51 protein-coding genes, 2 tRNA genes and 1 pseudogene (1 of these 54 running past the window's edge) are annotated in these 57,671 nt (G+C 44.4%); 30 read left to right on the forward strand and 24 right to left on the reverse strand.

The features are described from left to right. The 6 genes and pseudogenes from MMA19_RS17405 to gloA form a co-directional block, all read left to right on the forward strand. Positions 1–658: pseudogene (locus tag MMA19_RS17405) on the forward strand (electron transport complex subunit RsxC); the annotation flags it as partial. Next, positions 658–1,704, forward strand: coding sequence for an electron transport complex subunit RsxD (gene rsxD / locus MMA19_RS17410; protein ID WP_240206802.1), 1,047 nt, complete (start codon positions 658–660; stop codon positions 1,702–1,704). The pseudogene MMA19_RS17405 and the gene rsxD, both read left to right, overlap by 1 nt. Positions 1,705–1,709: 5 nt before the next feature. Beyond that, positions 1,710–2,342, forward strand: coding sequence for an electron transport complex subunit RsxG (gene rsxG / locus MMA19_RS17415; protein ID WP_240206803.1), 633 nt, complete (start codon positions 1,710–1,712; stop codon positions 2,340–2,342). Next, positions 2,339–3,028: an electron transport complex subunit E gene (locus MMA19_RS17420; RefSeq protein WP_006072938.1), complete on the forward strand. Its 690-nt coding sequence runs from the start codon at positions 2,339–2,341 to the stop codon at positions 3,026–3,028. The genes rsxG and MMA19_RS17420 overlap by 4 nt, the downstream gene beginning before the upstream one ends. Positions 3,029–3,120: 92 nt before the next feature. Continuing rightward, complete coding sequence (gene nth, locus MMA19_RS17425) at positions 3,121–3,762, forward strand: endonuclease III (protein WP_006072937.1); 642 nt, start codon at positions 3,121–3,123, stop codon at positions 3,760–3,762. An 18-nt stretch (positions 3,763–3,780) separates the two neighbouring features. Next, complete coding sequence (gene gloA / locus MMA19_RS17430) at positions 3,781–4,197, forward strand: lactoylglutathione lyase (protein ID WP_038229500.1); 417 nt, start codon at positions 3,781–3,783, stop codon at positions 4,195–4,197. Positions 4,198–4,267: 70 nt separating this feature from the next. Here the strand turns inward: gloA and MMA19_RS17435 are convergent, their stop codons facing one another. Beyond that, positions 4,268–5,152, reverse strand: coding sequence for an OmpA family protein (locus MMA19_RS17435; protein ID WP_038229497.1), 885 nt, complete (start codon positions 5,150–5,152; stop codon positions 4,268–4,270). Between the two features lie 300 nt (positions 5,153–5,452). On the opposite strand from MMA19_RS17435, the gene rnt reads away from it, so the two are divergent. After that, positions 5,453–6,106, forward strand: a complete 654-nt coding sequence (gene rnt / locus MMA19_RS17440; protein WP_240206991.1) for a ribonuclease T — start codon at positions 5,453–5,455, stop codon at positions 6,104–6,106. 25 nt (positions 6,107–6,131) lie between these two features. Continuing rightward, positions 6,132–7,457 (forward strand): Na+/H+ antiporter family protein, encoded by a 1,326-nt coding sequence (locus MMA19_RS17445; RefSeq protein WP_038229495.1) that lies wholly within the window; start codon positions 6,132–6,134, stop codon positions 7,455–7,457. A 91-nt stretch (positions 7,458–7,548) separates the two neighbouring features. Here MMA19_RS17445 and MMA19_RS17450 read toward each other — a convergent pair whose 3' ends face one another. After that, complete coding sequence (locus MMA19_RS17450) at positions 7,549–7,887, reverse strand: Grx4 family monothiol glutaredoxin (RefSeq protein WP_031493434.1); 339 nt, start codon at positions 7,885–7,887, stop codon at positions 7,549–7,551. Positions 7,888–8,187: 300 nt separating this feature from the next. Between MMA19_RS17450 and sodB the strand changes: the two genes are divergently transcribed. From sodB to MMA19_RS17465, 3 genes are all read left to right on the forward strand, one after another. After that, positions 8,188–8,772, forward strand: a complete 585-nt coding sequence (gene sodB, locus MMA19_RS17455; protein WP_031493433.1) for a superoxide dismutase [Fe] — start codon at positions 8,188–8,190, stop codon at positions 8,770–8,772. Between the two features lie 121 nt (positions 8,773–8,893). After that, the gene (locus MMA19_RS17460) at positions 8,894–9,400 is read left to right on the forward strand and encodes a VC2046/SO_2500 family protein (protein ID WP_240206804.1); all 507 of its coding nucleotides are present in this window, start codon (positions 8,894–8,896) and stop codon (positions 9,398–9,400) included. Between the two features lie 209 nt (positions 9,401–9,609). Continuing rightward, a complete protein-coding gene (locus MMA19_RS17465) occupies positions 9,610–10,284 on the forward strand; it encodes an SDR family oxidoreductase (protein WP_038229491.1) in 675 nt (224 codons plus the stop codon). 133 nt (positions 10,285–10,417) lie between these two features. Here the strand turns inward: MMA19_RS17465 and adhE are convergent, their stop codons facing one another. Next, positions 10,418–13,117: a bifunctional acetaldehyde-CoA/alcohol dehydrogenase gene (adhE, locus tag MMA19_RS17470; protein WP_006070067.1), complete on the reverse strand. Its 2,700-nt coding sequence runs from the start codon at positions 13,115–13,117 to the stop codon at positions 10,418–10,420. A 659-nt stretch (positions 13,118–13,776) separates the two neighbouring features. Between adhE and MMA19_RS17475 the strand changes: the two genes are divergently transcribed. Next, positions 13,777–14,415, forward strand: coding sequence for a YchE family NAAT transporter (locus tag MMA19_RS17475; protein WP_006070066.1), 639 nt, complete (start codon positions 13,777–13,779; stop codon positions 14,413–14,415). Between the two features lie 142 nt (positions 14,416–14,557). Continuing rightward, positions 14,558–15,403, forward strand: a complete 846-nt coding sequence (locus MMA19_RS17480) for an ion transporter (RefSeq protein WP_006070065.1) — start codon at positions 14,558–14,560, stop codon at positions 15,401–15,403. Between the two features lie 65 nt (positions 15,404–15,468). On the opposite strand, the gene asd is transcribed toward MMA19_RS17480, so the two are convergent. From asd to yejK, 4 genes are all read right to left on the reverse strand, one after another. After that, the gene (gene asd, locus MMA19_RS17485) at positions 15,469–16,587 is read right to left on the reverse strand and encodes an aspartate-semialdehyde dehydrogenase (protein WP_006070064.1); all 1,119 of its coding nucleotides are present in this window, start codon (positions 16,585–16,587) and stop codon (positions 15,469–15,471) included. A gap of 173 nt (positions 16,588–16,760) precedes the next feature. Beyond that, positions 16,761–17,963, reverse strand: a complete 1,203-nt coding sequence (locus MMA19_RS17490; protein ID WP_240206806.1) for a chemotaxis protein — start codon at positions 17,961–17,963, stop codon at positions 16,761–16,763. Positions 17,964–18,140: 177 nt separating this feature from the next. Then, positions 18,141–19,448, reverse strand: coding sequence for an Hpt domain-containing protein (locus tag MMA19_RS17495; RefSeq protein ID WP_240206808.1), 1,308 nt, complete (start codon positions 19,446–19,448; stop codon positions 18,141–18,143). A 66-nt stretch (positions 19,449–19,514) separates the two neighbouring features. Further along, entirely contained in the window at positions 19,515–20,513 is a 999-nt protein-coding gene (yejK, locus tag MMA19_RS17500; RefSeq protein WP_031494007.1) for a nucleoid-associated protein YejK, read from the reverse strand. Positions 20,514–20,597: 84 nt separating this feature from the next. Here yejK and MMA19_RS17505 point away from each other — a divergent pair, with 84 nt between their 5' ends. The 4 genes from MMA19_RS17505 to MMA19_RS17520 all read left to right on the forward strand — a co-directional run bounded on the left by MMA19_RS17505 (position 20,598) and on the right by MMA19_RS17520 (position 23,067). After that, on the forward strand, positions 20,598–20,825 hold the full coding sequence (locus MMA19_RS17505) for a YejL family protein (protein WP_006070060.1): 228 nt from the start codon (positions 20,598–20,600) through the stop codon (positions 20,823–20,825). A 26-nt stretch (positions 20,826–20,851) separates the two neighbouring features. Next, positions 20,852–22,675, forward strand: coding sequence for a DUF3413 domain-containing protein (locus MMA19_RS17510; RefSeq protein WP_240206810.1), 1,824 nt, complete (start codon positions 20,852–20,854; stop codon positions 22,673–22,675). 63 nt (positions 22,676–22,738) lie between these two features. After that, a tRNA-Pro gene (locus MMA19_RS17515) sits at positions 22,739–22,815 on the forward strand. A gap of 161 nt (positions 22,816–22,976) precedes the next feature. Then, positions 22,977–23,067 (forward strand) — tRNA-Ser (locus MMA19_RS17520). Positions 23,068–23,442: 375 nt separating this feature from the next. Here the strand turns inward: MMA19_RS17520 and MMA19_RS17525 are convergent. From MMA19_RS17525 to MMA19_RS17535, 3 genes are read right to left on the reverse strand one after another with little or no spacing between them, the layout of a single operon-like run. Further along, positions 23,443–23,631, reverse strand: a complete 189-nt coding sequence (locus MMA19_RS17525) for a DUF2986 domain-containing protein (protein ID WP_006070058.1) — start codon at positions 23,629–23,631, stop codon at positions 23,443–23,445. A gap of 54 nt (positions 23,632–23,685) precedes the next feature. Continuing rightward, a complete protein-coding gene (locus tag MMA19_RS17530) occupies positions 23,686–24,174 on the reverse strand; it encodes an NUDIX domain-containing protein (RefSeq protein ID WP_088875971.1) in 489 nt (162 codons plus the stop codon). Next, entirely contained in the window at positions 24,171–25,100 is a 930-nt protein-coding gene (locus MMA19_RS17535) for a histone deacetylase (RefSeq protein WP_038229477.1), read from the reverse strand. Before MMA19_RS17535 ends, MMA19_RS17530 begins: the two co-directional genes overlap by 4 nt. A gap of 54 nt (positions 25,101–25,154) precedes the next feature. Here MMA19_RS17535 and MMA19_RS17540 point away from each other — a divergent pair, with 54 nt between their 5' ends. Beyond that, complete coding sequence (locus tag MMA19_RS17540; RefSeq protein WP_240206811.1) at positions 25,155–25,841, forward strand: SDR family oxidoreductase; 687 nt, start codon at positions 25,155–25,157, stop codon at positions 25,839–25,841. 18 nt (positions 25,842–25,859) lie between these two features. On the opposite strand, the gene MMA19_RS17545 is transcribed toward MMA19_RS17540, so the two are convergent. From MMA19_RS17545 to MMA19_RS17555, 3 genes are all read right to left on the reverse strand, one after another. Further along, positions 25,860–27,812, reverse strand: coding sequence for a DNA topoisomerase III (locus tag MMA19_RS17545; RefSeq protein ID WP_240206812.1), 1,953 nt, complete (start codon positions 27,810–27,812; stop codon positions 25,860–25,862). Positions 27,813–27,911: 99 nt separating this feature from the next. Then, a complete protein-coding gene (locus MMA19_RS17550) occupies positions 27,912–28,460 on the reverse strand; it encodes an NAD(P)H nitroreductase (protein WP_240206813.1) in 549 nt (182 codons plus the stop codon). 91 nt (positions 28,461–28,551) lie between these two features. Beyond that, positions 28,552–30,555 (reverse strand): NADPH-dependent 2,4-dienoyl-CoA reductase, encoded by a 2,004-nt coding sequence (locus tag MMA19_RS17555; protein ID WP_240206815.1) that lies wholly within the window; start codon positions 30,553–30,555, stop codon positions 28,552–28,554. A 297-nt stretch (positions 30,556–30,852) separates the two neighbouring features. On the opposite strand from MMA19_RS17555, the gene sppA reads away from it, so the two are divergent. Together sppA and ansA are read left to right on the forward strand one after the other, a co-directional pair. Further along, entirely contained in the window at positions 30,853–32,706 is a 1,854-nt protein-coding gene (gene sppA / locus MMA19_RS17560) for a signal peptide peptidase SppA (protein ID WP_006070051.1), read from the forward strand. Positions 32,707–32,819: 113 nt separating this feature from the next. Beyond that, positions 32,820–33,833 (forward strand): asparaginase, encoded by a 1,014-nt coding sequence (gene ansA, locus MMA19_RS17565; RefSeq protein ID WP_240206817.1) that lies wholly within the window; start codon positions 32,820–32,822, stop codon positions 33,831–33,833. Between the two features lie 51 nt (positions 33,834–33,884). Here ansA and MMA19_RS17570 read toward each other — a convergent pair whose 3' ends face one another. Continuing rightward, complete coding sequence (locus tag MMA19_RS17570; RefSeq protein ID WP_240206818.1) at positions 33,885–34,334, reverse strand: low molecular weight protein-tyrosine-phosphatase; 450 nt, start codon at positions 34,332–34,334, stop codon at positions 33,885–33,887. Between the two features lie 96 nt (positions 34,335–34,430). Here MMA19_RS17570 and cobO point away from each other — a divergent pair, with 96 nt between their 5' ends. The 3 genes from cobO to MMA19_RS17585 all read left to right on the forward strand — a co-directional run bounded on the left by cobO (position 34,431) and on the right by MMA19_RS17585 (position 37,081). Beyond that, positions 34,431–35,039 carry a cob(I)yrinic acid a,c-diamide adenosyltransferase gene (gene cobO, locus MMA19_RS17575; RefSeq protein WP_038229460.1) on the forward strand — a complete coding sequence of 203 codons (609 nt, stop codon included), beginning with the start codon at positions 34,431–34,433 and terminating at the stop codon, positions 35,037–35,039. 322 nt (positions 35,040–35,361) lie between these two features. Continuing rightward, the gene (locus MMA19_RS17580; RefSeq protein WP_240206992.1) at positions 35,362–36,570 is read left to right on the forward strand and encodes a NupC/NupG family nucleoside CNT transporter; all 1,209 of its coding nucleotides are present in this window, start codon (positions 35,362–35,364) and stop codon (positions 36,568–36,570) included. 217 nt (positions 36,571–36,787) lie between these two features. Then, positions 36,788–37,081, forward strand: a complete 294-nt coding sequence (locus tag MMA19_RS17585; protein ID WP_006070046.1) for a hypothetical protein — start codon at positions 36,788–36,790, stop codon at positions 37,079–37,081. Positions 37,082–37,169: 88 nt separating this feature from the next. Here the strand turns inward: MMA19_RS17585 and MMA19_RS17590 are convergent, their stop codons facing one another. From MMA19_RS17590 to apbC, 3 genes are all read right to left on the reverse strand, one after another. Continuing rightward, complete coding sequence (locus MMA19_RS17590) at positions 37,170–39,278, reverse strand: AsmA family protein (RefSeq protein ID WP_240206819.1); 2,109 nt, start codon at positions 39,276–39,278, stop codon at positions 37,170–37,172. 157 nt (positions 39,279–39,435) lie between these two features. Next, on the reverse strand, positions 39,436–40,077 hold the full coding sequence (udk, locus tag MMA19_RS17595; protein ID WP_006070044.1) for a uridine kinase: 642 nt from the start codon (positions 40,075–40,077) through the stop codon (positions 39,436–39,438). 203 nt (positions 40,078–40,280) lie between these two features. Next, positions 40,281–41,357 carry an iron-sulfur cluster carrier protein ApbC gene (gene apbC, locus MMA19_RS17600; RefSeq protein WP_240206820.1) on the reverse strand — a complete coding sequence of 359 codons (1,077 nt, stop codon included), beginning with the start codon at positions 41,355–41,357 and terminating at the stop codon, positions 40,281–40,283. Positions 41,358–41,524: 167 nt separating this feature from the next. On the opposite strand from apbC, the gene metG reads away from it, so the two are divergent. Together metG and MMA19_RS17610 are read left to right on the forward strand one after the other, a co-directional pair. Beyond that, the gene (gene metG / locus MMA19_RS17605; protein ID WP_240206821.1) at positions 41,525–43,591 is read left to right on the forward strand and encodes a methionine--tRNA ligase; all 2,067 of its coding nucleotides are present in this window, start codon (positions 41,525–41,527) and stop codon (positions 43,589–43,591) included. Positions 43,592–43,791: 200 nt separating this feature from the next. Then, complete coding sequence (locus tag MMA19_RS17610; protein WP_240206823.1) at positions 43,792–44,598, forward strand: hypothetical protein; 807 nt, start codon at positions 43,792–43,794, stop codon at positions 44,596–44,598. A gap of 49 nt (positions 44,599–44,647) precedes the next feature. Here MMA19_RS17610 and fadR read toward each other — a convergent pair whose 3' ends face one another. After that, on the reverse strand, positions 44,648–45,487 hold the full coding sequence (gene fadR / locus MMA19_RS17615; protein ID WP_006070040.1) for a fatty acid metabolism transcriptional regulator FadR: 840 nt from the start codon (positions 45,485–45,487) through the stop codon (positions 44,648–44,650). 672 nt (positions 45,488–46,159) lie between these two features. On the opposite strand from fadR, the gene nhaB reads away from it, so the two are divergent. Next, positions 46,160–47,752, forward strand: coding sequence for a Na(+)/H(+) antiporter NhaB (nhaB, locus tag MMA19_RS17620; protein ID WP_038229448.1), 1,593 nt, complete (start codon positions 46,160–46,162; stop codon positions 47,750–47,752). Positions 47,753–47,832: 80 nt separating this feature from the next. Continuing rightward, positions 47,833–48,375 (forward strand): disulfide bond formation protein DsbB, encoded by a 543-nt coding sequence (dsbB, locus tag MMA19_RS17625; protein ID WP_006070038.1) that lies wholly within the window; start codon positions 47,833–47,835, stop codon positions 48,373–48,375. A 71-nt stretch (positions 48,376–48,446) separates the two neighbouring features. Here the strand turns inward: dsbB and MMA19_RS17630 are convergent, their stop codons facing one another. After that, complete coding sequence (locus MMA19_RS17630; RefSeq protein WP_240206825.1) at positions 48,447–49,049, reverse strand: YecA family protein; 603 nt, start codon at positions 49,047–49,049, stop codon at positions 48,447–48,449. Between the two features lie 123 nt (positions 49,050–49,172). Here MMA19_RS17630 and dusC point away from each other — a divergent pair, with 123 nt between their 5' ends. Beyond that, on the forward strand, positions 49,173–50,135 hold the full coding sequence (gene dusC / locus MMA19_RS17635) for a tRNA dihydrouridine(16) synthase DusC (protein WP_240206826.1): 963 nt from the start codon (positions 49,173–49,175) through the stop codon (positions 50,133–50,135). Positions 50,136–50,145: 10 nt separating this feature from the next. Here dusC and malZ read toward each other — a convergent pair whose 3' ends face one another. From malZ to MMA19_RS17655, 4 genes are all read right to left on the reverse strand, one after another. Beyond that, positions 50,146–51,978 (reverse strand): maltodextrin glucosidase, encoded by a 1,833-nt coding sequence (malZ, locus tag MMA19_RS17640; RefSeq protein WP_236111339.1) that lies wholly within the window; start codon positions 51,976–51,978, stop codon positions 50,146–50,148. Between the two features lie 156 nt (positions 51,979–52,134). Continuing rightward, on the reverse strand, positions 52,135–52,929 hold the full coding sequence (locus MMA19_RS17645) for an ABC transporter ATP-binding protein (RefSeq protein ID WP_006070034.1): 795 nt from the start codon (positions 52,927–52,929) through the stop codon (positions 52,135–52,137). Further along, the gene (locus MMA19_RS17650) at positions 52,926–53,867 is read right to left on the reverse strand and encodes an ABC transporter permease (protein WP_006070033.1); all 942 of its coding nucleotides are present in this window, start codon (positions 53,865–53,867) and stop codon (positions 52,926–52,928) included. Before MMA19_RS17650 ends, MMA19_RS17645 begins: the two co-directional genes overlap by 4 nt. Positions 53,868–53,938: 71 nt before the next feature. After that, positions 53,939–54,904, reverse strand: coding sequence for an ABC transporter substrate-binding protein (locus MMA19_RS17655; protein WP_006070032.1), 966 nt, complete (start codon positions 54,902–54,904; stop codon positions 53,939–53,941). Between the two features lie 392 nt (positions 54,905–55,296). Between MMA19_RS17655 and MMA19_RS17660 the strand changes: the two genes are divergently transcribed. Next, on the forward strand, positions 55,297–56,403 hold the full coding sequence (locus MMA19_RS17660) for a PQQ-dependent sugar dehydrogenase (protein WP_006070031.1): 1,107 nt from the start codon (positions 55,297–55,299) through the stop codon (positions 56,401–56,403). Positions 56,404–56,475: 72 nt separating this feature from the next. On the opposite strand, the gene yfbV is transcribed toward MMA19_RS17660, so the two are convergent. Then, positions 56,476–56,928: a terminus macrodomain insulation protein YfbV gene (yfbV, locus tag MMA19_RS17665; protein ID WP_006070030.1), complete on the reverse strand. Its 453-nt coding sequence runs from the start codon at positions 56,926–56,928 to the stop codon at positions 56,476–56,478. A gap of 338 nt (positions 56,929–57,266) precedes the next feature. Between yfbV and MMA19_RS17670 the strand changes: the two genes are divergently transcribed. Continuing rightward, on the forward strand, positions 57,267–57,671 hold the 5' portion of the coding sequence (locus MMA19_RS17670) for an acetate kinase (RefSeq protein ID WP_240206828.1). Its footprint extends 792 nt past the window's final position; 405 of the gene's 1,197 nt are visible here — the first part of the coding sequence; it begins with the start codon at positions 57,267–57,269; its stop codon lies beyond the right edge, outside the window.

Genomic DNA, 57,671 nt, shown 5'->3' on the forward strand with positions numbered 1-57,671 from the left:
GCCTGCTGAAGACGATCCGAAAAAAGCTGCCGTTGCTGCCGCTATTGCTCGTGCTAAAGCGCGTAAGCAAGCCGCTGTCGAAACCGAGCCAGAAACTCAAAACACCGATGCGCCTGCTGAAGACGATCCGAAAAAAGCTGCCGTTGCTGCCGCTATTGCTCGTGCTAAAGCGCGTAAGCAAGCCGCTGTCGAAACCGAGCCAGAAACTCAAAACACCGATGCGCCTGCTGAAGACGATCCGAAAAAAGCTGCCGTTGCTGCCGCTATTGCTCGTGCTAAAGCGCGTAAGCAAGCCGCTGCCGGAACAGAACTTGAAACTCAAGACGCCGACGCACCTACTGAAGACGATCCGAAAAAAGCTGCCGTTGCTGCCGCTATTGCTCGTGCTAAAGCGCGTAAGCAAGCCGCTGTCGAAACCGAGCTAGAGGCTCAAGACGCCGACGCACCTACTGAAGACGATCCGAAAAAAGCTGCCGTTGCTGCCGCTATCGCTCGTGCTAAAGCGCGTAAGCAAGCCGCTACCGGAACAGAGCCTGAGGTTCTAAGTGAGGACGAGCCTGCTGTGGATGACCCCAAAAAAGCGGCAGTTGCAGCCGCAATTGCACGCGCAAAAGCGAGAAAAATTGAAAAAGAACAAAATAACAAGGAGAACAACTAGTGTCTTTCTTTATTGCTAGCTCTCCACATGCGCACAGTCGTAAACGCACTCCAGATCTAATGAAAGGTGTGGCGCTTTGTGCGTTGCCAGGTCTGATAGCGCAAACATACTTTTTTGGTTGGGGCACCGGTATTCAACTGTGTTTAGCTATCATAGTCGGCTTGATGCTCGAAGCGATCGTAATGCTGTTTCGTAAGCGCTCTCCAATCTCCGCTCTTCGTGACTATAGCGCGCTTGTCACGGCTTGGTTATTGGCAATTGCGATACCGCCACTTTCTCCTTGGTGGGTATTAGTAATCGGCTTAGTATTTGCCATCATCATTGCTAAGCATTTATATGGCGGCCTAGGACAAAACCCATTCAACCCAGCGATGGTAGCCTATGTTGTTCTGCTGATTTCCTTCCCAGTTGAAATGACCAGCTGGATTACGCCTCATTCACTATCCAGTGAACCCGTTACTTTCACCGATGCATTCTCGCTCATTTTCTCGGGTTTTGATGCTGACGGGTATTCATTACAGCAAATTCGTACTGGTATTGATGGTATTACCATGGCGACACCACTTGATGCTTTCAAAACGGGTATTAAAAATGGCAACACTATTGCGGAAGTCGTTCAACAGCCTATATTTGGCGGTCTAGCGGGTATTGGTTGGGAGTGGGTGAACCTTGCTTATTTAGCTGGTGGTCTTATCTTACTTAAGCTACGAATCATTCAGTGGCACATTCCTGTTGCGATTCTTGCCTCGTTAACCGTGATTAGTGGTCTATTCATGCTGTTTACACCAGGCGCGACGGCGTCACCAATATTACACCTGTTATCTGGTGCAACCATGCTTGGGGCGTTCTTTATTGCTACTGACCCAGTATCAGCCTCGACAACAGTAAAAGGTCGATTGATATTTGGTGCATTTATCGGCGTGATGATCTTCGTAATCCGTACTTGGGGTGGCTTCCCTGACGGTGTCGCCTTCGCTGTTCTGTTAGCGAATATGTGCGTTCCGCTCATAGACTATTACACTAAACCAAGAACTTATGGACATTAATCACCATGTTGAATGCAATTAGAAAAAATGGCTTAACCTTGGCTATCTTTGCCTGTGCATCAACAGGGGTAGTCGCTGTTACGCAGTATCTAACCAAAGATCAGATCGTTCGCCAGGAGCGAGCACAACTTCAAGCGACACTTAATGAAGTTATTCCGCATGAACTGCATGATAATGAACTTTACGCATCTTGTACTTTGGTGAGTGATCCGGCTCTTGGAACAACACAACCACAGCCGGTCTATATCGCGACCATTAATAATGAACCCAAAGCCATGGCAATCGAGTCAGTAGCACCTGATGGCTACAATGGCGCAATTAAGATCATTGTTGGTATGGATATCGAAGGCACGATCTTAGGTACTCGGGTTCTGGCCCACCAAGAAACACCTGGACTAGGCGATAAAATCGACCTAAGAATTACTGACTGGGTGCTTGGCTTTACAGGCAAGCAAGTCACAGAAGATAATCAGTCACAGTGGGCCGTGCGAAAAGACGGTGGTCAATTTGATTCTTTCACTGGCGCCACAATTACACCACGTGCCGTCGTTAAGGCCGTGAAGAATACAGTAAACTACGTGAACACCCATCGCGATAAGATATTAAACCAACCACTAAATTGTGGAGGTGAAGAGTGAGTACTTCTAAAGAGTTGTTAAAAAATGGCCTATGGAATAATAACCCCGCGCTAGTTCAGCTTCTTGGCCTATGCCCTCTCCTTGCAGTGTCATCCACGGTGACGAATGCGTTGGGTCTTGGCCTTGCGACCTTAGCGGTGTTAGTCGGTTCCAACGTGACCGTTTCTCTTATCAGAGACTACGTCCCCAAAGAAGTTCGAATCCCTGTCTTTGTAATGATCATTGCTGCGCTAGTTACCTGCGTTCAGTTATTAATGAATGCGTACGCTTATGGACTGTATTTATCCCTCGGTATTTTCATCCCTCTTATTGTGACCAACTGCATTATTATTGGGCGAGCAGAAGCGTTTGCCTCCAAAAATGCGGTGCTACCAGCGGCACTTGACGGTTTGTGGATGGGGCTAGGCATGACTTCAGTACTGGTCGTTCTTGGTGCCATGCGCGAACTTATCGGCAACGGTACTCTATTTGATGGTGCTGATTTGTTATTGGGGCCGTGGGCGGCGGCACTTCGTATCGAAGTCTTCCAATTTGATAGCCAGTTCTTACTCGCCTTGTTACCACCAGGCGCATTTATCGGGGTTGGCTTTCTAATAGCTCTGAAAAATGTTATTGATAAGCAAATAGAGCTTCGTCAACCGAAACAAGAAAAACAGCAGATAGAACGCGCTCGTGTAACGAACTAATCACCATCTATAACAAGCCCAAGACTTTGCTAATCTTGGGCTTTTAATCACCGGAAGAACCCACTACTTTTTGGGAAGAGCTAAGTCAGCCAATGAACAATATAAAAAGAAGAGAAATCCTCGAACGACTTCGAGAAAACAACCCAAAGCCAGAGACTGAGCTCAACTGGAACTCCCCATTTGAGCTACTTATCGCCGTTTTACTTTCTGCTCAAGCAACCGATGTTAGCGTCAATAAAGCGACCGATAAGCTCTATCCCGTCGCTAATACACCTGAAGCAATGCTCGAACTGGGTGTGGATGGCGTAAAGGAATACATTAAAACTATCGGCTTGTTTAACTCTAAAGCAGAGAATGTCATCAAGACTTGCCAAATCCTAGTTGACCAACACAATAGCGAAGTCCCAGAAAACCGCGAAGCGCTAGAAGCTCTGCCAGGTGTTGGGCGTAAGACCGCTAATGTGGTACTAAACACTGCGTTTGGCTGGCCTACCATTGCTGTAGACACCCACATTTATCGTGTCTCAAATCGAACCAAATTTGCGATGGGCAAAACGGTGGATGATGTAGAACACAAGTTACTAAAAGTTGTACCAAAAGAGTTTAAACTAGACGTTCACCACTGGCTGATCCTTCACGGACGTTACACATGTGTCGCTCGAAAACCGAGATGTGGTAGCTGCATTATTGAAGATCTTTGTGAGTTTAAAGAAAAAGTCTATCCAGAGAATTAAAAACAAAGGAGCAATGTTATGTCTAACGGTCGTATCCTTCACACCATGCTACGCGTGGGTGATTTAGACAAGTCAATTTCTTTCTATACCGACGTTATTGGAATGAAGTTGCTACGTAAAAACGAAAATACTGAATACAAATACACGTTAGCGTTTTTAGGGTTTGGTGACGAGTCAGAAGGCGCAGTAATTGAGTTAACCTACAACTGGGGCGTGACTGAATACGATCTAGGCAGCGCTTACGGTCATATCGCTATTGGTGTCGATGATATCTACAGTACTTGTGATGCGATTAAAGCAGCAGGCGGCAACGTCACTCGTGAGCCAGGCCCTGTGAAAGGTGGTACCACTCAAATTGCATTTGTAAAAGACCCTGATGGCTACATGATTGAGCTTATTCAGAACAAACAAGCAAGTGCAGGTTTAGAGGGATAACCTCTACTCTTTCACCATGACTCTAGTAAAACGCCAGCTTAGTTCGCTGGCGTTTTTTTTCCTATCAAAACTAAACTTCGGTACGCCCGAAAGAAATCACCACGCGCTGATTCTTCGCTTTACCTATTGGAGAAGAATTGTCGGCAACAGGACGACGTTTCCCATAGCCTTGAACTTGAATACGGTCTTTAGGTAGTCCCAGTGACTGGAAATAGTCTTGCAGAATCGATGCGCGTTTATCGGAAAGTTGTTGGCTCTCACCTTTGGAATCCGAAGAATCCGTATAGGTCGAGACAAGAACCAAATCGATATCTTGATTGTATCGAACGTACTCGGCGATTTGCTCAAGCCTATGTTGGGAAGTCTTATTCAGCTGTTCACTATTACGGTCATAATGTAAAATCGTGAATGAAATGTCTTCGAAGCTGTAAGGTAATAGATTGGCGATACAGTCACTAAAGACATTGTATTTGGCTTGGAATAAAACCGAAGACAACGAGACCTCGATTCGCTCATCTCTACTTTGCCAATCTTGATAACTGAAAGTTGGATAGCGTCCTTTTTCTAGCTCACTCAATATACTCCAAGCAGCCTGTCCACCGACATACCCATCAAACTGCTTAAAGAACTGTAGGTTAGTAATTCTGTCGGCACTGTCACCCGGTCTCCATGGAGGCGGCAAAGACACCAAACTCACATTTCGAGTTTCGCCCATAGAGCGGCGCATTTTTAATTCAAAATCCAGATTCATCTTCTTGCTTGCACGTGCGATGAACTCCGCGTCACCGAAATTAGGAATCGGATGAACAAGTCGGCATTCTAGCGGAGAATTACTGACCATTTCCCATTGTGACTGTGTTGGTGTTGCCACATAACGTTTCTCAATTGCCGCATTGGCCGCAGTAGCAGTCATAATAGGCAACAGTGATAGTGTTAGTAAGGCTTTTAATTTCATACAGTTAAGTAACTCTTTTGCAATATACGCGACGGCACAGTTTTGCCGCTCTACGTGCTAGATGGATCTCCACATCAGTTACTGCAAAAACCTCGCCATGTTATCAGCTCAATTCACCAACGTACGTTTCCTTTGCGTCTTTGTTCAACTTGTTCCCTTTCATGGTTTGATAAGTAGTCATGAATCATAGCCAAGCATGATTTTTCAAACTTTGTCTGCGAAAATTAAATGACTCGTCTGGTTTTTTATAGTTGGATAATCTGCAATAATGCTGCCTTCGTCACACTAGAAAACTCTGAAATGACCGTAGAAAACGAAGCACTCACCCTAAAAAAGCGATTCCGTGGCTATTTTCCCGTCGTCGTTGACGTTGAGACCGCAGGTTTCAATGCTAAGACCGATGCGTTATTGGAGATTTGCGCAATCACTTTAACCATGGACGACCAAGGAAATTTGCAGCCAGCTTCCGTCTTGCACTTTCACATAGAGCCATTTGAAGGCGCTAACCTAGAGAAGGAAGCACTGGAATTTACAGGAATTCGCGACCCATTTAGTCCGCTTCGAGGTGCTGTGCCTGAACAGGAAGCACTTAAAGACATCTACAAAGTCATTCGCAAAGAGCAAAAGCAACATGATTGCAGCCGAGCTATCATGGTGGCTCACAATGCTAATTTTGATCATAGTTTTGTTAGTGCAGCGAATGAGCGCGCTAAACTTAAGCGCGTTCCCTTCCACCCGTTTGCCACTTTCGATACAGCCACTTTAAGTGGTTTAGCTTATGGTCAAACGGTATTGGCAAAAGCTTGTAAAGCCGCAGGTATGGAGTTTGACAATAGAGAGGCTCACTCCGCCCTTTATGACACTCAAAAGACGGCTGAGCTATTTTGTCGAATCGTCAACAAATGGAAAGCGCTTGGTGGCTGGCCTATTGTTGATGAACAAGCCCAAAAATAAATAAACACAACTTTTAGAGATTAATATGAATCCTGTCGTTATTTCCGTTTGCATCATGCTGGTTTTGGCCTTAATGCGAGTTAACGTTGTCGTTGCGTTAACATTCAGTGCCATTGTTGGTGGTGTCGTGTCTGGTATGTCATTAACTGAAGCTGTGAGCGCCTTTGAGGGTGGCTTGGGTGGTGGTGCAACCATCGCGCTAAGCTACGCGATGCTTGGTACCTTTGCCGTGGCTATTTCAAAGTCTGGTATTACTGACCTGTTAGCTCAAAGTGTTATTAAGCGTATTCACGGCAAAGAAAGCTCTGCTTCAACTACTGGCCTAAAATATGCGGTACTTGCAGCACTCATTCTCGTTACCATGTCTTCGCAGAACATTATTCCTGTTCACATCGCCTTTATCCCAATTTTAATTCCACCTCTATTGGGCGTTTTTGCCAAGTTAAAGCTCGACCGCCGACTGGTAGCATGTGTGTTAACTTTTGGTTTGGTGACGCCTTATATGGTGTTACCTGTTGGTTTCGGTGGCATTTTCCTAAACAACATTTTGCTAAAGAACCTTCATGACAACGGTTTGGAATCAGTGACAGCGGCACAAGTGCCAATGGCAATGCTTCTTCCTGCTGCCGGTATGATCACTGGCCTTCTATTTGCTATTTTCTTTAGTTATAGAAAACCTCGTGAGTATGCTGAAACAGAGATGACTCAAATCGATGAAGAGCCAACACATATTAATAAGAAAAACATAGCTGTAGCTATTGCTGGTATCGTCGCAGCGCTTGCAGTGCAGTTAACATCGGGTTCTATGATCATTGGTGCACTTGCAGGTTTCATGGTTTTCACGTTTGGCGGTGTTATCGCTTGGAAAGAAACCCAAGATGTGTTCACCAAGGGTGTTCACATGATGGCAATGATTGGCTTCATCATGATTTCTGCTGCTGGATTTGCCGCAGTAATGAAACAAACGGGCGGCGTAGAATCTTTAGTGGCAGCGCTATCAACAAGTATTGGCGACAACAAGCCACTAGCTGCTTTGCTTATGCTTATCGTCGGTTTGCTAGTTACTATGGGTATCGGTTCTTCATTCTCAACCATCCCAATTATCGCTACTATCTATGTGCCTCTGGCACTGGCATTTGGCTTCTCACCAATGGCAACAATTGCTCTAGTTGGTACCGCCGCGGCCCTTGGTGATGCAGGCTCTCCAGCTTCTGACTCAACCCTAGGTCCAACCTCGGGATTGAATGCCGACGGCCAACACGAACACATTTGGGAAACTGTTGTTCCAACCTTTATTCACTACAACATCCCACTGATTATTTTCGGTTGGATAGCAGCCATGGTTCTGTAACAACATCAGATACGAAAAAGGCTTGGTCATTGACCAAGCCTTTTTTATTTCTGTCATCACTCAATAAAGAGAAATGATTGAAGATACCGCGTTACGCTTCTTCTTCACCAGCATTACGTGCAGCCGCTTCTTTGATTAGTGGTTGTAGTTCACCCTTTTGGAACATTTCCATAATGATGTCACAGCCACCAATTAGTTCACCTTCAACCCATAGTTGTGGGAACGTTGGCCATTGTGCGTACTTAGGCAGTTCAGCGCGAATGTCTGGGTTTTGTAGAATGTCTACGTAGGCAAATTTTTCACCACAACCCATTAGTGCTTGAGCAGCTTGAGAAGAAAAGCCACAGCTAGGCAATTTAGGTGAACCCTTCATGTAAAGAAGAATTGCGTTTTCTTCAATTTGCTGTTTGATTTTATCGATAGTTTCCATTGCTTCCTCGAAATGCTTTTACTGCGGATATGGTCACATTCTAGCGAATCGCCACAGAATAAAAAGCACAATAATTATGTGGTTATACTATTGTAGCTAAGATGTGATGCAACCGACTCTAATCTTAGCTACCTGAGTTTGGTTTTTAATAAGTCATAACAATAAATTTTCTTGAGAACTCTTTTAATAAAGTAAAAACTTGCTAAAATAGCAAGCAGTCAGTCAACACCCGACTCAATAATAAATATCTTGGAAGCAATCAGGGTAAAAACCCGCTAATAATCAATGGAGAAGCGAGCAATGGCATTCGAACTACCAGCACTTCCTTACGCAAAAGATGCTCTAGAACCACATATCTCAGCAGAAACACTGGACTACCATCACGGTAAACACCACAACACTTACGTTGTTAAACTAAACGGCCTAATTCCAGGTACTGAGTTTGAAGGTAAAACACTAGAAGAGATCGTTAAGACTTCAACTGGCGGTGTTTTCAACAACGCAGCTCAGATTTGGAACCACACGTTCTACTGGCACTGCCTAGCGCCAAACGCTGGCGGCGAACCAACAGGTGCGGTTGCTGATGCAATCAACGCTGCATTCGGCTCGTTCGAAGAGTTCAAAGCTAAGTTCACTGATTCAGCAATCAACAACTTCGGTTCTTCATGGACTTGGTTAGTTAAGAAAGCTGACGGTTCTCTAGATATCGTGAACACTTCAAACGCAGCGACTCCACTAACAGAAGAAGGTGTGACTCCACTTCTAACTGTAGACTTGTGGGAACATGCTTACTACATCGATTACCGTAACCTTCGTCCAGACTACATGAACGGTTTTTGGGCGCTAGTTAACTGGGCATTCGTAGAAGAAAACCTAGCTAAATAATCGGATCGATAACTGATTACCTTAAAGGCCTGCTTTCGCAGGTCTTTTTTATGATAACCGTCAATTATCGCTAAAGCCCCCTGTTCTCATGCCGATAAAGAAAGAGTCATGAGGGGTATATATGCAAATTCATAGCTTAGACAAAGCTAATTTAATCAACGAACTACAATGTGGTACGTCGCTTTGCCATGCCGTTGAACAAGGTAGACGCGCTGATTTCGCATTAATGCTATCTATGTTTAGTCATGACTGCCGTGAAACTAGCGTCATTGAGGATATCGATACTGCTATAGCGGACGAAACAGTATTGCGCCAACGCTTCAATGTCCCTACTGCTCAGAAACTTCAGGGGGAGTTGGATGATTATCAAACCTCAGCGGCAATTGCTAATCAATTCCACCAAGGTGGCCTGGCAAGCGCAAAACTTCAGCATTACAGCACACCTGAACCTCTAAACTACCAGCCAACAGATACCATAGGTCTCAGTGAAGAAGTCTATCAAAATCTGTCAGGACATACGCGCCGACAGTTGGCTCAAGGGTCTGTTAATACCCCAAATAATATAGATTACTTATATAACCACCTTTCCACCGCCTACCGTAAAGATACGTTAGCTAACCAAGCTTAACCACACTTTATAAGTGGTTACTAATGTAATCTTGTCCACTTTTTCCGTACACAATGTGATATGTGGCAGAAATAACCCTTTCGTTTAGCACTTTTCTAGAAAAGTTTGAAGTTATTCACATTTGATTCACAGTTTTTCTACCAAGTTATTAATTCAGGGGAATGCCTTTTTGGCTAAATCTATCCGAAACCGACACTTTCGGGGTAACTATGATCATTAAAAATTCAGTTGTACTTATCACTTCCGCAGGGACTAGCTTGGGTGCAATGATTGCGTTGCACTTTGCTAAACTTGGTGCCCGTATTGTTCTGTGCGATGTGAATCCATCTTCATTACTGGCTACTTACCGGCGTTGCCTCGAACTTACCGAGCTTGTCGACATGGTTGAGATTGAGGATATATCGTTAGATTCGGTAGAATCTCTGTTCAATGTGATTGAGTCAAAAACTGGTCGATCTCCTGATGTTCTGGTTAATCATTGGACTTCACTCCCACAACAATCCTTAACAGGAAGTTCATCAAACTCGAGCTTTATTCAAAAATTCTCTATGCTCGCCTCCAGTCTATTTATGTTTGGACAAGTGGCAGCGGAGCGCATGGCTATTCACCAATCTGGTGTGATAGTCAATGTGGTCGCGCAAGAGCCAGATCAGCATCATAGTGATTTGGATAACACGACGTCGATGGTGACCGGGTTTACCAAAAGTTGGGCGAAAGAACTAAAAGCACACAATGTACGTGTTGGAGGTGTCATTCCGGTCACAACGCATAACTATCACATTGCCACAAATTGGTCAGAAGTGCAGGACGAGCTAACGAGAACAACGGAATACATAGTGAGTAATGATTATTTCAGTGGTCGAGTTGTAAGCACTGAAGCATAGCCGTGCACAGGTTCGAGTAACGCCATAAGTAGGGACTCTTTGAAAACCGGATAAAAAAAGCCCCTTCATTTCTGAAGGGGCTTTATCATTTTTCCCGATTTAGATTTCGTGCTAGCGAAAATCTACAACTGAATTAAGCTTCAGCTTTCTCTTTTTTAGCTTTAGCTACTGGCTTAGCTTCTTGGTCTGCTTTCTTCTTGATAACAGTCGTACCTTCGAAAGTTTCACCTTCAACGAATGCTTTACCGTAGTAAGCCGCTTTCAGAACTTCTTTAAGCTCAGAGATTAGAGGGTAGCGTGGGTTCGCACCAGTACATTGGTCATCGAACGCTTCAACCGCTAGCTCGTCAAGCTTCGCTAGGAAGTCAGACTCAGCTACACCTGCAGCTTGGATAGAAGCTGGGATGTCTAGGTCTTGCTTAAGCTCTTCCATCCATGCTAGCAGACGTTCAATCTTCTGAGCAGTACGGTCACCAGCTTGGCTTAGGCCTAGGTGGTCAGCTACTTCAGCGTAACGACGACGTGCTTGTGGACGGTCGTACTGAGAGAACGCAGTTTGCTTAGTTGGGTTGTCGTTCGCGTTGTAACGAACAACGTTAGAGATTAGTAGTGCGTTCGCCAGACCGTGTGGTAAGTGGAACTCAGCACCAATCTTGTGAGCCATTGAGTGACAAACACCTAGGAAAGCGTTCGCAAATGCTACACCAGCGATAGTTGCCGCGTTGTGTACTTTTTCACGAGCGATTGGGTCATTTGCACCGTTCGCATAGCTTGAAGGTAGGTACTCTTTAAGCATCTTAAGTGCTTGTAGAGCCTGACCGTCAGAGTATTCGTTCGCTAGAACTGATACGTAAGCTTCTAGAGCGTGAGTTACTGCGTCGTAACCACCGAATGCTGTTAGAGACTTAGGCATGTTCATAACAAGGTTCGCGTCAACGATAGCCATGTTAGGAGTTAGTTCGTAGTCAGCTAGTGGGTACTTAGCACCAGTCTCGTCGTCAGTAACAACTGCGAATGGAGTAACTTCAGAACCAGTACCAGATGTTGTAGTGATACATACAAGCTCAGCTTTTTGACCCATTTTAGGGAACTTGTAGATACGTTTACGGATGTCCATAAAGCGCATTGCAAGCTCTTCGAAGTGAGTTTCTGGGTGCTCGTACATTACCCACATGATCTTAGCAGCATCCATCGGAGAACCACCACCTAGAGCGATGATTACGTCTGGTTGGAAGCTTTGCATTGCTTCTGCACCTTTCTTAACAACAGATAGCGTTGGATCCGCTTCTACGTCGAAGAAAGTTTGAACTTCCATGCCTTGAGCTTTAAGAAGCTTCACTACTTCATCACTGTAACCGTTGTTGAATAGGAAACGGTCAGTTACTAGGAATACGCGCTTCTTACCTTCTAGGTCGCTAAGAGCGATTGGAAGGCTACCACGACGGAAGTAGATAGACTTAGGTAGTTTGTGCCACAACATGTTTTCAGCTCGCTTCGCTACAGTTTTCTTGTTGATTAGGTGTTTAGGACCTACGTTCTCAGAGATAGAGTTACCACCCCAAGAACCACAACCTAGAGTTAGAGAAGGTGCAACGTTGAAGTTGTAAAGGTCACCGATACCACCGTGAGTAGTTGGGATGTTTACAAGGATACGTGCAGTCTTCATCTTGTCACCGAAGTAACGGATGCGGTCAGCGTTAACGTCTTGGTTTGTGTACAGACCAGATGTGTGACCGATACCACCGATTTCAACCATAGTTACTGCTTGAGCAACTGCGTCTTCGAAATCGTCAGCGCGGAATAGACCCAGAGTTGGAGATAGTTTCTCGTGAGCAAATGCGTCGTCGTAAGAAACTTTACCTAGACCTTCACCAACTAGAACTTTAGTGTCAGCTGGAACTTTAACGCCTGCCATTTCAGCGATAGCTGGAGCTGGTTGACCTACGATCTTAGCATTAAGGTTGCCGTCGATTAGAAGTACTTTACGTACTTTCTCAGCTTCAGCTTTGCTTAGAACGTATGCTTTGTGAGAAGCGAAACGCTCTTTAACTTCGTCGTATACAGAGTCAACAACGATTGCAGCCTGCTCAGAAGCACAAACTACGCCGTTATCGAACGTTTTAGACATAAGGATAGAGGCAACTGCACGTTTAACGTCAGCAGTTTCGTCGATGACTACAGGAACGTTACCTGCACCTACACCGATTGCTGGCTTACCAGAAGAGTAAGCTGCTTTAACCATGCCTGGACCACCAGTTGCAAGGATAAGAGCGATGTCGTCGTGCTTCATAAGAGCGTTAGAAAGCTCTACAGATGGTTGGTCGATCCAACCGATGATGTCTTTTGGAGCACCTGCTGCTACTGCTGCATCTAGAACTAGTTTAGCTGCATCGTTAGTAGAGTTCTTCGCACGTGGGTGTGGCGAGAAGATGATACCGTTACGAGTCTTCAAAGAGATTAGAGATTTGAAGATTGCAGTAGAAGTTGGGTTAGTTGTTGGTACGATACCGCAGATGATGCCTACAGGCTCAGCGATAGTCATAGTGCCTAGGTTGTCGTCTTCTTCAAGAATGCCACAAGTTTTCTCGTCTTTGTATTTGTTGTAGATGAACTCAGACGCAAAGTGGTTCTTGATAACTTTATCTTCAACGATACCCATACCAGACTCTTCTACCGCTTGTTGTGCAAGAGGGATACGAGCTTGGTTAGCTGCTAAAGATGCTGCGCGAAAAATCTTGTCAACTTGCTCTTGAGAGTAAGTTGCAAATTCTGCTTGTGCCGCTTTAACGCGTGCAACCATTGCATCTAGTTCAGCCATATTTGTTACAGGCATAATGAATCTCCTAAAATAAAAAAACTAAAAACTTTTTAGTAAGTTAGCTGTTTGCCATCAATAGTTACTCTTAGGTAACCCAACTCTACTTAGTAAATTGCTTTCATGGCTGAGTATAATATTTCAGGACGTGAAAAAAATTGACTCAGATCAGTTCTGAAAAGTAATTTACCTACTTAGTAGTAACCATTAAGGGTAATGCAAGGTAAGCAATTGTTTTATAATAATTATATTGAGTAAAATACTTAGCTCAAAATTACAGCAATCGAATGATTTTTTTAAATAAACTACAAATTTCTGTAAAAAAGTTTCATTTTTGTACAGATAAATCAAGTAAACCACCCTGCACGTGCTACAGCAAGTATATCCGCAGCCACCTCTAAAACCACCGACATCACATTTTTTTATCAAAAACGTGCTCGCGATAACAAATACGAAACAAGCTTCAATTCAGTTTGCTACTGGTATTGAAATTTATTTTCACATTCTATTCATAAATGCGACCAGCATCATTTGCCATTATATTTTTTGTGGTTATTGAGTGACATATCGTTAGATTTTTTCATTCGCTTATCGACAAATGTTAGCGTACATTAGCGTCCTAAAATTGGGGACTCCAAGCCCATGTTATCCACCTCTTTCACATAGAGTATCGAGAAATGAGTAGTATCGAATTCGCTATTTATTTGCAGTTCTTCTTAGGTCTAGTTGCCGCAGTGAACCCTGTAGGAATCATGCCGGTTTTTGTGTCGCTAACTGGACATATGTCGCTCGAAGATAAAAACAAAACCGCAGCGACAGCCAATATTGCTGTCGCTATCATCTTGATCACCTCGTTGTTAGCAGGCCAAGTACTTCTTGATATGTTTAGTATCTCGCTAGACTCATTCCGCGTTGCCGGTGGTTTGCTGCTACTGAGCATCGCGTTTTCAATGATGTCGGGTAAGCTCGGTGAAGATAAGCAGAATAAACAAGAAAAATCGGAGTATGTCAGCAAAGAGCAAATCGGCGTCGTCCCACTGGCAATGCCATTAATGGCGGGTCCTGGTGCGATAAGCTCTACTATTGTCTATGGCGCTCGCTACCCAGGAATGCTGGAAACAACGGGTATCATCATTACCATTATCGCTTTTGCTTTGTGTTCGTGGCTACTTTATCGCTCAGCGCCTTTAATCGTGCGTTTCTTAGGGCAGACAGGAATTAACGTGATCACCCGTATCATGGGTTTGATTCTCGGTGCATTGGGTATTGAGTTTATGGCAAATGGCCTTAAAGCTTTGTTCCCTGGTTTGGCTTAAATAATCTTTCAAGCCCCACTTTAATAAAGGTGGGGCTACCTTGTCGTCTGCCCTTAATCTCCACTCTCAGAAACTAAGCCCCTGCCCCTACACCTCACTTAGGTATATACTAGTTTTTAGTCGTTAACGAAATGTACTTGCTATGGAAAACAATCGGTTAAAGCATCAGCTTTACGTCATCATATTTGGCCATAATACCCGAGCGGGACGAGCGTTTGATATTGCGCTCATTATTGCCATTCTTCTTTCGCTCACAGTGTTAATCCTTCACTCAATCGAAGGGCTTGCGACAGAATGGGATCAAGAATTTCAACTACTCGAGTACTTCTTTACTGCATTATTTACAGTTGAATATATACTCCGGCTGTATTGTTCTCCAAAACCCAAAGCGTACGCCACAAGTTTTTACGGTGTGGTTGACCTCCTTGCCATTTTACCGACCTACCTAGCCCTTCTTTTCCCATCGGCTTCGTTTATGGGAGTAATCAGGCTGCTTCGAGTCATGAGAATATTCCGAATCTTAAAGCTCGTGCGCTATCTTCAAGATTCAAATATTTTGTTGCGTTCTCTACTCATGTCGAGACGTAAAATCTTTGTATTCTTCAGCACAGTAGCAATTCTAGTCACCATATTTGGTGCTTTAATCTTCGTTATAGAAGGCCCCGAGAATGGTTTTACTAGCATCCCACAAAGTATTTACTGGGCGATCGTCACTATAACGACGGTTGGCTACGGCGATTTGGTGCCAAGTACACCCCTTGGCAAAGCGCTAGCATCATTAACCATGCTACTCGGTTACTCTATTCTTGCAGTGCCTACTGGTATTATTACGGCCGAGCTAAATCAAGAAATGAAGACACATAGGAACCTGGTAAAGTGTCCAAACTGCTCAAAGGCAGGACACGAAAGTGATGCTTTGCACTGTAAGCACTGTGGCAGTGAACTTGCTCCACCAGACGAGCGTGTGACAGCCAGTTCAGAAGAATAATTTCCGCCCCCCCAATACCAAAAAAGCCCTCATCTAGAGGGCTTTTTTATTGTTCAATGAATTGATTACGATGCTTTTTCTGCAAGAATAATACGCAGTGTACGGCGTAGCGGTTCCGCAGCCCCCCAAAGTAACTGGTCACCTACAGTGAACGCATTCAAGAAGTCATTACCCATCGCCATCTTTCTTAGACGACCAACAGGGATAGACATCGTGCCGGTAACTTTCGCCGGAGTCAGTTCTTGAGCGGTAATGTCACGCTCATTCGGGATAACTTTAACCCAGTCATTATGAGTGGCGATGATCTCTTCGATTTCATCCATTGGTACATCTTGCTTAAGCTTGATTGTGAGTGCTTGAGCATGACAACGCATCGCGCCGATACGAACACAAGTACCATCGATAGCAATTGGGTTGCCATCCGTACCAAGGATCTTGTTGGCTTCAACGCCAGCTTTCCACTCTTCTTTACTTTGACCGTTATCGCGTTTTACGTCGATCCATGGAATGAGAGAGCCAGCCAAAGGCACACCAAATTGATCTGTTGGGAAAGAAGACGAACGAATAGTCTCAGCCACTTTACGGTCGATATCTAGAATCGAACTAGCTGGGTTTGCAAGCTCTGAAGAGACAGCATCATTAACTACACCCATTTGTGAAATAAGCTCACGCATGTTTTTGGCACCGGCACCAGAAGCCGCTTGGTACGTCATGGCACTCATCCATTCGACCATGCCTTTTTCATACAGGCCACCTAAACCAAGCAACATCAAGCTCACGGTACAGTTACCGCCAACAAAAGTGTTTGTGCCTTTAATTAGACCATCTTGAATCTGACCTAAGTTCACTGGGTCTAAAGTAATGATAGAGTCTTTGTCCATACGGAGAGTAGAAGCTGCATCAATCCAATAGCCTTTCCAACCAGCTTGACGTAATGCAGGATAGACTTTTTCTGTGTAGCTACCACCTTGGCAGGTAATGACTGCATCAAGTTGTTTCAAGCTTTCGATATCAAAAGCATCTTGAAGCATACCGGCATCTTTGCCGAAGTTAGGGGCAGGGATACCTACTTGAGAGGTACTGTAGAATACTGGTTCGATAACGTCGAAGTCTTTTTCTTCGACCATACGCTGCATCAATACCGAACCAACCATGCCGCGCCAACCAACTAAACCTACTCTCATTGAATTACTCTCCGTGTGAATTTAAAAAAGGCTACTCCATCTATAAAATTTTCCGAGCCATAACACAAGAGCAAAGTAACAATAAGTGTGTCTTTTTTTAACTAACCCTACCAGTTTTGCTAATTTGAGAAGATTAAGTTGTAAAAAAGCCCCAATACGGAGCTTCTATAAATTTACGCGCTTGTTTTACTTTCTTTTCTTGCTTGAACCTTCTTACCAAGGATGTAACCAAGCCCGAGAGGCGCAAAAAAGATCACCAAAATAAACAAGATAAAGTAAACAATAGTGCTCTTAATCAGTTGGATAAGTTTTTCTACAGCTAACGTTACGACATCTTGAGAAATCTTGTCGAGGTCTTGAGCAAACAGTTCTCTCTCTTGATTAACGATAATCGCAATTTCCTTCCGTTCACGTTCAACCATTTTAATTAACTCTTCACGCTCTCTCGCCACCATATCATCAAGGGCTTGTCTTTCCGCGCTTAGCTGCGTCAACTTATCTTGAGTCTTGGCATCCAAATCATTGAGTAGTGGCTGCAATTCAATCGCCATCTTCTGCGCTAGATCTCTCATGTACTCGGGATTATTGTTAACGAAGTCCTGAAACGCGTCTGCACTTAATTGGAAGCTCTGGATAGCTCCTCGAATGTCATCACCATTTACGTTGCTATTTAATGCAATCAGCTGCGCTTTCCACGTCATTAGCTTCGGTGTTTGTTCCGACATAAGAGATAAACGATCCGAGACATCCGATAGTGCTTCTGGCATGGTTCCAAGCGTTGTTGTAACTTCACTTTCGTCAATCCCCTGCGCTTTTAACCACTCACGATAAGCCGGTGTTCTAGAAAAAGTTAGATTTTCAAAAGGGTGTAACGCGGCAAATTTCTCGACAAACTCTTTGCTAGTTGCGTAGCTATCACCTTTGAATAACGATTTTGCTAACTGATCAATTTCGCTGCTAAGTTGCTGAGACACTTGTTTAGCATCATCACTTGTAAACAGAGCTTGACCATTACCTTGGTTGAAAAAGTTATTCATCTGGATCGTAAACACCCACGAATCGATCAACCCTGCAGTCGGCGAAACTTGATAAGCAGCTTGTTGTAGGCCCTCTTCTGCATGGATTTTCCAAAGTAACACGTACGATTGGTTCATCACGTCATTTTCAGGATACTGAGCCGCAAGTGAGTCCGCTGTTGATTCAACTTGGCTAAAAAACTCACGACTGTATTCTCGCGTCATCAAGCGCATATTCAATTCTTGCTTCGTCAGCGGGGTCGTTTGGCTATCGAGTTGAACCTCGAGAAGTGAGCAGCCTGAGAGAGCTACCATGAGCAGTAATAAAAGAAAATTGCGAGTGGCGCGCAATGCGTTCATCAAAAAAGCCTCTGATCGTGAATAAATGTACAACACATTCATTATACTTCTAAAACACAAAGTTCTCGCTAAGTGTCAGTATTTTTGAGTGATTTTGACAAACTCTTTTCAAGGTGCATCTTCAACCTTTAACCTAAATGCGTGAAAGCCTTAGGCTGTTTTCGCTAATTCAAAGTACTAGGTCGTCGATTGCGCAATGTAGGCCTGCGCTGACACTATCGCTTGCTGTAAATTATTATCCAGCTCAGCGAGCACTGTTTCAGATAGTGTTTGACTCTCTTTCAAGCTTTTTTCCGCTACTGTCGCAACATTACGAAGTTCATCAGCAAAAATACTTCCAGAAACGCCTTTCAACGTATGAGCAATACGCGTGGCTTGTTCAATGTCGTCGGTTAAATGTTGTTGTAATCTTTCTGCATCTTGCGCGTGCTCTGAAACAAATACCCCCAATAGCAACAACATAGACTCTCGGTCACCGTCAAGAGTGTTCAGCATCTTTGAGAAATCTATCGCCTCAGAAAGCTCCTTCCTTTGAGCTGGAGCTTGCTGCTCAGTTTCTACCTCAGTCTCCACATTCAGCGCGGTTTTGGGTTGATTAGGCACGGCTTGTGATTCAATTTCCACAGCGAGTGCTAATTCAGGTTCTGAGATGTGCAGCTCCTGCTCAACCGAGCTTTCCGTCGCCAATGACTGTGTAGTAGGCTGCAATTGACTATCCTGAGCGACACGCATTGTCCGGATCGCAATTAGGATGATTAGAGCCATCGCGACAATACTCAGCATTACTATAATTAATATTTGATGATTAACGATAAGCTTAGATTGATCCGTTCTTTGAGAAAGCTCACGCATTACCGGGTGATTTACAACTCGTTCGATTAGGAACTCAGTATTCGCAGATTGTGAGAGTAGAACCGATGCTTGAGAGTTTAGAGCTAATAGCTCCAACCTATCCTCTTCTGGTAGTTGATACGCCGCGCGCTGAATTTCTTCTAGACGCAGATAGACTTGTCTTGGCTCGATAGATTCATTAAACAATGTGTCCAATACTACATAAGACAATTGATTACTTAGCGCTTTTGCACTTGCACTAAATGTTGGCGTTTGCTCGCTAACTCGCGCGATAAACTCATCAAGACGAGTTTCATCACTTGCAAGCAATTCTGCCTGCTCAACAAACCGTTCTAGCAAATATACAGTGTGTGATACGTCGGAAAGTAGATCCGAGCTGGTTAGAGATTTAAGTTGAATCGCTTGCGCATGTATTAACTGAATATCAAGCTCTATCTGTTCCGAAAACTTAGAGCGATAAGGTTGAGGGAGAAAGAGAGTCTGCTGCAGCTTATTGATACTAATGGATATCTCATCCATTAAATGGTTAATTTGATCTTCTTTAGAAGTCAGGTAAACGACAACCGAAATGGCCAGCGCCCACATCATGCCAATAATGGCAACGACAGTAAAAAGACGTTTATAAGAATTCAACAACCGTTCCCCTTTCTTGGTTCTTGCGATCTAAAAAGCGCTACACAAGGCAGCGCTTTCGTTATTTTATCGGTTCCGAGTCAACTGATCTCTGAGATTAGGAGGTGTCCCCTTGATCGTCAATGTATCAGTTTCTGGATCGTAAAATACGCGCTCACCCAGTAATAGACTATCAAAGCTTAAGTTCAGTCCACCACCTGCACCAACAAATTTTGTTAGCTTGCGAACTGTGGAGCGATCTGCTGGAAAACTGTCTTCAAGATCATAGCCTTGTTCTTGAGTGTAATCTAAAAAGCTCGCGCCTTCATTACTAGGTAACTCTCCGGACAGTTCTTTTATTTGAACTTCATCACCAGTCTTCAACTGATCACTGCAGTAATCAAAGACCTGCTTCTTGTAACTAACGGTTTCATCTTTATCAAGCTGAGCATCCGCACAATAATCCTCTACCGCTTGCATCAAAATGGTATTTTGCTGTTTAGTATCCAGCCCCACCTGTGCCTGCAAAAAGTCGAGGAAGAAGTCTGCTACTTTACGACCTACCCTACCTTTGATGTAGGTAAGATAACGGTTAGAGCTTTTATCTAGGTCATAACTGGTTAGGTCAATGCGTGCGGCAATGTCCATCTTGGCGATATCGAGATAATCAATTGAACCGATGTTCAACCCTTCGGTTATTTGCAAGCTGTTGTATGAAGGCAGCAAACCAATGAACAGATAGTCGGTTGCTAAAGACTGATACTGTGCCATTACCAAGGTACCCGCTTCTGCAAATGGGTATTTAGCTAACTCAGTTTTTAGTCGCTCGGCGCTGTCTTGCGAGAATGCGTAAAAGTCTTTATCACCTTTTAGCAACTCACCCAACCAAACTTGGAAGTCACTTTCTTGAGTGAAGGAACCAAATCCTTTTCCTGCTTTCGAATTAAATACGCGATGAAGCTCAGCAACAAGGCTTTCGGTTGAATTATCGTTTGGTAAAAGGGCCTCACGGTAATGAACAACCAGTTCTTCCTGCTCATTTATCGCCAACTGGTGTAAAATAACGTTAGATAGGTTCAAACTCATAGTGAAATTATTATCGTTGCTGTTTCGTTTGTGATGCAGAGTAGGGTATCATAAGCCGCTTTCATTATCATTAGCAGAGTCTTTATGCCAATTACATCTAAATATACCGATCAACAAGTTGAAGATATCCTTTCTGAAGTTGCAGCAGTGCTTGATAAGCATGGCGCAAGTGCAGAACTTTCACTTATGATTGCAGGCAATATCGCAACCAATGTCTTAAATCAGAACGTTGCTCCTTCACAACGCCAAGCAATTGCGGAAAAATTCTCTAAGGCTCTGATTTCTTCTCTAGAAACTAAAGACCAACACTAATCAACTACGGACAGAAAAAACGGCAGATGGTAGATAGCGAAAATTCATATGGTGAACGAGTCTCACGACTAGTCGGTTGGGGACACTGGTTTGCGTTCTTCAATATTATCGCAGCTATGTTGGTTGGCACGCGTTATATCGCCGCATCGCCATGGCCAGATACACTGTTGGGGCAGATCTATCTGCTGACCTCGTGGATTGGGCATTTTGGCTTTTTAGTATTTGCCTTGTACCTTTTAGTGCTATTTCCGCTAACGTTTATTGTTCCCTCGCGCAAGCTATTTAGGCTGCTTGCTGTTTGTTTCGCAACGTTCGGACTCACTGTCCTACTTATTGATACCCAAGCTTACCAATCCATTAACTTACACCTTTCCCCGGTGGTATGGGAACTACTGTTCAATGACGAAAGTAGCCCGGTAAGTTCGGACCTACAACATCTATTTATTGTGCTGCCGCCAATATTCCTAGCGCAGTTGGCACTTTCCGAGTGGGTTTGGAAGAAACAACGCAAACTTTCCCACAAACATGTTGGACGCCCACTCACGGCGGTGTTCTTCTTATGCTTTATTTCTAGCCATCTGATCTTTATCTGGGCTGATGCTTATTTCTACAACCCAATTACCATTCAAAAAGCGAACTTCCCGCTTTCTTACCCAATGACAGCTAAGTCATTCATGGAAAAGCATGGTCTATTGGATAGAGAAGAATACCTTCAAAAATTGAAAGAGAATGAAGGTGCGGTTGACCTTGTTAGCTACCCATTAACAGAGATAGAGTTCAATCGTCGCTCAGAAAATTTAAACGTACTTGTCGTAAGCATTAATAACTTACGCAGTGATATGTTAACTGCGGACACCATGCCAGTCAGTTATGGCTTCGCGCTAAACAACCAAAATTTCACTAATCACTATAGTTCTAGTAACGATGACTTTGGTGTATTTGGTTTGATGTATGGTCTGCCAAGTAGCTACGCAAGTAGCATCAAAGCTCAAGGGACTGCGCCTCTGTTTATGTCAATTCTTCGCGACCAAGGCTATAGTTTCAAACTCTATAGCGGTGATAATTTTGAAGATGATATTTATAGAGACACCATATTCCGCAAATTCCCTATGGTAGACCTAACCGTTCAGCAAGAAGGTGAAACGAACCCACCTGTCGTCTCTGACCTCACTGCCATCAAACGTTGGCAAGCTGATATTGAATCAGGGGCCGGAAAACCTTGGTTCAGCTACATAGAACTTACGACCGTTGATAACTTCGACGCCTATCAACCACAAGGCACTAACTTATCACCGGAACAGCAGTTTATTGCTGCTTATTCTGCTGCAGCGACAGCAGCGGATGGTGAGTTTGCTAAAATATTGCAAACAATCGCTGACCAAGGGTTGATGAACAACACCGTGATTATTCTTACGTCTAATCATGGCACTGAATTCAACGAAACGAAGACGCGCAGTTGGGGCTCTAATACCAACTACAGTCAATATCAACTTCGCGTTCCTATGGTGGTCCATTGGCCTGGAAAACTGGCTGCAGACTATACCCATATGACCAGTCACCTTGATCTCTCAGCAACCATCATGCAAGACTTAAGTGGCGTGTCCACGAATGTAAAAAACTACAGCAGTGGTCGTAACTTGTTTGATGAACGTAAACGCAAATGGATTATCGCAGGGGACACTAGAGAGCTCGCATTAATTACGCCGACAGATACTACTGTTGTCGATAAATTTGGTAATTACAGCTTATACGATCACAACTATCGTAAACTAGACGATAAGAATCCGAAGCTACCGATACTGATGCAAGGCTTCACAGAACTACAACGTTTCTACGCAAAAAGTCAGTAAATCAAGGATTTAATAACTCTGGACTCTTGACCTAGAAAATCCTCTGGTTTAGATTAATCCCATCGGACTGTAGCGCAGCTTGGTAGCGCACCGTCATGGGGTGTCGGGGGTCGCTGGTTCAAATCCAGTCAGTCCGACCATATTCAAGCCCCTAGTGAAAACTAGGGGCTTTTTACTAAAGAAATGTTTAGTTTATAGACACCCAGACCTATTTTTTAATTCAAGTGCTTATAATTGCAGCAAACAGTTAAAATAAGGGTTTACAAACAGTAAGATGCCTATTATTATGCGCATCAACAACGGAGAGATGGCTGAGTGGTTGAAAGCACCGGTCTTGAAAACCGGCATACGTTAATAGCGTATCTAGGGTTCAAATCCCTATCTCTCCGCCACATTCAGAAAAAGCCGCTACCAAGTAGCGGCTTTTTTGCATCTAGCGTTTCTATACACCTACTTAACAACACGTATCAAATATCCACAGTGTGCTTACCTACAAACGTAAAGAAATGATGGTTTATACTGACTACACCGCCGAGTCATGGCGTAAAGCTGTATTAATACAATAAGTATGTCGATTTAAGGTCATAGCGATTCCTTTCCCTGAAAACGCTCACATGAACTTGTGCGTCTTATTTAAGGAATCTTGGCTTAAGAGTTTCTGGTGATACTTTTTGCACTGCGCAGTGCTTGAGAAGAAGCTGAAGTTGAAGTAATTGATATGGTTGGGGTTGAGCGGTTTTAAACTGCTCAACCAGACTTGCTAAACATTATGATGTTGCCTGTTCAGGCGCATCTAACACTTCATTATTATTTTGTGCTTCTTGCTCCGCTTCCATCTTCGCACGTTCGGCTTTAGATATGTAACGCGGTTTATTCTTCCCTGCGCCATTCTTTTTAGCGTTCGCTTTTTTCATTCGCGCTTTATGAATCTGGTTGATTTTTTTCTTACGGTTCATCGCAGGTACTCATTGGTTCTGTGTTGGTCGTGCATCATACAGAGGTTATTGCCGTTAATCTAGGTGGTTCACATCGTCATTCTCTCCTTGGACATAACTTCCTAAATGGGTCGCAAACTGCTTGGCTTGAATCAGTGGAAGTACCGTAGACACAATGTCAGCTGGAAAGACTTTGTATTGATTGAGATCTTCAACATCAACCCAAGCTACTTGTTGAATGTACTCAGAGTCATTAAGTCCCTCTAGGTTAACTAGAGAAAGCTCTCCTCTCCATGACTCAACTAAATAAAACAACTCAACGTGGTAGCGGTCGGATGAGGTCTCATGAAACTCTCGTACACACAATAACGGCCCGACGGTCACATCAAGGCCAGTCTCTTCACGAAATTCTCGCACTAACGCTTGCTTGGAAGACACATCCGAAATCTCAAGACCACCACCCGGTGGTATCCAGTATTCTCCTGAGTATTGGTCGCGCACACGAAGCATTAGTATCTTATTATTTTGTAACGCGATACCTGCCGCTCTTATTCTGTGCTTCATTTGCCGCTCCTTTGCTGGTATGCCGCATCGATAAGTGACATGTGAATAGGAATTAAATCGCTATGCTCTGTTCGATAACCACCACCAACGACACAAGCGACAGGGATACCTTTATTTCGACAGTAGTCCAGCATCCATAAATCACGCTGGCATACTCCGTCCAAGGTCACTTGTAGATAGCCTAGTTCATCGTCCTCGTGAATATCTACACCCGCGTCATAAATAATCAGATCGGGTTGATGCAGTCGTATTGCTAGTTCAACCACCTGCTTGAAGCTTGCCAAGAACTCTTTGTCACTCGCACCTCGACTTAAAGGCACATCCATATCAGATAACGGCTTTCTCGCGGGAAAGTTCTTTTCGCAATGAAGTGATAGAGTCACTATTTGATCAGTACCTGCGGCAAGGGTCGCACTTCCATCGCCATGATGTACATCACTATCAACAATCAATACTTTCTCCGCCCCATGCTCTATTGCATTTTGCGCGGCGATAATAAGGTCATTGAACAAGCAGAAACCACTACCAAAATCGTAATGGGCGTGATGATAACCGCCACTTAAGTGAATCGCTAAACCATACTCCATCGCTTGTTGTGCTGCTAAACACGTCCCACCAGCTGAGATCAGTGTTCGTTGAATAAGCTGCTCTGTCCAAGGAAAGCCTATTCTTCTTATCTTCGCTGCAGGTAAGCTTCCTGTGACCAAACCCTCAACATAGTCTCTACAGTGAACCTGTTGCACTTGCTCTACCGTCAACGGGCTAGGTGTTTTTATGACAAACGGAGATTCGGACAAGCGTAAATACTTTCGCTCAACCTCTTCATACAGCAAACGGTATTTGTTGATAGGATAACGATGTCCTTCTGGCAATGGTAAATCAGAATAGATAGGGTGATAAATCAAAGGAACAACGTTGTTGTGCATCAGACGCTCTAGATTTCATTTATAATGGGAGCATCTTATCGTTAGGGAGCACATATGAAAACCGTATTCATTACAGGGGCAAATCGAGGTATTGGTCTTGCTCTTACCAAAAGATACCTTCAATCTGGCTACCAAGTACACGCCACTTATCGCAGTGCATGCAACGCCAAGGAGCTGCTGTCTCTGGAGGTAAGTGAGTCAAACCTGTCTACATACTGCTTTGACGTCACCGATTATCCAACCTATCCGCAACTTCTCGCACAGTTACCCAACCTCGATATTGTAATCAATAATGCAGGCTATTATGGCCCCAAAGGCTACGGCTTCGGCAATACAGACATCGATGAGTGGCGCAAGGTATTGGAAATAAACACCATCGCTCCGCTTAAATTGGTGGAAGCACTCTACCCCAAAATCCAAAAGTCCACGATTAGGAAAATTGCTTGCTTATCTTCTAAAGTTGGTAGCATGACAGAAAACACATCGGGTGGTGGGTACATCTATCGCTCCTCAAAAGCCGCACTGAACTCAGTAGTTAAGAGTTTGAGTAACGATTTAAACCAAGAAGGTATTACCGTTCTGGCATTACATCCGGGTTGGGTTCAAACCGAGATGGGCGGTCCAAATGCTCTTATCTCAACCACAGAATCAGCATCTGGCTTGTTCAAGGTCATCGAAAACGCTAACTCCAACCAGTCAGGCCAATTTATTAACTTCGACGGTCAACCACTTCCTTGGTAGGTCACTAGTCATTCGATATTAGCTGCGGCTCTTGGTCTTACTAGGCGCTTTTTTTCCCTTACTAAAACGTCGTTTCTTAAATGCCGGTCTCTCAACTTTGGGCAAATTTTTGAGAGAATCCGGCACAGGACCTGACTTCACTTGTTGCATAAGCTGTTCAAGGCGGTTATTGAGCTCTGCCATAAATGGCGTATAGGACTGCGTTTTCTCAGCCATGCCTTGCAGCTGAAACTCCCAGTGTGCTGTCATATCAGGATAGGTCGATTCATCAGGTAGCGCATGAATTAAACCTCTTCCTGCAGAAGTGCTAATAACTGACTTGCCCTGACGATTAAGCAACTTGCGTTTAAAAAGTGTATCAAGAATACCCGCACGCGTTGCTTCTGTTCCGATACCATCGGTATCACGTAGGATTTTCTTCAGCGATTTGTCTTCAACGAATCGGCTGATACCGGTCATAGCCTGAAGTAATGTTGCCTCGGTGAAATGTCTTGGTGGCTCGGTTTTCTTCTCTGCGATCACACCTTCGCGACAGATGAGTTCGGTACCGACTTCCAAAGGCGGAACGGCATCTACGCCATCCTCTTGTTCATTAGCAGAGTTCCCTAACAAGACTCGCCACCCAGGTTGCTGCAAGCGCTTGCCTTTAGCAATAAAACAGCCACCTTGAATATCGAACTCTAACATGGCTTCGGCGTACACCGCGGCTGGATAAAACTGCATTAAATACTGACGCGCGATCAACCCATAGATTTTCTCTTCAAACCCAGATAGCACACTGCTGGTTTTCTTTGGTGTCGGAATAATAGCGTGGTGTGCATCCACTTTGCTGTCGTTCCACGCTTTAGACTTACGACTGCTGTCCGCGTCATCAACCGCCTGAGCATGCTCTCTGCTATTGTTCTTTATTGCACTTAGGACATCATTCGCTTGGTAAAAATGATCTTTAGGTAAATATCGGTTATCAGAACGTGGATAGGTAATCAGTTTGTGCTTCTCGTACAGAGCCTGACAAACATCCAACACTTGTTGCGCGCTCATATTAAAACGCTTGGCCGCATCAATCTGTAAAGCAGACAAAGAGTACGGTAAAGGTGCATTCTGTTTTGTCGACTTATGCTCTGACTTAGTGACTGTTGCTGGCTGTCCTTGAATACGACTCGCGACATTTTCCACCAGCTTTTTATTCAGCACTCTTCCTTCTTCATCTTGCCATGGTTGGCAGGCTTCACTTGGTTTCCATTTGGCACGAATGTCAAAGGCCGCGTGCGAATCTTGGTAAGGAATCAAGGCGTGCAAAGTGTAATAGTCTTTGGGAACAAAATTCTCGATTTCTTCATCACGGCGAACCACCAATCCCAACACGGGTGTTTGTACTCGCCCAACTGATAACACACCTTGATAACCCGCCTTTTGTCCGAGAAGTGTATAGGCCCGAGACATATTCATCCCATAAAGCCAATCCGCTCGTGAACGTGCTAATGCCGATACCGAAAGTGGAATAAACTCTTGATTCATGCGCATAGAATTGAGCGCTTTTTTTACCGCCGGAAGGTTTAAATCGCTAATCAATAAACGCTGAGCAGTATCTTTCTTGGCCTTCGGAACCTTACAGTAGTCGATGACCTCATCAACCAGAAGTTGCCCTTCCCTATCTGGGTCTCCCGCGTTAACAATACTGGTCGCCGTTTTTAGCAGCTTCTTTACCGCGGTGAGCTGTTTTGAAGCACTTTTTCGAGGTCTAAGTTGCCATTGATTTGGCACGATAGGCAGATCATTCAGATTCCACTTTTTATAACGCTCATCGTAGGCATCAGGCTCTACCTGCTCAAGCAGATGACCAATACACCATGTGACGACATCACCATTTCCACATTGGATGTATCCGTCGCCTTTCTTTTGAGGGTTTGGCAAAGCGGCGGCAATAGCACGCCCTAAGCTGGGTTTTTCGGCAATAAAGAGACGAGTCATAGAGAAGGTCACAGGTATCTGAAAAAATAAAGGTAAGCTTAACTAAGCTTACCTTTAAGAATCAAGAAAAACTGTATAAATAGCCAGTTAAATATTCCGTTATAGAAACTTAACGTATTTATTTAAATCACGCTCTGGCGCTTTCATTGGTGTACATCCGGGCGTACCGACGTAGAGAAAGCCAACGATTTGATCATCACCCTCAACGCCAAACGCCCGACGAACGTGTTCATCAAACATCCATTTGCCCGAACGCCAAAATGCTTGGAAACCCTGAGCCACAGCTGCCATTTGCATTGCTTGAACTGCACAGCCAGCAGAAAGATGCTGCTCGATTGCGGGTACCTTGTCATGTTGCGTCACTTTCGCAATGACGGTGATGACTAGAGGAGCACGAAAAGGGGCTTTGTTAGCTTTTTCAATCACCGCCTCGTCACTGCCCGCTTGAGCAGCGGCATCACTTAAGATATCAGCCAGTTTCTGTCTGCCATCACCTTGCGCCAGCACAAACTGCCAAGGAGTAAGTCCTGCATGATCCGGAGCACGTAGGCCCGCTCTAATAATATTTTCTAACGCTTCTCCTTCAGGAGCCGGTTCTGATAGTCGAGCAATCGAACGCCTATTGAGTAACAGTTCTAGGGCATCCATAACACTTCCCTTTTTGTTTGTTGTAATAACGCTCATTATAACAAAACGTTAACGTCATGACAGCAAAAGTGAGAACTGTTCTCAATGTACTTTATAGCTTGGCAGCTAATTCGACACCTTGGCGAATCGCTCTAACCGCGTCCAGTTCACCAGCATAGTCAGCGCCACCAATAACATGCAATTTGTCACCAAAGCTTTGCCACTGCTCTTCGAATGGTTTTACAGACTCTTGCCCAGCGCAGATGACCACTTTATCTGCGGGTATCAACTGTTCTTCACCTTTGACAGTAATGTGCAGACCTTGATCATCAATCTTGTTATAAGTCACGCCACCTAAAAGATGTACACCTCTCTTTTCAAGGGTTTTCTTGTGGATCCAGCCTGTCGTTTTACCCGGGCCTTTACCTACTCTGCCTTCTTTACGCTGCATTACCCAGACATTGGTATCGGTCACTTCTTCCGGGAATGGGAATAGGCCACCTGGATGCTCGATGGTTTTGTCGATGCCCCATTCGTGTAACCAGTCATCTAACGTCTGACCATAAGGTTCAGTAATCATGCTCGCAACATCGACCCCAATACCACCTGCTCCCATGATCGCCACGTTGTCACCTACTGGTGTCTTATCGCGAATCAATGTTTGATAGTCGATGACTTTATCTTGGTTATCGATACCTTCAAGCTTAGGCATTCTTGGCTGAACACCGGACGCCATCACTACTTCATCATATTCGCGTAGCAGATCAGCCGTCGCTTCGGTGTCAAGATGTAGCTTAACGCCGGTCTCTTCAATACGGTTAGCAAAGTAACGGATAGTTTCTCTGAATTCTTCTTTGCCTGGGATTTGCATCGCTAAACGGAACTGGCCACCAATGCGGTCACTCTTCTCGAAAAGATCCACAGAATGGCCTTTTTCCGCCAACATGGTCGCACACGCTAATCCGGCAGGTCCAGCACCTACAACGGCAATGGTCTTACTATTTACTGCCTTCTTGACGATTAAGTCCGTTTCATAACACGCTTGAGGGTTGACCAAACAAGTGGCGCGCTTGCCTTTGAATGCATTATCCAAGCACGCTTGGTTACAACCTATACACGTATTGATTAGTTGTGACTTGCCTTGCTCTGCCTTCGCGATAAAGTTTGGGTCGGCCAAGAAAGGTCTCGCCATCGAGACCATATCAGCGTGCCCTGATGAAAGTATCCGCTCGGCTTCTTCCGGTGTATTTATTCGGTTAGTCGTGATAACAGGCACATTGAGATAAGGACGGATTTTTTCGGTTACCCAGGTGAAAGCACCACGAGGAACTTGAGTGGCAATCGTCGGTACTTTCGCTTCGTGCCAACCGATACCAGTATTGATTATCGTTACGCCAGCCTGCTCTAGCGCCTGTCCAAGCTGCACTACTTCTTCAAAGGTACTGCCTTGCTCGACCAGATCCAGCATCGAGAGTCGGAAAATAATAATAAATTCTTTACCCACAGCCGCTCTTACTGCTTTAACAATTTCTAACGGCAAGCGGATACGGTTTTCATAACTACCACCCCACTCATCGTAGCGAACATTGGTGCGCTTACAGATGAACTGGTTGATGAAGTAACCTTCCGAACCCATGATTTCAACACCGTCATACCCTGCTTCTTGCGCCAGTGATGCACTGTTTGCATAAGCGTCGATAGTCTTCCAGATTTGACGGCTGCTCATTTCACTGGGTGCAAAAGGAGAAATAGGTGATTTTATTTTCGATGCGCTTTGTGAAAACGGGTGGTAACCATAACGACCAGCGTGAAGAATTTGCAATGCGATTTTACCGCCATGCTTATGCACAGCCTCAGTAACAACTTTATGCGCTTTGGCATGTTTTGGCTTGCTAAATTCAGCAGCAAAAGGGGCAAGACGTCCGCGAAGGTTTGGCGCAAATCCGCCAGTGACAATCAGTCCCACTCCACCTTTGGCTCGCTCTTCATAAAATGCAGCAAGCTTATGCAGTCCTTCCTTGTGTTCTTCAAGACCTGTGTGCATCGATCCCATCAGCACACGATTACGTAGTTGGGTAAATCCTAAATCCAGAGGCTTAAGTAAGTTCGGGTACATAGCAGACTTCACTTCCGTTGTTATAGTTGTGGTCTGACCAGAATATTATGTAAAGGTTAAAAAATCAAACTAGCGTTTACATTTTCTCAACATTATTAAAAATTTTTCCTGAATATTTGAACTTAATCTAGTATGTTAAGTCTTTAATTTTTATTCACTTAAAACCTTGATTGAGTGATAGTGGCAACAAGCACGTACAATTACATTATTCATACAGCGAATCTGCCACGCCAACGCTACACTAGTAATTGATGTTTAGGGACAAAAACACTCACCAATTGGTGATGTGGAGAGATGATGAAAAAAGTATTTCGATTTATCGGTTTGATCTTCAAAGGGTTCTGGAAAGTCATTAACTTTACCAGACTTGCCATTATTAACCTGCTCTTCTTTGCTGTGATTGCAATGATCTATTTTGCTTTCACTCAAGTCGAACCTGCGCCAGCTACCGTCAAAAAAGAGTCAGCGTTAGTCCTGAACATTTCTGGGCCTATCGTCGAGCAAAGCAGTTATGTGAATCCTATGGATTCTGTCACTGGATCACTGTTCGGGCGCGACCTTCCAAAAGAAAACGTTCTGTTTGATATAGTAGATTCAATCCGCCACGCATCGACTGATGATTCTGTAAAAGGATTAGTGCTATCGTTGAGAGACATGCCGGAAACTAGTTTAACCAAACTTCGCTACATTGCTAAAGCGTTGAATGAGTTTAAGGCGACAGGCAAGCCTATCTATGCCTACGGTGCTTTCTACAATCAAAGTCAATACTATCTAGCCAGCTATGCCGACAAAGTCTACCTTGCTCCTGATGGTGCGGTACTTATCAAAGGCTACAGCGCGTACTCAATGTACTACAAGACGTTACTCGAAAAACTCGATGTGACAACTCATGTATTCAGAGTCGGTACTTACAAATCCGCGGTCGAGCCATTCCTTCGTGATGACATGTCTGATGCAGCGAAAGAATCTGCCACTCGCTGGGTTTCACAGCTATGGGGCGCTTACGTAGATGATGTTGCCTCTAACCGTCAAATCGAAACTAGCGTTTTAACGCCAACCATGGATGAATTTCTTAAAGAACTAGAAGCTGCTGACGGCGATTTAGCCGCATTATCTAAGCAACTAGGATTGGTCGACGAACTTGTTACCAAACAGCAAGTCAATCAGGCTATGGTCGAGGCATTTGGTAGCGACGGCGATGGTGGCTTTAACGCTGTGGGTTATTACGAGTACTTGGCATCCATGCCATACGACCTACCTAAGCAACCCGACAATCAAGTTGCCGTCATCGTAGCGAGCGGCACCATCATGGATGGTGAGCAACCACGTGGTACTGTCGGCGGTGATACAACAGCAGCCCTTCTCAAACAGGCTCGTGAAAACGACTCCGTTAAGTCCGTGGTATTACGTGTTGACAGCCCAGGTGGAAGTGCATTTGCTTCAGAAGTGATTCGCAACGAGGTTCAAGCGCTGCGCGATGCTGGTAAGCCTGTCGTAGTGTCCATGTCGAGTGTTGCTGCCTCCGGTGGTTATTGGATTTCTATGAACGCTAATAAGATCATGGCACAGCCAACGACCATCACTGGTTCAATCGGTATCTTTAGTGTGGTAACAACCTTCGAGAAAGGGTTAAACAATATTGGGATTAATACCGATGGCGTTGGTACATCACCCTTCTCAGGCGTTGGTGTAACCACAGGCATCAGTGAAGGCGCGTCAAAAGCATTCCAAATGGGCATCGAAAATGGATATAAGCGCTTCATTACGTTAGTCGCGAATAACCGCAACATGTCTGTCACGGATGTCGACTCCGTCGCGCAAGGTCGAGTATGGACCGGTAAAGACGCATTAGAGCGAGGCTTGGTTGACCAGATTGGCGATTTTGATGATGCTGTCGCTCTCGCTGCTGAACTCGGAGGTATGGAGAAGTACGATATCTACTGGGTCGAAGAACCGTTAAGCCCAGCGCAACAGTTCGTCCAAGATATTATGCAGCAGGTGAAAGTGAGTCTTGGACTCGACATATCAGCTTGGGTCCCACAAAGCTTACTGCCTGTCGCAACTCAGTTGCAACAACAAGCCAGTTTGCTGGAAAGCTTTAACGACCCAAAAGGCCAGTACGTACTGTGCTTGACCTGTAATATCCAGTAGGCATGCCGAGCTAACAAATTCATTTATCTAGAGCCACCAATCGGTGGCTCTTTTGTTTGTTTTGGTTATAATCGCCTGCATCTGTTCCCCTTGATAATAAAGCGATCCCTGGCATGACAAGAAAACACATCTATATTGCGTACACTGGCGGCACCATCGGCATGCAAAAGTCCGATCACGGCTATATTCCCGTCGCCGGTTTTATGGAAAAGCAACTGGCTAGTATGCCGGAATTCCATCGCCCTGAAATGCCAGAGTTTACTATTCACGAATACGACCCGTTGATTGACTCTTCAGACATGACACCTGCAGATTGGCAACAGATTGCTGACGATATTCGTGATAACTATGACAACTATGACGGCTTCGTTATTCTGCATGGCACCGATACGATGGCGTATACCGCATCGGCACTATCGTTTATGCTAGAAAATCTAGGTAAGCCAGTCATTGTCACCGGATCACAGATTCCTTTAGCGGAGCTACGCTCTGATGGACAAGCTAACCTGCTGAATGCACTGCACATTGCGGCTAACTATCCGATTAACGAAGTCACACTGTTCTTCAATAATCAACTAATGCGCGGTAACCGCAGTACCAAATCTCACGCCGATGGCTTCAACGCGTTTACGTCTCCAAACATGCAGCCGATTTTAGAGGCGGGTATCAATATTCAGTTAGGTAGTGGTGTAGAACTGAACAAAATGCCTGAGGGCAAGTTTAAAGTACACGACATCACACCACAGCCTATTGGGGTCATTACTATGTACCCAGGCATCTCACATGAAGTGATTCGTAACACGCTACTTCAACCTGTTAACGCTATGATATTGCTTACTTTCGGTGTAGGTAATGCACCACAAAACCCTGAGCTTCTCGCACACCTAAAAGAAGCCTCTGAACGTGGCGTGATTGTGGTCAACCTTACCCAATGTCTAGCAGGTAAAGTTAATATGGGCGGTTATGCCACTGGCTGTGCCCTAGCCGATGCCGGAGTTATCAGTGGTTTTGACATGACCCCAGAAGCGGCTCTAGCCAAGCTACATTACCTACTTAGCCAAAACTTGGGCTACGAAGAAGTTAAAGCCCAAATGTTAGAAGTGCTACGTGGTGAAATGAGTAAATAAATCCTTACTATTGATCGTTTTAAAAACGCAGCTAAGCTGCGTTTTTTGCCATTAGACTTTGGCTAACACTGCATCGGCCGCTTCTTCAATGAGATCCAACACCAACTCAAAGCCCTGCTCTCCTCCATAGTAAGGGTCTGGGATCTCACTATCGGATGAAGAACCATGGCTAAGAAACAACGAAAGTTTGTACTTGAGATGTTGAGGACAACGTTGTTTAAGGTCGGCCAAGTTATCCTTATCTGCGGCTAGAATCATGTCAAAGATCTCAAAGTCTTCATCTGTCACTTGTCGCGCTTTTATTCCAGAAAACGAGTAACCACGAGCTTCGCCAGCGGCTTGCGCTCGCCTATCAGGGGCGTCACCGTGATGGTAGCCAATCGTCCCTGCTGAATCGATAAGGACCTCAACCCCTTGATTCGCTGCTCTAGAGCGTAATACCGCTTCGCCCGTTGGCGAGCGACAAATATTGCCCATGCAAACCACCAATATCTTTTTCATCCTATTACCCCTGAACTTTGTCTTGTTTTTTTCTGTTTCTATTTCATTATCATATACCGAACACAGAGGACTAACAGCTAAACATAAGGAATCACCATGTCACTCTCCGAAGAGCAAAAACAAGATCGTCATAAAGCACGACAACAGAAAGTAAAAGAAAACGTTGATAAAAAGATCGCCAACGCTCAAGAAGAAAAAGGTTTGTTGTTAGTCATCACCGGAAACGGTAAGGGCAAGTCCACATCAGGCTTTGGTACCATTGCTCGAGCCGTTGGTCATGGAAAGCAGTGCGCGGTTGCTCAGTTTATCAAAGGAACATGGGATAACGGCGAACGTAACCTACTCGAGAAGTTAGGTGTTGAGTTTCAAGTGATGGCAACAGGCTTTACTTGGGAGACCCAAAACAAAACCGCTGACACGGAAGCAGCTCAGTTAGTTTGGCAAGAATGTAAACGCATGCTTAAAGACGAATCACTTGATGTGGTTCTATTTGACGAACTGACCTACATGGTGAGCTACGGCTATATCGATTTGGAAGAAGTGGTAGAAGCGTTAACCAACCGACCAAAAATGCAGTCTGTCATTATCACCGGTCGCGGTGCTCACCGAACTCTCATTGACATTGCAGATACCGTTTCAGAGGTTAAAAATGTCAAACACGCCTTCGAATCAGGCGTAAAAGCGCTAAAAGGTGTCGATTGGTGATGTTCTAGCCAATCGAACCAAAAGAGTAAAAAATGAGATGTAAGTCTCATTTTTTACTGTATACTGCCCTCCCGTTTGTTAGAGCACTTCGCATTGTTGCGTAATCTTCTAGCTATACACCAATACAAGCCGTCACCAAGGAACTGTGAACGACCCAAGGATTTGGACCAGCTGCAATCTCCACGCTTGTAAAGGGTATAAAAATGGGCAAATTTATCTTCAGTTACCACAATCAGTGGTTTCCTCAGCTTTCCGCTGTTTCCTCTTGGTCATCGTATTCCATGCTTAACTGTCTAAGCTACGGTGAGGTGACCCAATGTTAATGACTATCCTGTTTGGTTTTGTAGGCATTATCTCGTTGTTAGCCATCGGTTTTATTTTCTCCGAAAACCGTAAAGCAATTAACTGGAATACCGTATTACGCGCACTCCTCCTTCAAACATTGTTTGCTGCTTTTGTTCTTTACATTCCTTTTGGTCAACATGTTCTTGGCGCGATGAGTTCTGGTGTTGCCAAAGTACTTAGCTTCTCCGACGTTGGTATTCAATTTCTATTTGGTGATTTAGCTTCTGAAGGCTTTATTTTTGCCATCCGTGTTCTTCCTATCATCATCGTTATTAGCGCTCTTATTTCAGCACTTTACTACCTTGGCATCATGCAAGCGGTTATCCGCGTACTCGGTGGTTTAATTCAGAAGTTCTTGGGAACAAGCAAAGCGGAATCGTTGGTGGCAACCGGAAATATATTCCTATCACAAGGTGAGTCCCCACTGCTTATTCGTCCTTTCCTTGCAACTATGACACGCTCGGAACTGTTCGCCGTCATGGCGGGCGGAATGGCGTCTGTGGCAGGTAGTGTTCTTGGTGGCTATGCCGGGTTAGGCGTAGAGCTAAAGTACTTAATCGCCGCAAGTTTTATGGCTGCGCCAGGATCCTTAATGATGGCTAAGCTTATCGTGCCTGAGCAACAAACTCCGGTAGCTCATGACTCTGTCGACTTAGATACTGGCGATCAAAGTAATGTGATCGATGCCTTAGCAGCGGGGGCCATGAACGGAGTAAAAGTTGCGGTCGCAGTGGGTACGATGCTTATCGCTTTTGTTAGTGTTATTGCGATGGCTAACGCCGCTATTGAATCCATCGCGGAGCTGTTTGGTGCGCAAAGAATCACATTACAACTGCTATTCGGTTACCTCTTTGCTCCAGTAGCTTGGCTTATTGGTGTCGATCAAAGTGAGATGCTGATGGCAGGGTCATTTATCGGCCAAAAGGTAGTCATGAACGAATTTGTTGCTTTCATCGACTTCATTCAGCATCAAGCTAGCTTATCGGAGCACAGCCAAGTTATCGTTATATTCGCTCTTTGCGGTTTCGCCAACATTGGCTCTATTGCCATTCAGCTAGGGTCTATTGGTGTAATGTCACCGGAGCGCCGCTCTGACGTGGCAAGCCTGGGCCTTAAAGCCGTGCTAGCCGGTACGTTAGCCAACCTAATGAGTGCTTGTTTAGCGGGCATTTTCATTGCGCTTTAACGCAAGGTAAAACTATCTTCAGGGTAGCAGTTTAAAGTGTCAGCTTGTTAGTACTTTAAATCTGCTATCCTCGCCTTAATTCTTACTGACTCCTCTCCCAGCAACAACACTCTGTCACCCCATTTAGGTACAATCAGACAATCAACTTGGCGTGAAACTGTCGTCACAATTGGTTAAATTAACACAAACACAACATCGTGATAACAAGGAGAGTTTCATGGAAAGTGGTCGTTTGATCCTATGGATTGGTAGTAATGAGCACCGATTTATACTTGGCCAAAGTTCAACTCAACCTATCAAACAGTTAAAGCAAGACTGGGAAAATATCGAGAAGAACCAACATAAGAGTAGCTATTCGATTACTCTGCAACATGACGGCTTACCTACCCATACTACTCACAACTTATACAAAAATATCACAATGGCCGCTGCCACAGCACTTATAGAATCATGGCAGCTTCTAGCAGTTGAGGAGCTCGAAGAAGAGCAAGATCTTGACTACCATTGGTAGCAACATCGCTAACGTAATTTGTTCCGCCATTACGAAAAAATGCCAGCGTGATACACGCTGGCATTGGCTTTACTTGTAGCTGGCTAGTTTAGTTAAACAGCCCTTTTAGTAGCCCATCGACGGCTTTCTTGGTCTTTTCATCTTTAATACCAAGACGCTCAGTCGCGCGTTCTACTTCTTTTTGAGCTTTCTGTTTCAACACATCGTCAAACACAAGAGCAAACTTAGGTTCAGTCCAAGCACCGGTCACTTTGATTGGAATCGTAACATCACGCAGCTCCGTAATGCTTTGACCACCTTGCCCTTCTAGTGTCCCTACGATAGAAGTGCGCACCAAAAAGTCGACCGTCTCATTAATATAATTCGCAGATCCTTCACCTTGAATACGCAATAGCGGCGATTCTGCTGACATATCTTTGGTGGATACGACACCTTTGGCTAGCTTGAGTGTAGCTTTCATCGCGCTAAAGTCGGTTTTCTTAGGCCCTTTTTCAGCTTCAACAGACTGACCTTTAAAGCGAGCGTAATTTTCTCTGATAATCTGTGCAACGTTGATACCATTGACGGCACCATCAGCAAAATTGATCTTCACCGTACCCGCTAGATTTTTCTTAATACCCGTTGGGGTCAAGCTCCTACCTGCAACATTCACATCGATATTACCGGTACCTTCGAGCATGTCGTTGTTAGCAACATCTTTTAAAAGCGGTTGTACTTTTACGCCTTTAATGCGCTTCACGGCACTATAAGATGCTGGTGATTTGCGCGCATCCAGTTTTGCTTTTGCTGTAATTGATCCGCTATACAGTTGAGAACTAAATGACGTTAGTTCTGCTACGCCACGATTAACATAAAAGTCGGCTTTTACTTTCTGCATGTGCGCATTAGCCGCTTTAAACTTATCAATCGTTACACTGCCTTTTACATCCAAGCCTTTAAGTGCACTTAAGTCAGGTTCTACCTCTTTCACAGGTGCAGATTTGCCTGAAGAAGCGGTTGGCTGGCCACCAGAATTAGCTGTTTTATTGCCGGTCTGAGTTTGGTTTAATCCTAAGAACTCATCAAGGTCAATATTAGGACTATGCAGTGAGAAGCGGACTTTCGGAATATCAGCCAATTGAACAGTCGCCTTCCCATCTAGCTCCATTTTATTGAGTGATAGTTTTTGAAGCACAAAGTTCAAGAAGTTCTTCTTAAGATCAAAGCTAAGATCTGATGACATACCAACTTTCATTGGAGATTGAGGTAGTGGTTTACCCTCTAAGGTAGAGTCAAGTGTCAACGCGCTTAACTTAAGCATGGTCATCGCTTTATCAATTTCAAATGACGTACCACCTTTGGCATCGAAGCTAAGATCTGGCGTTTTACCTTTAACCGCAAACTCAATACTGTTTGGTTTATCAAATTCGAATGTCGCTACCGTAAGCTGAGCTTGCTCAACATTATTAACCGTATCTTGATATGTAGCATCGAACTTGATGTTTTTCAGTGCGTACTCAGCAAAGTCCTTGCTCAACTTAAAGTCTGCAGTACCTTTAGCAGTAAAACTCTGGTCGTTGTTTTGACCTTTCAAATCAAAGTCGGCTGTAGTCCATTGGTCTGCTGCGAACTGAGAGACATTTAAACCGACATCATAAAGCTTGGTAAATGACCCTGTTTCTTCGTTAGAAATCTCAAGTAACGCATTGGACACCGTCACACCAGAAAGTGAAATGCTCCAACCTTGTGCGGCAGACGCGGGCGACGTAGTCTCAGGCTCGGTCGCTGCCTTATCGGCTGGGGTTGCAGATTCAGCCTCTTTGCTAGCCGCAGTCAATGCATCCAAGTTAGACGTTCCGTCTTTTAATGTTTCTAAATGAACTTGCGCACCATCAAGCGTCACAGAACCAATTTCTAGGGTTTTATCGAGCAGAGGCATCACCCCAACACTCACGCCAACTTGGCTGACACTGAATAGATTGGGATTCTTAAAGCCCTGAGGATTCTTGAGATTTGTTTGACCAAGTTCGAATCCAAGTGAAGGGAAGAACTGCCAACTGATGTCACCGCTTATTTCAAGTTCTAGACCAGTTTGTGCCTGAACCTGCTCAGTTATCATAGGTTTGAACTGATTAGGGTTTACAAACATCACCAAGGCGGCGATAGCGACGACGATAAGCACAATCGGGATCGCCAAGATAAGGAGTAGTTTTTTCATTCGCATCTTCCTTGCAAAGCGGAAAACAAAAAGTGGCACATAAAGTGCCACTAATCTATTAAAAAATAAAGCAATTTAAACGTTATACGTGCACCCGTTCAGTATAGAACAGTTTGGTTACTTATAACGTAAGAATTCAATCCGAATATTGTAAGGATTACGCTTTTAACAGCTTTGCGATGTGTGCTTTGAGTACATCGATCGCAATACGGTTTTTACCGCCACGTGGAACGATAATATCAGCGTACTGTTTTGACGGCTCAATAAACTGCATAAACATAGGACGAACCGTTTTTTGGTACTGCTGAAGAACGGATTCCATGGTACGTCCGCGCTCTTCAACATCACGTTTAACGCGACGCAGTAGGCAGATATCAAGCGGAGTATCCATAAATACCGTCGCATGCATTAGCTTGCGAAGACGAGGATCAGTCAGAAGAAGAATACCTTCAAGGATGATGACTTTCTTTGGTGTCATCGACGTAGTGTTATCAGTGCGAGTATGTTCGGAGTAGCTATATTCTGGCACTTCTACCGCTTCGCCTTGAATCAGCTTTTCAAGATGGTCGCAAAGCAAGTCATGATCCAGTGCACTTGGGTGGTCGTAGTTCGTTTTTACACGCTCTTCCATACTCAAATGACCTTGGTCATTGTAGTAACAATCTTCCGTGATCACTCCGATTTGATGGTCGCCTACCTTCTCGCGAAGTTCGTTATAGATTGTGCTCGCAATGAGGCTTTTTCCGGAAGCAGAAGCGCCAGCGATACCTACGATGACACATTGATTATTATCAGACATTCTTTGCACCTAGTACATATATGGTGGTGAGGACAAAACCGGGTAATTATATGGACATCAACCCTTAGATACTAGTCGAGATCTCACTTATTTGATGCCCAATTTTGCCCTCGCTCAAGAAATAGGAAATTGCAATCGATTACTTCATTTTACAAAGTAGAAGGCAATAAGAAACCGAGCTCACAACTAGCTCGGTTTCTCCGTTATTCCACCATTTTGAACAAGATGGATTCCGGTTTAGCTTTTCCATTCCAATACAGGTCTGCACATACTCTTTCAGCCAATTTTGTGTAGATTTGAGCATGTTCACCTTCTGGGTTAGACACCACAGTTGGCGCACCATTATCAATGGATTCTCGAATATCAATATGAAGCGGAACTTGGCCCAGCAGGTTAAGACCGAATTTCGAAGCCATCCATTCAGCACCACCTGCGCCAAAAATATGTTCTTTCGAGCCACATTGGCTACAAATGTGATAACTCATATTTTCGACGATACCCACCACAGGAACAGACACTTTTTCAAACATAGCGGCACCTTTGATAGCATCTGCTAGCGCTAAGTCTTGTGGGGTGGTGACAATCAATGCGCCAGTCACCGGGATCTGTTGAGACAGGGTAAGTTGGATATCACCAGTACCTGGCGGCATATCAATCACCAGATAATCAAGTTCTGGCCATTCGGTTTCATTAAGCAGCTGAGCTAACGCTTTAGATGCCATCGGGCCACGCCAAATCGCCGCATCATCAGAGCTAATAAGGTAACCGATAGATTGAGTATAAATGCCGTGCGCGGCAATTGGTTGCATCCACTTTCCGTCGCGGACTTCGGGATGCGCATTGATTTGCCCAAACATCATCGGAATAGACGGTCCATAGACGTCGGCATCAAGAATACCTACCTTCGCCCCAAGCTTACTGATGGCAAGCGCTAGGTTGACCGCTGTTGTCGATTTCCCGACCCCTCCTTTTGCGGACGTTACCGCGATAACGTTCTTCACGCCTTTGATTTCTGACGCCACCGTTGTTTCTAGTGCTTTCACTTGGCTTGATACAGAAAACTCAAATGCTGCCACTTGGTTTGATTGTTGCTGCGTTTTAATCCAAGTCGTCAGCTCTGAAATCAGTGATTGATTAGCGAAAGGCAACGTAATCTGAAATTCACCAGATGCCGATACAGACACTACATCCGGTGACTCGCTCCAACCCAGTTTTAGGTTTTCCCCGTGAAACTCCCCGAGCCACTGGCAAAAATCTTGTTTTGATTCGAACGTGCGCATCTTGCTTTCCTTATTATTTTTTAGTCCTGTTAAGATTAGCATTACGTCGCCAGAACCAGAACCCCAAAAAAGTTATGGGGATTGACTCTGGATACCTTGGAGTCATGGCAGTCATCATGTAGTATTAGCGAATATTTTACTCTGAATAAAGAAAGCGAAACTAAAGTATGGCAACCGATCCAAGAAACCTTAACTCAAGGAAACTGTTGGTCACTTGCGCGCTACCGTACGCTAACGGTTCTATTCACTTAGGACATATGCTTGAGCATATCCAAGCGGATATCTGGGTGCGCTACCAACGTCTACGTGGCAACGTAGTAAACTTCATTTGTGCTGATGACGCTCACGGCACACCAATCATGCTGAAAGCTCAGCAGATGGGGATCTCGCCAGAAGAAATGATCGCAGCAGTTAGCGAAGAGCACCAAAAAGATTTCGCTGGCTTCGATATCAGTTTTGATAACTACCACAGCACGCACTCAGAAGAGAACCGCGAGCTTGCATCTCACATCTATCTGGAATTGAAAAAGAACGGCTTTATTTCAAGCCGCACTATTTCTCAGTTGTTTGACCCAGAGAAAGAGATGTTCCTCCCAGACCGTTTTGTTAAAGGTACTTGCCCTAAGTGTAAGTCTGAAGACCAATACGGTGACAACTGTGACAACTGTGGTGAAACATACAGCCCAACAGAACTTATCAACCCTAAATCTGCGGTATCCGGTGCAACCCCAATCATGAAGGATTCTGAGCACTTCTTCTTCGACTTGCCTCAATTTGAAAGCATGTTGAAAGAGTGGACTCGATCTGGCTCACTTCAAACTGAAACTGCAAACAAGATGCAAGAGTGGTTTGAATCTGGTCTACAACAGTGGGACATCTCTCGCGATGCACCGTATTTCGGTTTCGAAATCCCTGGCGAAAAAGACAAGTTCTTCTACGTGTGGCTAGATGCACCTATCGGTTATATGGGCTCATTCAAAAACCTATGTGACAAGCGTGACGACTTAGACTTCGAAGAGTACTGGAACAAAGACAGTAGCACCGAGCTTTACCACTTCATTGGTAAAGACATTGTTTACTTCCACAGTTTGTTCTGGCCTGCAATGCTTGAAGGTTCTGGTTTCCGCAAACCAAACAACGTATTCGTTCACGGCTACGTAACGGTTAACGGCGCGAAAATGTCTAAGTCTAAAGGTACATTTGTGAAAGCAAGCACTTACCTTGACCACCTAGACCCAGAATGTCTACGTTACTACTACGCTGCAAAACTGAACAGCCGTATCGACGATCTTGACCTTAACCTTGAAGACTTTACGCAACGTGTAAATGCCGATGTGGTGAATAAGATTGTTAACTTGGCTTCACGTAATGCAGGTTTCATTACTAAGCGTTTCGAAGGCAAGCTTTCTGAAAACTTCGCTGAGCCAGAGCTATACAATGAATTTGTAGCCGCCGCTGATCGCATTGCTGAGTTGTATGAAGCTCGCGAATTTGGTCGTGCAATTCGTGAAATCACCGCACTTGCTGACAAAGCAAACCAATATGTTGATGAAAAAGCGCCATGGGTTGTCGCGAAAGAAGAAGGTAAAGACCAAGAGCTACATGATATCTGCTCTGTTGGTATCAACTTGTTCCGTGTGCTGATGACTTATCTCAAGCCTGTAATGCCTGCTCTTGCTGCTCGCACCGAAGCTTTCCTAAACGAAGAGCTATCATGGGATGGCATCGCGCAGCCACTCTCTGCTCATGAGATCACTAAGTTCAAGGCTCTGTTCAACCGTATTGATCCTAAGAAAGTAGAAGCAATGATCGAAGCGTCTAAAGAAGACGCAGCGGCAGAGCAAGCTGCGAAGGAAAAAGCGGAAGCAGCTAAGACGGAAACTGAACTAAGCAAAGACCCAATTGCAGAAGAGATCGAGTTTGATGCTTTTGCTAAAGTTGACATGCGTATTGCTCGTATCATCTCTTGCGAAGAAGTGCCAAAAGCAAACAAGCTATTGAAATTCCAGCTTGATATTGGTGGTGAAACACGTCAAGTATTCTCAGGAATTAAGTCCGCGTACAAGCCAGAAGAGCTTGAGGGTAAGCTAACCGTGATGGTTGCAAACCTAAAACCTCGTAAGATGAAGTTTGGCATGTCTGAAGGCATGATCTTGGCTGCAGGACCAGGTGGCAGCGATCTTTGGATACTTGAACCGCATGAAGGCGCACAGCCAGGTATGCGAGTGATGTAACCGACTCTTTTATGACTAAAAGCCAGCCTTCGCGCTGGCTTTTTTTGTGACAGAATTCACACAAAATGTGCATTTGCACCAATTAGTCGCACTCCCATTGACTGACTGATATATAACTCATTGTTTTTAAATGAATAATCAATTGGCATTGAGCTTGCTGAGACATAGACAGTAAATATTGTTCGAAAAAGGAGGTCGTTATGTTTGTATTACTGTCTCTACTTCTATCTTTAGCCATTCTTGCAGCTATCTATCGATATGCCAAAGTCACCGAGGCAAAAACTGAGCGTAAATATCAACTCATCGTTCATTTACGTGAGTTAGTCACATTAATCAGACAGCACCGCACCGCTACTCACTACACATTGATGTTTGAGCAAAAGAAGAATAAGCAGCTGGAGAAAATTGAAGTCGCAATGGAAGAGTGCTGCCTTGCATTGACTGACATTGCTCACTTCGACAACAAACCTATGTATCGTGTGCTGCACAGCAATATTAAGCTGTTAAGTCGTTCTTGGAAGAAGCACAGCGTCAACAAAAACCAAATTGTACATGGCAAGCTCATTCGTCAGACATTACTGCTGATTGATGACATTCTGGTTGCTTGGTTGATGGCTGTAGAAAGAGAGGAATTAGAACAAGAGTATCGTACTCTATGGCAAAGTGTTATTGACTCGCTTGATTGCCTAACTCAGTTAAGGCTTTGTATTGATAGCATTGACTCTGAGCTAGGCAAACAACGCGCCTTGCACTACTGCAATCAAATCCATCGCAAGGTTAACCAACTTAGCTTAGTAGGTCCGCTGTCTATTCCCTCTCCTATGTACAGCACTGCCATAGGTAAAATAGAGGCGTTGATTGACCATCCTAAAGCCGAGCTCGATAAAGAATTTATGTATCAGCTCACGTCGGAGCTCTCTGAACTAATATTCACCAACTACGATGGCATCATTAAAGAGCTAGCAGAAGAACTATACCAGCCGATTCCCAATTCAGTCATCGTCTGAAGCAAGACTTGCGCTCACAAAAAAGGCCACGATTGTGGCCTTTTCATTTTTAACTGTCGTCTTCGGTAAAGTCAGTCGGAAGAGTGGTCTTCATCTGATTCCAGATCTGACTACTCTCAATACCATAGTGACGAATAACCAATGGTAATTTGTCTCTATTACCCGTTTGGCAAACATCTAGAAGCTCTTTATAGAAGTTCAGAGCCAACGCACGTGCTTCTGGATTCGAGAAGTAGTAGCTACCTACACGATCATAAAGCTTCTTAAGACCGTTAAAGATCAAACCATAGATCTGGTTCCCAGAATGGAATGCGAGGCGTTGGAAAAGCATGTAATCATAGAAGTTGAAAGTGCGAGCCACCAGCATAGCTTGGCGCTTAGCTTCATCTTTCTCACCTTCATCTTTTACGTTCTGTTTGATCTTGTCAGCGTATGGGGAAGAAGCGACAAACTCGTCCCACGACTCCGCTTTCAACAGACTCTCACAAGAATCAATCACACCTTCAATCGTGCGCTCAGAATTCTCTTTATTAGCTTTAAACGCATAGCGCATAAAGATTGGGCTGATGTTCGTTCTCGCTGCTAACAAATCTTCTACGATAGAAGTCGCGTTATCCGCATCAAGAGTCATCAGCGTATCTAGGATATGAAGACCAGACGTCTCCATAAATTGATTCACTTTTGTTGGCTTGCCATGTTGGATCGTCAACCAACCATCTCTTGCTAGGCGCTGTAGCACTTCTCGAAGCGTGGTTCTTGTTACCCCAATTAGTTCAGATAGCTCTCGCTCAGCTGGAAGAATGGAGCCAGGAGGAAAACGGCCATTCCAGATGCTCTCAATAATATACTTTTCAGCGAACCCTGCTGGGCTCTTCGCCTTAATTACCATTATGGGGTGTATCCAATCATTTTATTTATTCGTGTATAGAACTCATCATACCACTACTTCGAGAATTTGGTAAACCTACACTACTTATATCTGTAACAATACCAAAATAGAGCAAATACTCCATTTTAACAATTTTCTCAGCATAACCATTTATAGGTACGAGGCATAAGTATTACATATTTATTAATGTTCTATTAACCTCAAACCCCTTATAGATTATGGTTATTCAACCTATCATAGCCAAAACTAATCAATACGTTTTTATCGAGTATTAGGCGCAAATCACGCTAAAAAACATACTTTTTTGAAGGCTATGTTTCGAATATTATCCATGAGTCATATTTTAGGTGGTCAGCCACCTAGAGGCTAAAAACGCAACTATTGTATAGGTCTATGTTTTGCTTATTACACATAGATCGCGTTTTTAACAAAAAGTAGAAATTTACCAATCTGAATTTGTAATTTTTGTTGACTATATCTTACCGAAGAGTAGAGTTTCGGGCGAAGCAAGGAGTGCTTAGCAACTGAGGGACTTGGCAAGTGAACAATGGTCTCCACTCCATGTAAGCATTGTTCGTTTACTAAGTTTTTTAAGTTAGATATTTTGGAAGCCCTCTCAAATACTCTCGTACCCTTGCATTTGTCGATTAATAACAACATAAGAGTATTACTATGCCGATGTCTTTAGGAAATGCTTTTATCAAGAACTTTCTTGGTAAGGCTCCCGATTGGTATAAAGTAGCGATCATCGCTTTCCTAATTATCAACCCTATCGTTTTCTTCTTCATTGACCCGTTTACCGCTGGTTGGCTGTTGGTCATTGAGTTCATTTTCACGCTTGCTATGGCGCTAAAATGCTACCCATTACAGCCTGGTGGCCTACTTGCAATCGAAGCCGTTGCAATTGGGATGACCAGCCCGGGTATGGTGAAGCATGAAATCGTCAACAACATTGAAGTTCTATTGCTTCTAGTGTTTATGGTTGCCGGTATTTACTTTATGAAGCAGCTTTTGCTGTTCATCTTTACTAAAATACTTCTCGGTATCCGCTCTAAAACAATGTTGTCTCTCGCATTCTGTTTCGCAGCCGCTTTTCTGTCTGCGTTCCTAGATGCTCTGACCGTTATCGCTGTTGTTATCAGCGTAGCTGTAGGTTTCTACTCGATTTATCACAAAGTCGCGTCTGGTCAACCTAGCAGTTCTTCTCATGACCATACTCAAGATGAACACTTATCTGAACTAACTCGTGATGACTTGGAAGACTACCGCGCGTTCTTACGCTCACTACTTATGCACGCTGGTGTTGGTACCGCACTGGGTGGCGTAATGACCATGGTTGGTGAGCCACAGAACCTAATTATTGCCGATCAAGCAGGATGGCTGTTCGGTGAGTTCATCATGCGAATGCTGCCAGTTACTGCGCCAGTATTCGTTTGTGGCCTTATTACTTGTGCACTTGTTGAGAAATTCAAGGTATTTGGCTATGGCGCCAAGCTACCAGACAACGTTCGTCAAATCCTTGTTGATTTCGACCGCGAAGAACGTAAAACACGTACTAAACAAGATGTTGCTAAGCTTTGGATTCAAGGTGCTATCGCAGTTTGGTTGATTGTTGCTCTTGCAATGCACTTGGCCGCTGTCGGTCTTATTGGCCTGTCTGTGATTATTCTTGCAACGTCTTTTACCGGTGTTATTGAAGAGCACTCAATGGGTAAAGCGTTTGAAGAGGCACTACCATTCACGGCACTACTTGCAGTGTTCTTCTCAATCGTTGCTGTAATTATTGACCAAGGGCTGTTCAAGCCAATCATTGATGCTGTGCTGCATATCGAAGACAAAGGTACTCAGTTGGCGCTGTTCTATGTTGCGAACGGTCTGTTGTCGATGGTATCTGATAACGTCTTCGTTGGTACGGTATATATTAACGAAGTGAAAACAGCATTGGTCGAGGGTGTCATTGACCGAGCGCAGTTTGACTTATTGGCCGTCGCTATTAACACAGGTACTAACCTACCTTCAGTAGCAACACCGAACGGACAAGCAGCCTTCTTATTCCTGCTCACATCTGCTTTAGCACCACTTATTCGTTTGTCTTATGGCAAGATGGTGGTCATGGCCCTGCCATACACTATCGTTCTCGCTTTGGTCGGCTTATTTGGTATTGTTTATCTCTTAGAGCCAATGACAGCGATATTCTACGATCTAGGCTGGATTACCGAAGCCACAGGTAAGGTAATTGAGGCGAGTGTCTCATCTGGGCACTAATTTTTAGTTGATTGTGAAACTAATCCGCGTTAAAAAGCTCTGAGTATTCAGAGCTTTTTTATTTCAACAAGGACGTATCAGTGACGGTTCTTTCCAACATCAAAGCATTTTCCAAAACTCGTTTGTCTTGGGGCCTGCTTTTTATCTGCACCATTTTCTTCGAGCTTTGTGCCTTATTCTTCCAACATGTTATGCAGCTTGGTCCATGCGTGATGTGTATTTATGAACGGGTTGCCATGTTTGGTATTACCGGTGCTGCGTTAATAGGTATGATCAATCCGAAAAATACGGTAATGCGTTGGATTGGATTTGGTGCTTGGGGTGCTTCGGCAATCAAAGGATTAACATTGGCGCTTGAACACGTGGACTATCAGTTCAATCCATCACCTTTCAAGACCTGTGATTTGTTCGTCACCTTCCCAGATTGGGCACCTTTAAATCAATGGGCTCCTTGGTTATTTGAAGCCTACGGTGACTGTTCTAAAGTCGTATGGCAGTTCCTGACACTATCAATGCCACAATGGCTGGTGATTATCTTTGCAGGTAACTTAGTTGCACTGGCCATCATCATTATCTCCCAAAGCGCGAAACTGTCTGGCTCCAGAGCACGTGGTTTTCAGTAACGCTTTTCGGTAACTAATTGATAAAACAAAGCCTCCAAATTGGAGGCTTTGTTTCTTATGGTTGTAAGCGATTACTGACCACAGCACTTCTTGAACTTTTTGCCACTACCACAAGGACAAGTGTCATTACGGCCCACGTCTTTAAACGGGTTAACGGTTTGAGATTGATGTCCAATCATCATTTCATCAGCCGCCATACCTACTTCGTGTATCATCGCATCTAACTGTGGTAGAAATTCCGTTAGTTGTGGTAGCTTTTCATACCCTGCTTGACGCATTTCGTTATGCGTCTGCTCTTCATCAATAGCCAGCATAAACGTAGTTAACAGCGCTTGAAGCATGCGCTGCGAGCCATCTGCAAACTGCTTGTTAATCCATTGCTGTTCAACAGTAGGCCACACAGTCATAAACCCTTCGGCTACGTCTGCTAACTGCTCAGTATTACTGCCAATAAAATCCGTAAGATGGTATTGAGCGGTCTTCAATTGGGCGTATTGAGCATTTAGATGATCTACAATCCATGCTTCTTGCTCAGCCGAATAGTCGCCGACCACATTAGCTAACCAGCTTTCCGGCTTTAATGGTTCGACCGCAAAGTTTGCCGCCAAGATTGCGCCTTCAATAAATGCCCTAGACTCACCTGTCCAATCAGCAGGTAGCTCGATGAATTTCATACGTTGATCTTTTATCTTAAAAATTTGCAGCAAGTATATTTGGCTACGTCGCTGAACTCAATGGTCGATTCTTTACCCTATAACAGGTAGAATCCCCGCTCCCTGAGTATAGTGAGAACTGGTATGCGTGTTGTTTTGGGCCCAATGGAGGGCGTTTTAGATCATCTAATGCGAGAGATTCTTACAGAGATCAACGATTACGATCTCTGTGTGACTGAGTTTGTTCGTGTCGTTGACCAAACCCTACCCGATCACGTATTCCACCGACTGTGCCCTGAGTTAGCGCAAGGTTCAATGACCAAATCCGGTACACCCGTTCATATTCAATTACTGGGTCAAGACCCTCGCTGGATGGCAGAAAATGCTGTAAGAGCGGCGAGCCTCGGTGCTAAAGGTATCGACCTTAATTTTGGTTGCCCCGCAAAACTGGTTAACAAAAGCAAAGGGGGCGCTGCCCTACTGCGACATCCAGAGCTTATTCATAACGTCGTTAAAGCGTGTCGTGAAGCTGTTGACCGCAATATCCCGGTGACAGCGAAAATCCGCCTAGGTTGGGAAAACCCGGATGATTGCTTTGAGATTGTCGATGCGATAGAGCAAGCTGGAGCCAACGAGTTAACCGTTCATGCTAGAACCAAAACTGGTGGCTATAAGGCAAGCGAGATCAAGTGGGAATATATCAATGAGATCCGCAAGAAAACATCAGTTCCCTTAATTGCCAACGGTGAAATCTGGAACTTTGAAGATGGTCAACGCTGTATAGAAACTACCGGTGTTGATTCACTCATGGTCTGCCGTGGCGCGTTTAATGTCCCTAACCTCGGCAATGTAGTGAAACATAACCACACCGTGATGCCATGGCAAGACGTGGTTGATTTGTTGCTGGTCTATTCGACTTATGAAATCAAAGGCGACAAAGGACTGTACTACCCTAACCGAGTAAAACAATGGTTCTCATATCTTCGTCAACAATATCCTCAAGCGAACGAGTTGTTCCGAGAAATACGCACTTTCAATAAGGCTGCACCTATCGTTGAGCATATACAGAACTACCGTGACAATGTACTTGAGACATTGCCACAGTAGTTTACTCAGGCTAAAGGGTTAGAAGCAGTGAATGTTCGCCTTCTATCGAGACGGTGAGCATTCCTTTGTTAGCAGAGATCATCTTTTCGGTAATTGGACAACGAAACGCTCCCTGTTCAATCCCCAGCTTCCAAACGGGCAATTCTACTTGGTTAGATTGTTTTCCTAGATTGAATCCACTTATCACCACTTCGCTATCGAGTTGGCGAGCGAATACCAAACAAGCGTCATCAACATACAAAGGCATAAAGCTACCTTTTTGCAGTGCCTTCGAGCGCCGACGAATGGCAATCATCTTTTTAAAGTACGGTAGCCATTCACTGTGCTCAATCTGTTCCCAAGGGAAGCAACGACGGTTGTCTGGGTCGTGAGAGCCTTCTAGAGCAATCTCGGCACCGTAATACAAACAAGGCGCCCCCACAAAAGACATCAATAGCTGGTTCGCGATAGCAAACTTCGCTTTGTCTCCACTAAGTGTTGTAATAAAGCGTTCAGTATCATGGCTATCTAACTGGTTGAGCTGTGACAGCTGGTTGTTCCATGGAACCTTTGCACTTGCTTCCTGAAGCCACTCAAGAAAGTCATGGCAGTCAATGTTAATTGGATCAAATTGAATGTCCTTGCTTGCTAGCAAAGCCCTAACTGGATGCGCGAATCCATAATAGTTCATCGCCCCATCTTCTTGATCACCCTGTAGCCACTGAGTCGCCTCAAAGAAATGCTCTCCGAGCATATAAGAATCTGGGTTCACCGACTTCATCGAATCACGGAATGCTTTCACATAATGCGCATTATTGGTTGCTCCCTCTCCTTCACCTAACATATGAATCACATCAAAACGCCAGCCATCGATATTATATGGGGGCTTTAGCCAGTACTTGATGACTGAGCTTTCGTCCAGATAGATCTGGTTGCATACTTCTTGGTTGTGGAAATTCAATACTGGTAACGTGTCAATCCCTTTCCAGCCAACGTACCTATCTGAGTCAGCTTCAAAAAAGTAGTAATCACGATATGGGCTATCTTGCGATGTATAAGCTCCATTGCCGTGACTAAGGATATCGAACCATGAATGTGAGGTGGATGTGTGATTGAGTACTGCATCTAGCACTACTTTCAAGCCTCGTTGATGAAGCTTATCCGTCAATTGGGCAAATTGTTCATTAGTGCCAAATTTTGGATCAATTGAGTAGTAATCAACGGTATCGTATTTATGGTTAGAGTATGACGTGAATATTGGGTTCAGATAAAGCGTAGTGATACCTAAATCTTGAAGATAGTCGAGTTTACTTTCGATGCCCGCAAGGTCACCACCGAAGAACTCTACTGCACCAGTATCACCATGAGTACCAACACTTTCTCCCCACTGTTTTTTCACAGACTGTCTATTCCGAGCAGGGTATTGATATTCACCCGTTTCCACCGCTAAGTCTGGGTCACCGTTGCAAAAACGTTCAGGGAAGATTTGGTAGAAAACTTGCTCTGCTACCCAACTTGGGGGCTGATGACAGCGATTGTACTTAAAATGGTACTCTCGCCCGGGCATACGTTTTTGAACACCGCGGGCATCTAACCAGTACTGATCCGTTTGCGTTAGAGCCTTAAACACGTAGTAAGTAACATCTTTATCTTCGCTAAGAGGAAGCGTCGCCTGCCAAATATCAAGTCGTCCTTTCGTGCCCACCTTAGACATAGGGACTATGTACTCTTCATTGTCAGGCTCATGACGAAGGCTTACCGACTCATAATCTTTTGCTTCAGCAAACAAAGTAATGGTTAGCTTATCTTCGACGCGCACCACCCCATCATGAGTCTGTGGATGAAATAAAAAAGGCTGTTTCATTGTTATTCTTCTTTAAATAGAGGGAACGAGATTACGTTATCTTAGTTGAATAACCGCAATAAAAAATCCCCCTTCAAATTGAAGAGGGATCACAGTCTGTAGGCGTAGCACTGAGGCTTAGAAACAGCTCGATTATTGATGTTTGAGAATAGACAGTTAACTCAATAGCAAACTGTCATCCGCCAGTTCTTCACCACGAACTTTTGAGAACATTTCTAATAGATCTGGAACTTGCATATTTGCGCGCTGTTCCCCTTCTACGTCCAAGACAATTTCTCCTTGGTGTAGCATTACGGTTCGATCACCGCAGGCCAGCGCATCTTTCATCGAGTGCGTTACCATCATTACCGTAAGGTTAAACTCCTTGATCACCTTTTTAGTTAAGTCGATAACAAAAGCTGCCATACGTGGGTCAAGTGCCGCTGTATGCTCGTCAAGCAGTAACAGCTTACTATCTGACAGCGTTGCCATCACCAAACTTACCGCTTGGCGCTGACCACCTGAAAGTAACCCAATATTGTCACTCAATCGGTCTTCAAGGCCTAAACCAAGAATGCTAATGCGCTCTTGGAATAGCTTGCGACGCTTTGACGATAGCGACAAACTCCAGCCCCGTTTTTTACCACGCATATATGCCAGCGCCATGTTTTCTTCAATAGAAAGGTCACCACACGTTCCTGCTAAGGGGTCCTGGAATACACGAGCACATTGGTTTGCTCGCTGATCTACCGTTTGTCTGGTCACGTCCATTTCGTCAATGAGCACTCGACCGCCAATCATAGGTGTTTCACCAGTAACAGCGCCAAGTAACGTAGATTTACCCGCTCCATTTGAACCAATCACCGTTAGAAACTGATGTTCCGGAACCTCTAGATTAACGCCTTTCAATGCTTGGTTTTCTAGGATAGTACCTGGGTTGAAGGTAACTTGAATATCTTCTAAACGAATCATGCTACTTTCCCCGCTTTGCCTGAATTAGATACTGCTTGACTCTTTACAGGCTTAACGCCCTTTTTTGCTTTGAGGTTTCCTTTTAGTTTCGGAGCAATCAGTGCGATGGCTACCAAGACCGCCGTCACCAAGTTAAGGTCCGATGCTTGCAATCCAAACATGCCAGAACTTAATGCGAACGCCACAGCTAGACGATACAAGACGGAACCGACAATCACCGCGGTCACCGCTACCCAAATCTTTTTACCCGGAATCAAGGTCTGACCCAGAATAACAGCAGCAAGGCCAACCACGATCGTACCCACACCAGAAGTCACATCCGCAAAGCTATTGGTCTGAGCGAACAGCGCACCAGCGAAACCTACGAAACCGTTGGATAAAGCAAGACAAAAATAGGTATAAAACGATGTGCTTGCACCTTGAGCCTTAACCATGCGCGCATTGACACCAGTCGCTCGTAGCCCCAAACCGAAATCACTATTAAGAAGGCGGACAACAAACCATGCCGACACCAGAACGAGTACACCCACCACTAAAGGCCTGATGTACATGGCATCACCCATCATTTCAAATGGAGTTAAAATAGTATCTTCACCAAGTAGTGCAATATTTGGGCGTCCCATGATTCGAATATTGATCGAAAACGCCGCGATCATAGTCAAGATAGATGCTAGAAGATGAAGAATGCCACACCTAACGGCTAAGAATGCTGTCACCCAACCCGTTGCTGCACCAGCAACGATAGCCATCCCCGTTGCAATCCAAGGGTCGATTCCAGCTACAATAGCGGTCGCTGCAACGGCCGCTCCCATAGGGAAACTGCCATCAACACTAAGATCTGGAAAATCAAGAACTCGGAAGGTGAGATAGACACCCAACGCGACCAGTCCGTAGATAAGACCGATTTCTAGAGCGCCGAAAAAAGCGAAAGCAGACATAACAACTCCTCTTCTGCTTAATAAAAAAGCTGGGCCTTAAATCACAAAGCCCAGCCACTATCACTCGTGCGTTACTTTACGCTTGTTGCACGATCCATCACTGATTTAGGAATCGCTAAACCCAATTTTTTAGCTGCTGTTGCATTGATAACCAAGTCAGAGCCTTTCGCAACTTTGACATCCATTTGGCCTGGATCTTTACCATCTAGGATATCGGCTACGTAGTCTGCGGTTTGGACACCAATTTGGTAGTAGTCGAACCCAAGACTTGCTACCGCACCACGCTCAACATAAGACGTTGCTGCACCAAATACCGGTTTCTTCGCTTGATTTGCAGAAACAATCATGCCTTCAATCGCACTAGCAACCGTATTATCGATAAGTGCGTAGATGATGTCTGATTTAGCAGCAATTGCTTGAGTCGCAGTTTGTACATCAGCACTTTTAAGTGCCGTCGCTTCTACCAATTCAATACCGCGCTTATCAGTGCTCTCTTTAAGCAGCTTCATAAGGCTAACCGCGTTAGCTTCACCTGGGTTATAAACCACACCAATACTTTTTACATCTGGCATGATTTCTTGAATTAATTCAACGTGTTGATCAACAGGAGAAAGGTCAGACAGACCCGTTACATTTTTACCTGGTTGCTCAAGCTGCTTCACTAACTTCGCTCCCACTGGATCAGTAACGGCAGTGAAAACAACCGGGATATCGCGCGTTGCTGATACCAGAGCCTGAGCCGTTGGAGTTGCTATACCAACAAGAACGTCAGGGCGCTCACCTACATATTGGCGTGCAATCTGTACCGCAATAGCTGGATTGCCCTGCGCCGTTTTATAGTCAAATTCTAGATTCTTTCCTTGCTCATACCCTTTCGCTTTTAAACCATCCACCAAGCCTTGGCGAGTCGCATCAAGCGCTGGGTGTTCAACGATTTGGGATACTGCCACTTTTGCCGTCTTTGCCATAATGCTCGTAGACGATAATAGAGCCACGCCAGTTAGTGCTGCTGTGACAAGTAACTTGCTTGCTTTCATCTTCACTCCTTGATTCAGCAATTTTTCCTTGTGAGGCAGAAAGCTCTCACTCAAGAGGAAATTAGGTGTAATTATTGTTTTACATTAAATGTCGAATATTTATTTAATTTTCGACTTACTGCTATTTCTACCAGTAAGCTTACCAAATTGAAAGATAATATTAACAAACCGACCAGATAAACGTGCTGAAAGATTGATTTAATGACATACATTTTAATCAGGATGTACACTATACGATACATGCGACTAATATTTAGTCAAATCTTAGCGTAATGCATTTTTGACAAAAGTGAAGGATTGTGAGTGATTTTTTGTGAAAGGTATCTATATTCATACAGATAGCGTTCAGCTTCATATATGCTCGCTCCCGATAGTTACCAAGGAAGACCTTCATGAACCTACATATTCAAAAAGCTTTATTCATATCTCTAATTTGTGTGTTCTCTGCATTCGGGTTTGCGAGGGAATTGGAAAGCAGCAAGCTCGATAAAGTTGCCGTCATTGATGGCGTACCGTGGTCAATAGAGCCAATTGATAACAAACGTTTTTTGATAGCTTTACGCCAAGGCAGTCTTGTTATCCTTGATGGGGAAACCGGGAAGGTATCTGCTGTCTCCGGTGTGCCAAATGTGTATTCGTCGGGTCAAGGCGGTTTAATGGACATCATCGCTAGTCCTAAAGACAAAAATGTTTTTTATTTCACTTATGCCAAACCCGATGGTAAAGGTGGCACCCCGACACTTGCCAAAGCGCGTTTAAACGGGTCAACAATAGAATCATGGCAGGACTTGTTCTCCAGCAACGTTGTCGTCACCTCGGGGCGACATTTTGGCAGTCGTCTTGCTTTTGATGATGAAGGCTATATCTACATGACCATCGGAGACGCAGGGGAACGGGATAATGCGCAGCAAACCGACAATCACGCGGGTACTATAATTCGGCTTAATCAAGATGGCAGCGTGCCTAAAGACAATCCATTTATTGATAACAAGCGCTTTGCCCCCGAGATTTACTCGTATGGTCACCGAAACCCACAGGGCATAATCTACGACAGCAATAGAAAACAGCTTTGGGCCATTGAACACGGACCACGAGGTGGAGATGAGCTCAACTTAATCAAAGCTGGGGCAAACTATGGCTGGCCAATTACTTCTCATGGAAAGGAATATTGGGGGCCGATTAATGCGGGGGAAGCTCAAGAAAAAGATGGAATAGAGTCGCCGAAGAAAGTGTACATCCCCTCTATCGCACCTGGTTCACTACACCTTTATCAAGGAGAGAAGTTCCCTCGATTAAACGGCATACTTCTGATTGGCGCATTAAAGCTCACTCATATGAACGTCCTCGATGTCAATGAAGCAGGCCAAGTACTCGAAGAACGCCGCTATTATGAAGAGCTGGGCGAACGTATCCGCGATATCACTTCTGATGCCGCGGGTAACGTATGGTTTACGACAGACAGTGGCACCGTCTACAAGATCCGTCGTGCCTATGAATAGCGGTTACTAAGACAAGCCTCTATAAAACAAAACCCCGCATTAATGCGGGGTTTTGTTTTGAAGCCAATTAAATTAGAACCAACGGTCAAAATCGCTGCGATCGAGCTGTCTAAACGCTCTATTTAGAGTGACAGCGAGTTCTTTATATTTGGGCTTGGCCTTAACTGGCTCCATCGCACAGCCCGTCTCAATGATCTTTTGATGCAGCTCTCGATACCAAGACGCAAGTGCTGGAGGTAGTTGTGTGTTGTAGCGGTTTCCAAGCCACCACATACCTTGAACTGGTAAGCTGATAGCAAACAACGCGATAACAATAGATTGTGGCATGGCTTGAGCATTGCTAAACGCCATTTGCGTTAACACACTAATAGCGGCAACCGCAGGCATGACTTTGATACCAAACTTTGTTGCTTTGATTATGCGCTGCTCTGGGAACAATGGTGTGAGTTCCTTTCTCATTGGCCACAGCTCCATGTACTTTTGGCCATTTTTTATACTCTGAGTCAGACTTACTCGCTCGCTCATAGGCAACCTCACTAAAAAAAAGTTGAACTCTTCAACTAAATCAGCAAAATATTGACTGAAGTTAATATTCTTTCAAATTTATTTTGTTATCTTCTGTCATTATCGTTATTCTTTGCGTTTCCTCAATCTCATTGTTGTCTTTATTTACAAATAAGGCAACCAAGAGATGAACGTCGCAAGGACGCAAATGTGATTTTAATGAAGAAATCGCATATTATTATACGGCAATTGATGAATTTTTGACCAAGACTGAATGGTAAATCTTTTGTACCTTCTCAGCCTTGAGATACGTTTTATACCCCAATGATCCATGATCAATAAAATACAGGTAACCTCTAATGTCTAAGCTGGTTTTAGTTTTAAACTGCGGTAGTTCTTCTCTTAAGTTCGCCATCGTTGATGCAGAAAACGGTGATGAGCACCTAACAGGCCTTGCTGAATGTCTACACCTTCCAGAAGCTCGTATCAAGTGGAAACTTGATGGTAAACACGAAGCTCAACTAGGCGACGGCGCTGCTCACGAAGAAGCGTTAGCATTCATGGTAGAAACTATCCTTGCTTCTAAACCTGAGCTAAAAGCTAACCTAGGCGCTATCGGTCACCGTATCGTTCACGGTGGTGAGCAATTCACATCTTCTGCGCTAATTACAGACGATGTACTTAAAGGTATCGAAGACTCTGCAACATTTGCACCTCTTCACAACCCAGCTCACATCATCGGTATCGAAGCGGCGAAGCACAAC

The organism is Vibrio sp. CyArs1 (genome assembly GCF_022432925.1).
GTDB lineage: Bacteria > Pseudomonadota > Gammaproteobacteria > Enterobacterales > Vibrionaceae > Vibrio > Vibrio mediterranei.

Excerpts from the sequence above, each read along its gene's own strand:
- rsxG (WP_240206803.1), top strand. The coding sequence starts at position 1,710 with ATGTTGAATGCAATTAGAAAAAATGGCTTAACCTTGGCTATCTTTGCC.
- nth (WP_006072937.1), top strand. The coding sequence starts at position 3,121 with ATGAACAATATAAAAAGAAGAGAAATCCTCGAACGACTTCGAGAAAAC.
- gloA (WP_038229500.1), top strand. The coding sequence starts at position 3,781 with ATGTCTAACGGTCGTATCCTTCACACCATGCTACGCGTGGGTGATTTA.
- MMA19_RS17435 (WP_038229497.1), bottom strand. The coding sequence starts at position 5,152 with ATGAAATTAAAAGCCTTACTAACACTATCACTGTTGCCTATTATGACT.
- rnt (WP_240206991.1), top strand. The coding sequence starts at position 5,453 with ATGACCGTAGAAAACGAAGCACTCACCCTAAAAAAGCGATTCCGTGGC.
- MMA19_RS17445 (WP_038229495.1), top strand. The coding sequence starts at position 6,132 with ATGAATCCTGTCGTTATTTCCGTTTGCATCATGCTGGTTTTGGCCTTA.
- MMA19_RS17450 (WP_031493434.1), bottom strand. The coding sequence starts at position 7,887 with ATGGAAACTATCGATAAAATCAAACAGCAAATTGAAGAAAACGCAATT.
- sodB (WP_031493433.1), top strand. The coding sequence starts at position 8,188 with ATGGCATTCGAACTACCAGCACTTCCTTACGCAAAAGATGCTCTAGAA.
- MMA19_RS17460 (WP_240206804.1), top strand. The coding sequence starts at position 8,894 with ATGCAAATTCATAGCTTAGACAAAGCTAATTTAATCAACGAACTACAA.
- MMA19_RS17465 (WP_038229491.1), top strand. The coding sequence starts at position 9,610 with ATGATCATTAAAAATTCAGTTGTACTTATCACTTCCGCAGGGACTAGC.
- adhE (WP_006070067.1), bottom strand. The coding sequence starts at position 13,117 with ATGCCTGTAACAAATATGGCTGAACTAGATGCAATGGTTGCACGCGTT.
- MMA19_RS17475 (WP_006070066.1), top strand. The coding sequence starts at position 13,777 with ATGAGTAGTATCGAATTCGCTATTTATTTGCAGTTCTTCTTAGGTCTA.
- MMA19_RS17480 (WP_006070065.1), top strand. The coding sequence starts at position 14,558 with ATGGAAAACAATCGGTTAAAGCATCAGCTTTACGTCATCATATTTGGC.
- asd (WP_006070064.1), bottom strand. The coding sequence starts at position 16,587 with ATGAGAGTAGGTTTAGTTGGTTGGCGCGGCATGGTTGGTTCGGTATTG.
- MMA19_RS17490 (WP_240206806.1), bottom strand. The coding sequence starts at position 17,963 with ATGAACGCATTGCGCGCCACTCGCAATTTTCTTTTATTACTGCTCATG.
- yejK (WP_031494007.1), bottom strand. The coding sequence starts at position 20,513 with ATGAGTTTGAACCTATCTAACGTTATTTTACACCAGTTGGCGATAAAT.
- MMA19_RS17505 (WP_006070060.1), top strand. The coding sequence starts at position 20,598 with ATGCCAATTACATCTAAATATACCGATCAACAAGTTGAAGATATCCTT.
- MMA19_RS17510 (WP_240206810.1), top strand. The coding sequence starts at position 20,852 with ATGGTAGATAGCGAAAATTCATATGGTGAACGAGTCTCACGACTAGTC.
- MMA19_RS17525 (WP_006070058.1), bottom strand. The coding sequence starts at position 23,631 with ATGAACCGTAAGAAAAAAATCAACCAGATTCATAAAGCGCGAATGAAA.
- MMA19_RS17530 (WP_088875971.1), bottom strand. The coding sequence starts at position 24,174 with ATGAAGCACAGAATAAGAGCGGCAGGTATCGCGTTACAAAATAATAAG.
- MMA19_RS17535 (WP_038229477.1), bottom strand. The coding sequence starts at position 25,100 with ATGCACAACAACGTTGTTCCTTTGATTTATCACCCTATCTATTCTGAT.
- MMA19_RS17540 (WP_240206811.1), top strand. The coding sequence starts at position 25,155 with ATGAAAACCGTATTCATTACAGGGGCAAATCGAGGTATTGGTCTTGCT.
- MMA19_RS17545 (WP_240206812.1), bottom strand. The coding sequence starts at position 27,812 with ATGACTCGTCTCTTTATTGCCGAAAAACCCAGCTTAGGGCGTGCTATT.
- MMA19_RS17550 (WP_240206813.1), bottom strand. The coding sequence starts at position 28,460 with ATGGATGCCCTAGAACTGTTACTCAATAGGCGTTCGATTGCTCGACTA.
- MMA19_RS17555 (WP_240206815.1), bottom strand. The coding sequence starts at position 30,555 with ATGTACCCGAACTTACTTAAGCCTCTGGATTTAGGATTTACCCAACTA.
- sppA (WP_006070051.1), top strand. The coding sequence starts at position 30,853 with ATGAAAAAAGTATTTCGATTTATCGGTTTGATCTTCAAAGGGTTCTGG.
- ansA (WP_240206817.1), top strand. The coding sequence starts at position 32,820 with ATGACAAGAAAACACATCTATATTGCGTACACTGGCGGCACCATCGGC.
- MMA19_RS17570 (WP_240206818.1), bottom strand. The coding sequence starts at position 34,334 with ATGAAAAAGATATTGGTGGTTTGCATGGGCAATATTTGTCGCTCGCCA.
- cobO (WP_038229460.1), top strand. The coding sequence starts at position 34,431 with ATGTCACTCTCCGAAGAGCAAAAACAAGATCGTCATAAAGCACGACAA.
- MMA19_RS17580 (WP_240206992.1), top strand. The coding sequence starts at position 35,362 with ATGACTATCCTGTTTGGTTTTGTAGGCATTATCTCGTTGTTAGCCATC.
- MMA19_RS17585 (WP_006070046.1), top strand. The coding sequence starts at position 36,788 with ATGGAAAGTGGTCGTTTGATCCTATGGATTGGTAGTAATGAGCACCGA.
- MMA19_RS17590 (WP_240206819.1), bottom strand. The coding sequence starts at position 39,278 with ATGAAAAAACTACTCCTTATCTTGGCGATCCCGATTGTGCTTATCGTC.
- udk (WP_006070044.1), bottom strand. The coding sequence starts at position 40,077 with ATGTCTGATAATAATCAATGTGTCATCGTAGGTATCGCTGGCGCTTCT.
- apbC (WP_240206820.1), bottom strand. The coding sequence starts at position 41,357 with ATGCGCACGTTCGAATCAAAACAAGATTTTTGCCAGTGGCTCGGGGAG.
- metG (WP_240206821.1), top strand. The coding sequence starts at position 41,525 with ATGGCAACCGATCCAAGAAACCTTAACTCAAGGAAACTGTTGGTCACT.
- MMA19_RS17610 (WP_240206823.1), top strand. The coding sequence starts at position 43,792 with ATGTTTGTATTACTGTCTCTACTTCTATCTTTAGCCATTCTTGCAGCT.
- fadR (WP_006070040.1), bottom strand. The coding sequence starts at position 45,487 with ATGGTAATTAAGGCGAAGAGCCCAGCAGGGTTCGCTGAAAAGTATATT.
- nhaB (WP_038229448.1), top strand. The coding sequence starts at position 46,160 with ATGCCGATGTCTTTAGGAAATGCTTTTATCAAGAACTTTCTTGGTAAG.
- MMA19_RS17630 (WP_240206825.1), bottom strand. The coding sequence starts at position 49,049 with ATGAAATTCATCGAGCTACCTGCTGATTGGACAGGTGAGTCTAGGGCA.
- dusC (WP_240206826.1), top strand. The coding sequence starts at position 49,173 with ATGCGTGTTGTTTTGGGCCCAATGGAGGGCGTTTTAGATCATCTAATG.
- malZ (WP_236111339.1), bottom strand. The coding sequence starts at position 51,978 with ATGAAACAGCCTTTTTTATTTCATCCACAGACTCATGATGGGGTGGTG.
- MMA19_RS17645 (WP_006070034.1), bottom strand. The coding sequence starts at position 52,929 with ATGATTCGTTTAGAAGATATTCAAGTTACCTTCAACCCAGGTACTATC.
- MMA19_RS17650 (WP_006070033.1), bottom strand. The coding sequence starts at position 53,867 with ATGTCTGCTTTCGCTTTTTTCGGCGCTCTAGAAATCGGTCTTATCTAC.
- MMA19_RS17655 (WP_006070032.1), bottom strand. The coding sequence starts at position 54,904 with ATGAAAGCAAGCAAGTTACTTGTCACAGCAGCACTAACTGGCGTGGCT.
- MMA19_RS17660 (WP_006070031.1), top strand. The coding sequence starts at position 55,297 with ATGAACCTACATATTCAAAAAGCTTTATTCATATCTCTAATTTGTGTG.
- yfbV (WP_006070030.1), bottom strand. The coding sequence starts at position 56,928 with ATGAGCGAGCGAGTAAGTCTGACTCAGAGTATAAAAAATGGCCAAAAG.